This is a genomic window from Pseudomonas auratipiscis (genome assembly GCF_036324085.1).
In the GTDB taxonomy this organism is placed as follows: Bacteria; Pseudomonadota; Gammaproteobacteria; order Pseudomonadales; family Pseudomonadaceae; genus Aquipseudomonas; species Aquipseudomonas auratipiscis.
On the sequence record NZ_JAZDCU010000019.1, the window covers coordinates 57,038 to 114,097 of the forward strand.

General features: G+C 59.5%; 58 protein-coding genes (2 of these 58 only partly in view). 10 read left to right on the forward strand and 48 right to left on the reverse strand.

Annotated features, from left to right (window positions below):
• From flhF to V0R60_RS22270, 43 genes are all read right to left on the reverse strand, one after another.
• Positions 1-823: the 5' portion of a flagellar biosynthesis protein FlhF gene (gene flhF, locus V0R60_RS22060; RefSeq protein WP_136477505.1), read on the reverse strand. The gene continues 488 nt to the left of window position 1, outside the view; only the first 823 of its 1,311 coding nucleotides appear in the window; the start codon lies at positions 821-823; its stop codon lies off the left edge, out of view.
• An 11-nt stretch (positions 824-834) separates the two neighbouring features.
• Positions 835-2,964, reverse strand: a complete 2,130-nt coding sequence (flhA, locus tag V0R60_RS22065; protein WP_136477506.1) for a flagellar biosynthesis protein FlhA — start codon at positions 2,962-2,964, stop codon at positions 835-837.
• 206 nt (positions 2,965-3,170) lie between these two features.
• Positions 3,171-4,304 carry a flagellar biosynthesis protein FlhB gene (gene flhB, locus V0R60_RS22070; protein ID WP_136477507.1) on the reverse strand — a complete coding sequence of 378 codons (1,134 nt, stop codon included), beginning with the start codon at positions 4,302-4,304 and terminating at the stop codon, positions 3,171-3,173.
• 2 nt (positions 4,305-4,306) lie between these two features.
• Entirely contained in the window at positions 4,307-5,083 is a 777-nt protein-coding gene (fliR, locus tag V0R60_RS22075) for a flagellar biosynthetic protein FliR (protein WP_136477508.1), read from the reverse strand.
• Between the two features lie 7 nt (positions 5,084-5,090).
• Positions 5,091-5,360, reverse strand: coding sequence for a flagellar biosynthesis protein FliQ (gene fliQ / locus V0R60_RS22080; RefSeq protein WP_136477509.1), 270 nt, complete (start codon positions 5,358-5,360; stop codon positions 5,091-5,093).
• Between the two features lie 18 nt (positions 5,361-5,378).
• A complete protein-coding gene (gene fliP, locus V0R60_RS22085) occupies positions 5,379-6,131 on the reverse strand; it encodes a flagellar type III secretion system pore protein FliP (RefSeq protein ID WP_136477510.1) in 753 nt (250 codons plus the stop codon).
• Complete coding sequence (fliO, locus tag V0R60_RS22090) at positions 6,131-6,544, reverse strand: flagellar biosynthetic protein FliO (RefSeq protein WP_330079386.1); 414 nt, start codon at positions 6,542-6,544, stop codon at positions 6,131-6,133. The genes fliP and fliO overlap by 1 nt, the downstream gene beginning before the upstream one ends.
• Positions 6,545-6,592: 48 nt before the next feature.
• On the reverse strand, positions 6,593-7,060 hold the full coding sequence (gene fliN, locus V0R60_RS22095; protein WP_136477511.1) for a flagellar motor switch protein FliN: 468 nt from the start codon (positions 7,058-7,060) through the stop codon (positions 6,593-6,595).
• 48 nt (positions 7,061-7,108) lie between these two features.
• On the reverse strand, positions 7,109-8,077 hold the full coding sequence (fliM, locus tag V0R60_RS22100) for a flagellar motor switch protein FliM (RefSeq protein WP_136477512.1): 969 nt from the start codon (positions 8,075-8,077) through the stop codon (positions 7,109-7,111).
• Between the two features lie 9 nt (positions 8,078-8,086).
• Complete coding sequence (gene fliL / locus V0R60_RS22105) at positions 8,087-8,584, reverse strand: flagellar basal body-associated protein FliL (protein ID WP_330079295.1); 498 nt, start codon at positions 8,582-8,584, stop codon at positions 8,087-8,089.
• 165 nt (positions 8,585-8,749) lie between these two features.
• A complete protein-coding gene (locus V0R60_RS22110) occupies positions 8,750-10,042 on the reverse strand; it encodes a flagellar hook-length control protein FliK (RefSeq protein ID WP_330079294.1) in 1,293 nt (430 codons plus the stop codon).
• 81 nt (positions 10,043-10,123) lie between these two features.
• On the reverse strand, positions 10,124-10,468 hold the full coding sequence (locus V0R60_RS22115) for an Hpt domain-containing protein (RefSeq protein ID WP_136477515.1): 345 nt from the start codon (positions 10,466-10,468) through the stop codon (positions 10,124-10,126).
• Between the two features lie 25 nt (positions 10,469-10,493).
• Positions 10,494-12,197: a fused response regulator/phosphatase gene (locus V0R60_RS22120; RefSeq protein WP_136477516.1), complete on the reverse strand. Its 1,704-nt coding sequence runs from the start codon at positions 12,195-12,197 to the stop codon at positions 10,494-10,496.
• A gap of 8 nt (positions 12,198-12,205) precedes the next feature.
• Positions 12,206-12,508, reverse strand: a complete 303-nt coding sequence (locus V0R60_RS22125) for an STAS domain-containing protein (RefSeq protein WP_136477517.1) — start codon at positions 12,506-12,508, stop codon at positions 12,206-12,208.
• Positions 12,509-12,591: 83 nt separating this feature from the next.
• Positions 12,592-13,044 carry a flagellar export protein FliJ gene (gene fliJ, locus V0R60_RS22130; RefSeq protein ID WP_136477518.1) on the reverse strand — a complete coding sequence of 151 codons (453 nt, stop codon included), beginning with the start codon at positions 13,042-13,044 and terminating at the stop codon, positions 12,592-12,594.
• Between the two features lie 6 nt (positions 13,045-13,050).
• Positions 13,051-14,418, reverse strand: a complete 1,368-nt coding sequence (gene fliI / locus V0R60_RS22135; protein WP_136477519.1) for a flagellar protein export ATPase FliI — start codon at positions 14,416-14,418, stop codon at positions 13,051-13,053.
• On the reverse strand, positions 14,408-15,175 hold the full coding sequence (gene fliH / locus V0R60_RS22140; protein WP_330079293.1) for a flagellar assembly protein FliH: 768 nt from the start codon (positions 15,173-15,175) through the stop codon (positions 14,408-14,410). Before fliH ends, fliI begins: the two co-directional genes overlap by 11 nt.
• 35 nt (positions 15,176-15,210) lie before the next feature.
• Positions 15,211-16,230, reverse strand: a complete 1,020-nt coding sequence (gene fliG, locus V0R60_RS22145; RefSeq protein ID WP_038613367.1) for a flagellar motor switch protein FliG — start codon at positions 16,228-16,230, stop codon at positions 15,211-15,213.
• The gene (fliF, locus tag V0R60_RS22150; protein ID WP_136477521.1) at positions 16,223-18,004 is read right to left on the reverse strand and encodes a flagellar basal-body MS-ring/collar protein FliF; all 1,782 of its coding nucleotides are present in this window, start codon (positions 18,002-18,004) and stop codon (positions 16,223-16,225) included. The genes fliG and fliF overlap by 8 nt, the downstream gene beginning before the upstream one ends.
• A gap of 15 nt (positions 18,005-18,019) precedes the next feature.
• The gene (gene fliE / locus V0R60_RS22155; protein WP_010224994.1) at positions 18,020-18,346 is read right to left on the reverse strand and encodes a flagellar hook-basal body complex protein FliE; all 327 of its coding nucleotides are present in this window, start codon (positions 18,344-18,346) and stop codon (positions 18,020-18,022) included.
• Between the two features lie 119 nt (positions 18,347-18,465).
• Positions 18,466-19,848, reverse strand: a complete 1,383-nt coding sequence (locus tag V0R60_RS22160) for a sigma-54-dependent transcriptional regulator (protein ID WP_330079292.1) — start codon at positions 19,846-19,848, stop codon at positions 18,466-18,468.
• Positions 19,845-21,038 (reverse strand): sensor histidine kinase, encoded by a 1,194-nt coding sequence (locus tag V0R60_RS22165; RefSeq protein WP_330079291.1) that lies wholly within the window; start codon positions 21,036-21,038, stop codon positions 19,845-19,847. Before V0R60_RS22165 ends, V0R60_RS22160 begins: the two co-directional genes overlap by 4 nt.
• A 204-nt stretch (positions 21,039-21,242) precedes the next feature.
• Positions 21,243-22,718: a sigma-54 dependent transcriptional regulator gene (locus tag V0R60_RS22170; protein WP_136477524.1), complete on the reverse strand. Its 1,476-nt coding sequence runs from the start codon at positions 22,716-22,718 to the stop codon at positions 21,243-21,245.
• A 170-nt stretch (positions 22,719-22,888) separates the two neighbouring features.
• Entirely contained in the window at positions 22,889-23,185 is a 297-nt protein-coding gene (gene fliT / locus V0R60_RS22175) for a flagellar protein FliT (protein WP_136477525.1), read from the reverse strand.
• 25 nt (positions 23,186-23,210) lie between these two features.
• Positions 23,211-23,600, reverse strand: coding sequence for a flagellar export chaperone FliS (gene fliS / locus V0R60_RS22180; protein ID WP_203543952.1), 390 nt, complete (start codon positions 23,598-23,600; stop codon positions 23,211-23,213).
• Between the two features lie 119 nt (positions 23,601-23,719).
• Positions 23,720-25,084, reverse strand: a complete 1,365-nt coding sequence (gene fliD, locus V0R60_RS22185) for a flagellar filament capping protein FliD (protein ID WP_330079290.1) — start codon at positions 25,082-25,084, stop codon at positions 23,720-23,722.
• A 77-nt stretch (positions 25,085-25,161) separates the two neighbouring features.
• Positions 25,162-25,506 carry a flagellar protein FlaG gene (locus V0R60_RS22190; protein ID WP_203543954.1) on the reverse strand — a complete coding sequence of 115 codons (345 nt, stop codon included), beginning with the start codon at positions 25,504-25,506 and terminating at the stop codon, positions 25,162-25,164.
• 74 nt (positions 25,507-25,580) lie between these two features.
• Positions 25,581-27,305 carry a flagellin N-terminal helical domain-containing protein gene (locus V0R60_RS22195; RefSeq protein ID WP_136477529.1) on the reverse strand — a complete coding sequence of 575 codons (1,725 nt, stop codon included), beginning with the start codon at positions 27,303-27,305 and terminating at the stop codon, positions 25,581-25,583.
• A gap of 265 nt (positions 27,306-27,570) precedes the next feature.
• Complete coding sequence (locus V0R60_RS22200; protein WP_136477530.1) at positions 27,571-28,512, reverse strand: ketoacyl-ACP synthase III; 942 nt, start codon at positions 28,510-28,512, stop codon at positions 27,571-27,573.
• Positions 28,513-28,802: 290 nt separating this feature from the next.
• The gene (locus V0R60_RS22205; RefSeq protein ID WP_136477531.1) at positions 28,803-30,368 is read right to left on the reverse strand and encodes a flagellar hook-associated protein 3; all 1,566 of its coding nucleotides are present in this window, start codon (positions 30,366-30,368) and stop codon (positions 28,803-28,805) included.
• A 13-nt stretch (positions 30,369-30,381) separates the two neighbouring features.
• On the reverse strand, positions 30,382-32,424 hold the full coding sequence (gene flgK / locus V0R60_RS22210; protein ID WP_136477532.1) for a flagellar hook-associated protein FlgK: 2,043 nt from the start codon (positions 32,422-32,424) through the stop codon (positions 30,382-30,384).
• Positions 32,425-32,434: 10 nt separating this feature from the next.
• Positions 32,435-33,631 (reverse strand): flagellar assembly peptidoglycan hydrolase FlgJ, encoded by a 1,197-nt coding sequence (gene flgJ / locus V0R60_RS22215; protein ID WP_330079289.1) that lies wholly within the window; start codon positions 33,629-33,631, stop codon positions 32,435-32,437.
• A gap of 10 nt (positions 33,632-33,641) precedes the next feature.
• Positions 33,642-34,751 carry a flagellar basal body P-ring protein FlgI gene (locus V0R60_RS22220; protein WP_136477534.1) on the reverse strand — a complete coding sequence of 370 codons (1,110 nt, stop codon included), beginning with the start codon at positions 34,749-34,751 and terminating at the stop codon, positions 33,642-33,644.
• Positions 34,752-34,763: 12 nt separating this feature from the next.
• Positions 34,764-35,459: a flagellar basal body L-ring protein FlgH gene (gene flgH / locus V0R60_RS22225; RefSeq protein WP_136477535.1), complete on the reverse strand. Its 696-nt coding sequence runs from the start codon at positions 35,457-35,459 to the stop codon at positions 34,764-34,766.
• Between the two features lie 54 nt (positions 35,460-35,513).
• The gene (gene flgG / locus V0R60_RS22230; protein WP_136477536.1) at positions 35,514-36,299 is read right to left on the reverse strand and encodes a flagellar basal-body rod protein FlgG; all 786 of its coding nucleotides are present in this window, start codon (positions 36,297-36,299) and stop codon (positions 35,514-35,516) included.
• A 45-nt stretch (positions 36,300-36,344) separates the two neighbouring features.
• A complete protein-coding gene (locus V0R60_RS22235; RefSeq protein WP_136477537.1) occupies positions 36,345-37,085 on the reverse strand; it encodes a flagellar basal body rod protein FlgF in 741 nt (246 codons plus the stop codon).
• A gap of 166 nt (positions 37,086-37,251) precedes the next feature.
• Positions 37,252-37,446: a hypothetical protein gene (locus tag V0R60_RS22240; RefSeq protein WP_136477538.1), complete on the reverse strand. Its 195-nt coding sequence runs from the start codon at positions 37,444-37,446 to the stop codon at positions 37,252-37,254.
• Positions 37,447-37,518: 72 nt separating this feature from the next.
• Positions 37,519-38,838, reverse strand: a complete 1,320-nt coding sequence (gene flgE, locus V0R60_RS22245; RefSeq protein ID WP_136477539.1) for a flagellar hook protein FlgE — start codon at positions 38,836-38,838, stop codon at positions 37,519-37,521.
• 27 nt (positions 38,839-38,865) lie between these two features.
• Entirely contained in the window at positions 38,866-39,567 is a 702-nt protein-coding gene (locus V0R60_RS22250; protein WP_136477540.1) for a flagellar hook assembly protein FlgD, read from the reverse strand.
• Positions 39,568-39,580: 13 nt separating this feature from the next.
• On the reverse strand, positions 39,581-40,024 hold the full coding sequence (flgC, locus tag V0R60_RS22255) for a flagellar basal body rod protein FlgC (protein ID WP_136477541.1): 444 nt from the start codon (positions 40,022-40,024) through the stop codon (positions 39,581-39,583).
• Between the two features lie 3 nt (positions 40,025-40,027).
• Positions 40,028-40,435, reverse strand: a complete 408-nt coding sequence (gene flgB / locus V0R60_RS22260) for a flagellar basal body rod protein FlgB (RefSeq protein WP_136477542.1) — start codon at positions 40,433-40,435, stop codon at positions 40,028-40,030.
• A gap of 182 nt (positions 40,436-40,617) precedes the next feature.
• Positions 40,618-41,445: a protein-glutamate O-methyltransferase CheR gene (gene cheR / locus V0R60_RS22265; RefSeq protein ID WP_136477543.1), complete on the reverse strand. Its 828-nt coding sequence runs from the start codon at positions 41,443-41,445 to the stop codon at positions 40,618-40,620.
• Positions 41,446-41,496: 51 nt separating this feature from the next.
• The gene (locus V0R60_RS22270; RefSeq protein ID WP_136477544.1) at positions 41,497-42,426 is read right to left on the reverse strand and encodes a chemotaxis protein CheV; all 930 of its coding nucleotides are present in this window, start codon (positions 42,424-42,426) and stop codon (positions 41,497-41,499) included.
• Between the two features lie 70 nt (positions 42,427-42,496).
• On the opposite strand from V0R60_RS22270, the gene flgA reads away from it, so the two are divergent.
• The 4 genes from flgA to V0R60_RS22290 all read left to right on the forward strand — a co-directional run bounded on the left by flgA (position 42,497) and on the right by V0R60_RS22290 (position 45,065).
• Complete coding sequence (flgA, locus tag V0R60_RS22275) at positions 42,497-43,249, forward strand: flagellar basal body P-ring formation chaperone FlgA (RefSeq protein ID WP_330079288.1); 753 nt, start codon at positions 42,497-42,499, stop codon at positions 43,247-43,249.
• Positions 43,250-43,417: 168 nt separating this feature from the next.
• Positions 43,418-43,729 carry a flagellar biosynthesis anti-sigma factor FlgM gene (gene flgM / locus V0R60_RS22280; protein ID WP_136477546.1) on the forward strand — a complete coding sequence of 104 codons (312 nt, stop codon included), beginning with the start codon at positions 43,418-43,420 and terminating at the stop codon, positions 43,727-43,729.
• A gap of 45 nt (positions 43,730-43,774) precedes the next feature.
• Positions 43,775-44,242, forward strand: coding sequence for a flagella synthesis protein FlgN (locus V0R60_RS22285; RefSeq protein ID WP_136477547.1), 468 nt, complete (start codon positions 43,775-43,777; stop codon positions 44,240-44,242).
• Positions 44,243-44,321: 79 nt separating this feature from the next.
• Positions 44,322-45,065, forward strand: a complete 744-nt coding sequence (locus tag V0R60_RS22290) for a flagellar brake protein (RefSeq protein ID WP_136477548.1) — start codon at positions 44,322-44,324, stop codon at positions 45,063-45,065.
• Positions 45,066-45,129: 64 nt separating this feature from the next.
• Here the strand turns inward: V0R60_RS22290 and V0R60_RS22295 are convergent, their stop codons facing one another.
• The 3 genes from V0R60_RS22295 to bkdR form a co-directional block, all read right to left on the reverse strand.
• Positions 45,130-46,476 carry an MFS transporter gene (locus V0R60_RS22295; RefSeq protein WP_136479001.1) on the reverse strand — a complete coding sequence of 449 codons (1,347 nt, stop codon included), beginning with the start codon at positions 46,474-46,476 and terminating at the stop codon, positions 45,130-45,132.
• A 93-nt stretch (positions 46,477-46,569) separates the two neighbouring features.
• Positions 46,570-47,811 (reverse strand): glutamine synthetase family protein, encoded by a 1,242-nt coding sequence (locus V0R60_RS22300; RefSeq protein ID WP_330079385.1) that lies wholly within the window; start codon positions 47,809-47,811, stop codon positions 46,570-46,572.
• Between the two features lie 262 nt (positions 47,812-48,073).
• Positions 48,074-48,559 (reverse strand): Bkd operon transcriptional regulator BkdR, encoded by a 486-nt coding sequence (bkdR, locus tag V0R60_RS22305; RefSeq protein ID WP_045189126.1) that lies wholly within the window; start codon positions 48,557-48,559, stop codon positions 48,074-48,076.
• A gap of 202 nt (positions 48,560-48,761) precedes the next feature.
• Between bkdR and V0R60_RS22310 the strand changes: the two genes are divergently transcribed.
• The 4 genes from V0R60_RS22310 to lpdA are packed head-to-tail and all read left to right on the forward strand — an operon-like array spanning position 48,762 to position 53,723.
• A complete protein-coding gene (locus V0R60_RS22310) occupies positions 48,762-49,994 on the forward strand; it encodes a 3-methyl-2-oxobutanoate dehydrogenase (2-methylpropanoyl-transferring) subunit alpha (protein WP_136477550.1) in 1,233 nt (410 codons plus the stop codon).
• Position 49,995: 1 nt separating this feature from the next.
• A complete protein-coding gene (locus V0R60_RS22315; protein ID WP_136477551.1) occupies positions 49,996-51,054 on the forward strand; it encodes an alpha-ketoacid dehydrogenase subunit beta in 1,059 nt (352 codons plus the stop codon).
• Positions 51,055-52,335, forward strand: a complete 1,281-nt coding sequence (locus V0R60_RS22320; RefSeq protein WP_136477552.1) for a dihydrolipoamide acetyltransferase family protein — start codon at positions 51,055-51,057, stop codon at positions 52,333-52,335.
• Positions 52,336-52,337: 2 nt separating this feature from the next.
• The gene (gene lpdA, locus V0R60_RS22325) at positions 52,338-53,723 is read left to right on the forward strand and encodes a dihydrolipoyl dehydrogenase (RefSeq protein ID WP_330079287.1); all 1,386 of its coding nucleotides are present in this window, start codon (positions 52,338-52,340) and stop codon (positions 53,721-53,723) included.
• Between the two features lie 82 nt (positions 53,724-53,805).
• On the opposite strand, the gene V0R60_RS22330 is transcribed toward lpdA, so the two are convergent.
• The gene (locus V0R60_RS22330; RefSeq protein ID WP_330079286.1) at positions 53,806-54,702 is read right to left on the reverse strand and encodes a LysR substrate-binding domain-containing protein; all 897 of its coding nucleotides are present in this window, start codon (positions 54,700-54,702) and stop codon (positions 53,806-53,808) included.
• 128 nt (positions 54,703-54,830) lie between these two features.
• On the opposite strand from V0R60_RS22330, the gene V0R60_RS22335 reads away from it, so the two are divergent.
• Positions 54,831-55,466, forward strand: coding sequence for a glutathione S-transferase family protein (locus V0R60_RS22335; RefSeq protein WP_330079285.1), 636 nt, complete (start codon positions 54,831-54,833; stop codon positions 55,464-55,466).
• A gap of 22 nt (positions 55,467-55,488) precedes the next feature.
• Positions 55,489-56,532 (forward strand): LLM class oxidoreductase, encoded by a 1,044-nt coding sequence (locus V0R60_RS22340; protein ID WP_330079284.1) that lies wholly within the window; start codon positions 55,489-55,491, stop codon positions 56,530-56,532.
• A 35-nt stretch (positions 56,533-56,567) separates the two neighbouring features.
• Here V0R60_RS22340 and V0R60_RS22345 read toward each other — a convergent pair whose 3' ends face one another.
• Positions 56,568-57,060 carry the 3' end of a sensor domain-containing diguanylate cyclase gene (locus V0R60_RS22345; protein WP_330079283.1) on the reverse strand. Its footprint extends 521 nt past the window's final position, so the window shows 493 of its 1,014 coding nt (coding positions 522-1,014); the start codon falls outside the window, past its right edge; the stop codon is at positions 56,568-56,570.

The window sequence follows — 57,060 nt, forward strand, 5'->3', positions numbered from 1 at the left end:
ACACGTTGAGGATGCGACCCAATGTCTTGAGCTGCTCCTGGGCGCCAATTCGAAAACTGTCCATGCTCACCAGGGCCAGGTTCTGCGCGCCGTACTTGAGCACATAGCGCGCTGCCAATTTGGCCAGTGTAGTGGTCTTGCCCATTCCGGCCGGCCCGACCATGGCAATCACACCACCTTCTTCGATCGGTTCGATTTCGGGCACATCGATACGGCGTGCCAGGTGCGCCAGCAACATGCGCCAGGCGCGGCGCGGCTCATCGATGCTGCTGATCTGATCCAGCAGCTCACGCGCCAGCGGCCCGGACAGACCGATACGCTGCAGGCGACGCCAGAGATTGGCCTGTTGTGGTTGGTTGCCCTGCAACTGGCTCCAGGCCAGCGAGCCGAGCTGAACTTCAAGCAGCTCACGCAGGCCAGTGAGCTCCGAACGCATGGCGTCGAACAGGCGTGGGTCAACCGGCGCAGCAGCGGCTGCAACCGGCGCGACTGGCTCATCGACCTGCGGTTCGACCAACGGCTCGGACGCGGTCAGCGGCAAGCCGGCAAACAACTGGCGGTTACCCTCTTCGCTTTCGCTACGGCTACTAAGCTCGGCCTGGGCAGTGACGATGCGCGACTGGGTCTTGCGCAGTTCATCTTCGAGCTCCACATTCGGAACCCGCGGCGCCAGGGCGGACAGCTTGTAGTCCAGCGCAGCCGTCAGCTCGACACCGCCAGCAATCCGTCGGTTGCCGATGATGGCGGCTTCAGCCCCCAGCTCATCTCGAACCAGCTTCATGGCCTGACGCATATCGGCGGCGAAAAAACGCTTAACTTGCATAACCCACTACCTCAGCCGTTGGGGCCTACTGTGGCAACGATGGTAACTTGCTTGTTGTCAGGTATTTCCTGATACGCCAAAACATGCAAATTCGGTACAGCCAGACGGCCAAATCGCGACAGCATCGCTCGTACCGGTCCTGCGACCAGCAGGATCGCCGGTTGCCCCTGCATCTCTTGACGCTGGGCAGCCTCGATCAACGAACGCTGAAGCTTTTCAGCCATGCTCGGTTCAAGAAGAACACCGTCTTCCTGACCTTGCCCGGCCCTTTGCAGACTATTCAGCAAAATCTGTTCCAACCTTGGTTCCAAGGTAATCACAGGCAGCTCGGACTCAACGCCGACAATGCTTTGGACGATGGCGCGACACAATCCGACGCGGACCACAGCCACCAGCGCGGCGGTATCTTGACTCTTGGCCGGGTTGTTGGCGATAGCCTCGGCAATACTACGAATATCACGCACCGGCACTTGCTCGGCAAGCAGTGCCTGCAGGACTTTGAGCAACCCCGACAAAGTAATGACACCCGGTACCAGCTCTTCAGCAAGCTTGGGCGATGCCTTGGCCAGCACTTGCAGCAACTGCTGGACTTCTTCGTGGCCGATCAGTTCGTGGCAATGCTTGTGCAGAATCTGATTCAAATGCGTGGCAACTACGGTGCTGGCGTCCACCACCGTGTAGCCCAGCGACTGCGCCTGGCTGCGCTGACTGACGTCGATCCACACCGCTTCCAGGCCAAACGCCGGATCGCGGGCGGCAATCCCGTTGAGGGTACCGAATACTTGCCCGGGGTTGATGGCCAGCTCGCGATCCGGATAGATCTCGGCTTCGGCCAGGATCACCCCCATCAGGGTCAGGCGGTAGGCGCTGGGCGCCAGATCGAGGTTGTCGCGAATATGCACCGTGGGCATGAGAAAGCCCAGGTCCTGGGAGAGCTTCTTGCGCACACCCTTGATCCGCGCCAGCAACTGCCCACCCTGGTTACGGTCCACCAGGGGAATCAGCCGGTAACCCACTTCGAGGCCAATCATATCGATAGGCGTCACATCGTCCCAACCCAGCTCCTTGGTGTCGATGGCGCGTTGCGGCGATGGCAGCAGGTCCTGCTGGCGCTGAACTTCTTCCAGGGCCTTTACCTTGGCCTGGTTCTGCTTGCGCCACAGCCAATAGGCACCACCGGCGGCCACAAGCCCCAAACTGAGAAAGGCGAAATGCGGCATGCCGGGCACCAGGCCCATGACGATCATGATGCCTGCCGATACGCCCAGCGCCTTGGGCGACGTGAACATCTGCCGGTTTATCTGCTGCCCCATTTCCTCGGAACCGGAAGCTCGCGTCACCATGATCGCCGCAGCCGTGGACAACAACAGTGATGGCAATTGCGCCACCAAACCGTCACCGATGGTCAGCAAGGCGTAGACCTTACCGGCATCGCCGAAGGTCATGCCGTGCTGGAACATACCGACCAGCATGCCGCCGATCAGGTTGATGAAGAGGATCAGCAACCCGGCGATGGCGTCACCGCGAACGAACTTGCTGGCGCCATCCATGGAACCGTAGAACTCGGCCTCCTGGGCCACCTCGGAGCGTCGCGCCTTGGCCTGCGCCTGATCGATCAGGCCGGCATTGAGGTCGGCATCGATGGCCATCTGCTTGCCCGGCATGGCATCGAGAGTGAAACGTGCGCTCACCTCGGAAATCCGCCCGGCACCTTTGGTTACCACCACAAAGTTGATGATCATCAGAATCGCGAACACCACGATACCGACCACGTAGTTACCGCCGATCACCACCTCACCGAAGGCCTGGATCACCTTACCGGCGGCGGCATGACCATCTTGACCATGAAGCATGACCACCCGCGTGGACGCCACGTTCAGGGCCAGGCGCAGCAACGTCGCTACCAGCAGAATGGTCGGAAAGGCTGCAAAATCGAGCGGGCGCAGGGCGTAGACACAGACCAGCAGGACCACGATCGACAAGGCGATGTTGAAGGTGAAGAACACGTCGAGCAAGAACGGCGGAATCGGCAACATCATCATTGCCAGCATCACCAGCAGCAACAGCGGCACACCCAGATTCCCCCGGCCTAACCCGGCCAGGTTGTTACGGGCATTGCTGATTAACTGAGAGCGGTCCACCTGTATTCCTCGTCTAGCTCAAGCAAAACTTTGACGCGAATGTCGCGCGCAGCGCTGCCTTTGCAAGAAGCCTTCCAACTTTGAGGTGTCAGGGGGCTTTGTGAGCGCCGAGCATGCTCGGCAAAGCGTGGCGGTCAGATGCGTCGCACCCCCGGGGCATGCCCGAACCGACCGAAAGCGACCGGATTTTCGGCCTGTGCAGACACTTAGTCGTGCTGCAGGTCCGGTGGAATAGGCAGGTCCTTGAGCGGCTCCGGCGGTTTGCCTTTGCCGGCGCGGTACTGACGAATCTGAAACACATAGGCCAGTACCTGAGCCACAGCAAGGTACAAGCCCGCCGGGATTTCCTGCTCAAGCTCGGTGGAGTAGTAGATCGAACGCGCCAGGGCCGGAGACTCGAGCACCTGGATTTTGTGTTCGTTGGCGATTTCGCGAATTTTCAAGGCAATGAAGTCAGCACCCTTGGCCAGCAACACTGGCGCGGCGCCCTGCTCGGGGTCGTACTTGAGTGCCACGGCATAGTGCGTCGGGTTGGTGATGATGACATCGGCATCGGGAACTGCAGCCATCATTCGCCGCTGCGATGCATCGCGCTGGAGCTGGCGGATACGCTGCTTGACCTCGGGTTTGCCTTCGCTGTCCTTGTATTCGTCGCGAATCTCTTGCTTGGTCATGAGCATTTTCTTGTGCGTCTGCCAAAGCTGGATCGGAACGTCCGCCGCAGCAATCAGCAGCAACCCCGCAGCCATCCATAACGCACTCCACCCCACAACCTGCACGCCATGAATGATCGCCTGTTCCAACGGCTCGTTGGCAATCGCCAGCAGGTCGTCACGGTCTGCCGATAGCACTACCAACGCGACAATCAGAATCATGAAGAATTTGGCCAGTGCCTTGAGCAGCTCGGACAAGGCGTTGACCGAGAACATCCGCTTGATACCGGCGAGCGGATTCATCCGGCTGAATTTGGGCTGCAGCAGACTGCCGGAAAACAGGAACCCACCTAACGCTACCGGACCAATGATCGATGCCACCAGCAACACCAGCAGCACGGGCTGGATGGTGAGCAAGGCGGTCTTGCCAGCAGCCATGAGGAAAATCCCCATGAATCGTTCATCGGTAATTACCTCGCGAGGCAGGATGAAGTTGCTACGCATCAGCTCCATCAAGGCCTGCGCCATGCCTCCACCGAAAGCCAGCAACGCCCCGGCACCAGCAAGGGTTACCGCTACCGTATTGAGCTCCTTGGAACGCGCGATCTCACCCTTTTCTCGTGCGTCTTTTTTGCGCTTGTCGGTGGGGTCTTCTGTTTTATCTTGCCCGCTTTCACTTTCTGCCATGCTCAGCGCGCCCTTGCCAGTTCACGCATCCACTGCAAGGCCTCGGAAGCCAGTGCCTGATAATGCGGAAGAATGTCAGCCAGGGTGACCCAGAAGATGCCCAATCCAAGCACCAGCGTCAGGGGGAAACCGATCGAGAAGATGTTCAGTTGTGGGGCTGCTCGAGTCATCACGCCAAAAGCAATGTTGACCACCAGCAACGCGGTGATCGCCGGCAGCACCAGCAGCAACGCAGCCCCCAGCACCCAACTCAGGCGCAGGGCCAGGTCCCAGAAGTGGTTGACCAGCAATCCGCCGCCCACCGGCAAGGTGGTGAAGCTTTCGGTCAGCACCTCGAACACCACCAGGTGGCCATTGATACCCAGGAACAGCAAGGTCACCAACATGGTCAGGAACTGGCTGATGACCGCGACGTTGACCCCGTTGGCGGGGTCGACCATGGAAGCGAACGCCATGCCCATCTGAATTGCGACGATCTGTCCGGCAATAACGAATATCTGGAAAAACAGCTGCAGCGACATACCAAACAGCGCGCCAATGATGATCTGCTCAGCGATCAGCAGCAGCGCACTCAGATCCAGCGCGTGCACTTCAGGCATAGGCGGCAAGCCCGGTACGATCACCACGGTGATGGCCACAGCCATGTACAGACGAATACGCGTTGATACCAGGGTGGTACCGATCACCGGCATCGTCATCAGCACCGCCGCCACACGAAACAGCGGCAGGATGAAACTGGCGACCCAGGTGCCTATCTGCGTATCGGTCAGCTCGAGCATCGACACGTCAGCCGATGAGCTGCGGGATACTGCCGTACAGCGACAGCATGTATTCCATGAATTTCTGCACCAGCCAAGGCCCGACCACGATCAGCGTTACCAACATCACCAATAGGCGCGGCAGGAAGCTCAACGTTTGTTCGTTGATCTGCGTAGCAGCCTGGAACATCGCCACCATCAACCCCACCAGCAGGCTTGGCACCACCAGCACCGCAACCATCAGCGTGGTCAGCCACAGCGCATCACGAAACAGATCGACGGCAACTTCAGGGGTCATGATCTTCTCCTCGCGGCTTCAAACGCCGCCGAAACTGCCAGCCAGGGTGCCCATGATCAGCGCCCAGCCATCGACCAACACGAACAGCATGATCTTGAACGGCAGCGAGATGATCAGCGGCGAGAGCATCATCATACCCATGGCCATCAACACACTGGCCACTACCAGGTCGATGATCAGGAACGGGATGAATATCATGAAGCCGATCTGGAACGCGGTTTTCAGCTCGGAGGTCACAAACGCCGGCACCAGAATGGTCAACGGCGCCTGATCGGGGCTGGCGATATCAGTCCGCTTGGATAGACGCATGAACAGGTCCAGGTCACTCTGGCGGGTCTGCGCCAGCATGAAGTCCTTGAGCGGCACCTGGGCCTTGGCAATTGCTTCCTGCGCCACCATCTGCTCGTTCAGGTACGGCTGCAGGGCATCTTTGTTCACCCGATCAAACACCGGCGCCATGATGAACATGGTCAGAAACAGCGCCATGCCGGTGAGGATCTGGTTCGACGGCGTCTGCTGCAGGCCAAGGGCCTGACGCAGAATGGAGAAGACAATGATGATGCGGGTGAAACTGGTCATCAGAATGACGAACGCCGGGATGAAACTCAGCGCCGTCATGATCAGCAGGATCTGCAGACTGACCGAATACTCCTGCTGCCCGTCCGCCCCACTGGACAAGGTGATGGCCGGGATCGACAACGGATCGGCGGCCAGGGCCAGTGGCGCTGCCAACAGCAACAGCAGCGTCAACATCATGCGCAATGCGCCCATTACGACTTACCCTTCTGATCCTTGCCCATCAACTCCAACAGGCGCTGGGCGAATTCTGGTGTTGCCTGACGTGCACTGGCAGGCACTTCGACTGGTTCGGCCATGACATGTAACGCCTCGATGCTGCCGGGTGAGTGCCCAATCAGGATCTGCTCCTTGCCCACCTGAATGAGCAGCAGCCTGTCCCGGGGGCCCAATGTGCGACTGCCGAGAATCTCAATGACCTGGCCACCCGTTGGCGCTGCGTTCTGCACCCGGCGTAACAGCCAGGCCAGCAGGAAAATCAAGCCCAGTACCAGCAACAAACCCAACACTAATTGAGTCAATTGCCCGACTGCGCTGCCACCACCGCTTACCGCTGGCGCTGCAACGCCAACCGGCTGCACCGTAGCCGCGGCCAGCGCCACGTCCATGTACAGCGCACCAGCCAACGCCAGGGCGCAATGCCAGAGCCGACTCACTCAGCGCAGCTTCTTGATGCGTTCGCTTGGACTGATCACGTCAGTCAGGCGAATGCCGAACTTTTCGTTGACCACCACCACTTCACCGTGGGCAATCAGGGTGCCGTTGACCAGCACATCGAGCGGCTCACCGGCCAGGCGATCAAGCTCGATCACCGAGCCCTGGTTGAGTTGCAGCAGGTTGCGAATGTTGATCTCGGTGCTGCCCACTTCCATGGAAATACTCACCGGAATATCCAGGATCACGTCCAGGTTCGGACCTTCCAGACTTACCGGTTCGTTGCTGCGCGGCGAACTGCCGAATTCTTCCATTGGCAGGCGATTGGAAGAGGATCCGCCGCCAACGTCAGCGGCCAGCAGTGCATCGATATCGGCCTGGCCGGCATCGCCGGTTTCTTCCAGGGCAGCAGCCCACTCATCAGCCAGAGCCTGCTCCTCTGGAGAGGTGATGTCGTTTTCGTTAGCCATTTTGTCCTCGACGGGCAATCAATTCGGAGTTGGAACAACCGGCGCCGCTCAACGGCGCTCGATCGGATCAATAATCTGCAGGGCCAAAGTCCCCTTGTGCGAACCCAGCTTGGCCTTGAACGACGGCACGCCATTGGCTCGCAAAACCAGTTCATCAGGCAATTCAACCGGAATCACATCACCCGGCTGCATGTGCAGGATGTCGCGCAATTTCAGCTGGCGCCGGGCCACGGTGGCACTTAGCGGCACACTGACATCCAGGACGTCTTCACGCAGGGCCTTGATCCAGCGCTCATCCTGATCGTCCAGGTCTGACTGGAAACCGGCATCGAGCATTTCGCGCACAGGCTCGATCATCGAGTACGGCATGGTCACGTGCAGATCGCCGCCGCCACCATCGAGCTCGATGTGGAAGGTGGATACCACCACCGCCTCACTCGGCCCGACAATGTTGGCCATGGCCGGGTTGACCTCCGAGTTGATGTACTCGAAGTTGACCGGCATGATCGCCTGCCAGGCTTCCTTGAGATCGACGAAGGCCTGGTCCAGCACCATGCGCACCACACGCAGCTCGGTGGGGGTGAACTCCCGGCCTTCGATCTTGGCGTGCCGTCCGTCGCCACCAAAGAAGTTGTCCACCAGCTTGAACACCAGCTTGGCGTCGAGAATGAACAGCGAAGTACCGCGCAGCGGCTTGATTTTCACCAGGTTCAAGCTGGTTGGCACATACAGCGAATGCACGTACTCACCGAACTTCATCACCTGCACACCCCCCACCGCAACGTCGGCGGAGCGACGCAACAGGTTGAACATGCTGATTCGGGTGTAACGCGCAAAGCGCTCGTTGATCATTTCCAGGGTCGGCATGCGTCCACGAACGATGCGATCCTGACTGGTCAGGTCATAGCTCTTGACGCTGCCAGGTTCGGCATTGGTCTCGGTTTGCACCAGCCCATCGTCGACGCCATGCAACAAGGCATCGATTTCATCCTGGGACAGCAGGTCCTGCACGGCCATCGGTGGCTCCTACTGCAATACGAAATTGGTGAACAGCAATTGGTCTACGACCGGTTTGCCGACTTCCTTCTGGGCAACTTCCTGCACGCTGGCGGTTGCCTTCTGGCGCAACATTTCCTGACCGACAGGACTTGCCAGGGTGTCGAAGCCTTGCCCGGAGAACATCATCACCAGATTGTTGCGGATAACCGGCATATGCACCTTCAACGCATCAAGCGCAGCCTGGTCTCGCCCCTGCAGGGTGATACTTACCTGCATATAGCGCTGGCGACCATTCTGGTTGAAGTTGACCACGAAAGCTGGGGTCAACGGCTCGTAAATGGCCGCCGGCTTGAGGCTGCCAACCTGCGCCGGATCGGCCGCGGGCTTGTCTTCAGACTTATGCAAGACGAACCAGGTAGCGCCAACCGACAGGCCGATGGCCAGCAGCAACGCCAGCACCAGCAGCAGGATCATCTTGAGTTTGCCTTTAGCGGCGGGGTCTTTCACTGCGTCGCTCTTCGCCATGCCAATATTCCGTCATTCATCGGAGAATTCAGTCACATGGCGTGGGTTGAGCAAGTGTTATGCCAACCTGGTGCAACGATTGGCAGTAGGAACCGGCTTGCCCCGCGATAGCAAATTCTCTTCACGATCGCATCGCGGCTCAAGCCCGCCCCCACCCGGGGAAAGTCAGGCGTAATAGTCGACCGCGCTGGAGCCGACCACGGCCTGCTGCTCGACAGGGGCAGTACTGGCAGCAACCTCAGCGCTTTCGCCCGCCGCATTGCGCCGCGCCGCCACACCACTGAGGCGTGGCGAATCAGGCTGGCCTTGTTGTTGCTGACCGCGCGACTGGTCGGCGACATTCACATCCGGCTGGCCAAGACCCTGCTGGGCAAACATCTCCTTGAGCCGGTGCACTTGGTTTTCCAGTGCTTCACGGACACCGACATGGCCACTGGTGAATGTGATCTGCGCCTGCTGCTCAGGCGCGAGGTTAACGCGAATGTCCAGGCGCCCCAACTCTGCTGGCTCCAACTGAATGTCCGCAGACTTGAGGTTCTGGCTCGACAAGTACATCACGCGGTTGACCAAGCCTTCAGCCCAACCACCCTGGTTCATCGCCAATGGCTGATGTAGAGGCGCGGGCGCCGCCGGCACAACATTAGCGGTTTTCGCTGTTGCCGCTTGCGTCAGTGCACTCAGGCGCTCGGCAAAATTGTCTACGCGCGTGTCACTGGAAGCACTCTTGAGGTCTTTGAGGCCGTCATCGAGAAGCCCGGAAAATGCCTTGTCACCCGCCTCGCCCTGCTCACCTCCTGCCCCAGCCTTGTCGAGCATTCCCGCCATGGTATTGACGGCCGCCTGCCCTGTGGTCGCTTCTGGCTGTGCAGTCGCCGTTTTACTGGCGCTGTGCGCCGAGGTGGTCCCCTGTGACTGGGCGCTTTGCTCCAACGCCATGCGCAAGGCAGGCATATCATCCAGTGGATCGGCTTGCGGGTCGAATTCTGGCTCTTCTGTCACAACTGGCGCCGCAACCTGGGCCTGCAACTGAGCAGCCTGAACAACCGGCGCCACTGTCTCGGCCTGGGCCTGAATCAACTGGGCACCGGGTTGCGCGTCGGTGACCTGGCCGGCAACCAGATTGGGATCGATCAGCGTAGGATCCGGCGTCTCACTGCCTGCTGCGGGCGCGCCGTCTTGGTCTTCAGGCAAGGTTTTGCCGCTGTCGGCAACTTTCTTCTGCTCGGTGGCGGTGCCCTTGCCGCTTGCAACATCCTTGCTAGCGGGCTCGGTCTTGCCGCGGCTTTGCACATCAGCTGGGTTCGACGGTTTGTCCCGTGACTGCTGGGCATACACGTTGGAAAAGCCCGAGGCCTTGTCGTTCGTCGCCTGCAGCGCCTTGTCCGGCTGGTTGCCGGCAGCGCGCGAAGCCTTTGTTGCGGTACCGACCTGCAGCAATGGGTTGGAAGCGACCGGCATGTGGGAGTCTCCGCGACAGAGGGGATCAATGTTAATTAGCAGAGACTCTGCAAGACTCGCGCCAAGCCCATCGATATCAGGTCAACCGGAAACTCGCTCGCACTCTTCGATATACAGGACCCGGACCACGTCATACTCGCGATGAATCTGATTGATCAGGTTTTCAATATCGGTGAGCGGAGGCTGTTTGACGCGCTCCTCCAATTGCTGACACAACGCCGCCAGGGCTGTGGCGCCCATGTTGCTGCTGCTGCCCTTGAAGCTGTGCGCAGCATGGCCAAGCTGTTGTGCAGTTGTGGCCTGGTGCAACAGGTTAAGACGGACTTCGGAGTCCAGGAGAAAGGTTCTGATCAACTGCGCATAATCATGCTCCATGACTTCCTGGAGACCGCTCAACACCTCGTGATCTATATGAATATCGGACACTTGCTCACTCCTTGATCAAGTTGGATTATGCCAGAGCCTCCCAAGCGAACTCCACGCATACTCGGCGCCCCTGGTCACCCCATTCGGCACGTCGACTGAGTCGGCGTACAAGATTCAACCCGCGCCCGTGCAACCCTTGCTCAACCAGCGGACGCGCCAGTACGTTGCTCACATCGAAACCTTTGCCACTGTCTTCAACCTCAATGATCAGACGGCCATCCTGGCCTTGAGGTTCAATACGCAACCCTACCCGGATATAGCCACTGCACAACGCTTGCAAGCGCTCGTTGCGCTGGCGGTAGTATTCGGCAAAACCCTGGGCATCGCGCTTGAGACCGGAATCCAGTCCCAGCACCCCATGTTCCAGGGCGTTGGAGTACAGCTCGTTCAACACGCAATGCAATGCGCCACTCTGGGCCCGCAAGCCATGGATTTCCTGCAACAGCTGCAACAGAAACGGCAATGGATTGAAGCGCTTGAGCGTTTCGGCGCGAAATTCGAACTGCGACGACCAGTCCAGCGGCGCGGATTGCCCACTGTCAGAATAGATCAGCGGACGCGGCAACAAGGCATCCGCTTCGACCACCGTAATTTCCAGCAGGCTCACATCATCACGGGAGCGCCCACGAAAGGCATCCAGCGCCTGCTGCACCTCTGCAAACAGTAGCTCGGGTTGGTGGTTATTGCCCAGTACCTGCAGCAGCCGCTCGACACCGAACAATTGATCGTTGTCGTCACTGGTATCGACCACCCCATCCGACAACAGCAACAGGCGCTCGCCCAGCGCTAGCGGCAGCACCTGAGTCGAGTCATCGAAGCGTTCCGCCGCCAGCACCCCCAACGGCAAATGGCGTGACACCATGGGCAACGGATCAGCGTCGCCAGTAGCGGACAGCAGATAGGCGTCCGGCATGCCACCGTTCCAGAATTCGACCATGCGGCGCTGCAAACTCAGGTTAAGCATCAGCGCGCAACAGAACATATCCACAGGCAGGATGCGTTTGAGCTTGGCGTTCATCTCGCGCAACGTCTGCGCCAGGCCATAGCCTTTGGCAGTCATGCCATAGAATATTTCTGCCAACGGCATCGCCCCCACCGCCGCCGGCAGGCCATGCCCGGTGAAGTCGCCGAGCAACACATGCATGTCACCGCAGGGGGTGTACGCAGCCAACAACAGGTCACCATTGAACAGCGCGTAGGGTGATTGCAGGTAGCGGATGTTCGGGGCACTCAGGCAGCCCGCGTGCGCCACTTTGTCGAACACAGCCTTGGCCACCCGCTGCTCATTGAGCAAATGGTGATGATGGCGGGCGATCTGGTCGCGCTGCTCGAGCACCGTAGCCTGCAACCTGCGCAGACGGTCCATGGCCTTGATCTTGGCCGCCAGGATTACCGGCCGGTACGGCTTTGCCAGAAAGTCGTCACCGCCGGCCTCCAGACACTGCACCAGGGCTTCTTCCTCACTCAGCGACGTCAGGAAAATAATCGGCACCAACGCCTCGCCTGCCAGCGCCTTTATTTGCCGCGCCGCTTCAAAGCCATCCATTACCGGCATCAGCGCATCGAGCAGGACCAACTGCGGGCGCTGCTGAGCAAATAACGCCACCGCCTGCTCACCGTTTTCAGCAGTCAGCACATCGTGGCCTTGCTTACTGACGATGCGCGCAAGCAACAGGCGATCCGCCGCGCCATCTTCGGCGATGAGCACGGTCAGGCGCGACTCGGGCATGGGCTGGATCAACTGATATCGAACAGTTTGTCGAAGTTGGCGATGGCGAGAATCTTGCGCACATCCGGGTTGGTATTGATCACCCGCACATCCGCCTCGTCGCCACCGACGTGATCACGCAACATCAACAGCATCCCCAACGCGGAGCTGTCCAGGTAGGTCGCTTCGCGCAGATCAACCACCACCGATGAGGCACAGCGCTGGTGTTCATAGGCGTTGCGAAATTCCAGATGCTTGCCAAAGTCAAAGCGCCCTTTAACCTTGATCGTCAATTTTTCCCCATCCTGGGAAACCTCAGTATCAACTGCCATGTTGGCGATTCCTTCGATAACGACGATTGCAGACACCGTGAAGGTTTAGCAGCCTTGGCGCCCAACAACAACTAAAACCGCTCTCAATAGCGCTCGTGACGCGGTAGGCGCTGGGACAATTCATCGAGCAGTTTCTGCTCGCGCTTGTCTTCGATCATGCGCGCCTCCTCGACGTACCGCTGCACCAACTTGCGCAACCCTTCGACCCGCGCATAAGCCTGTTGCCAGGTGCCCCGGGCATTGTTGAGGTTGTTCTGGTGCCAGGTCAGGCTCTGGCGCTGCTGGGTCATGGCGCTTTCCAACTGTCCGAGAAAGCGCTGGTAATTGACCAGCCAACTGCCAGACACGCCCTGCCCACCACGGTTGATCCACTGCAGTTGATAGTCTTCGCGAAAGCGGTCGAGCTCGGCAAGCTTGGCCTGGGCCAGGTTCACCTGCTGCTGGAATTGCCCCAAACGCTGGGCGGCCTGGCGCTCGGCGTTCTCGGCCATTTCCACGACCGGTGCCAGGCGCGACGCACGACTGGTTCGAGACATGGCCTACTAGCCGCCCGCGCCGGGGTTGGGCTGGGCAAATACGCTTTCCAGGTGTTCGCGACTCTGTTGCATGCTGACGTTGTCGTTGAGGCCCTGGCGCAGGTAGTGCACCAGTTTTGGCTGCAAGGCAATGGCCAGGTCGGTTTCGGCATCACCGCCGGCCACATAAGCGCCGACACTGATCAGATCGCGGCTCTGCGACAGACGCGACCACAGCTGCTTGAACTGCTGGGCTTCGCGCAGATGGTCGGGGCTGACCACTTGCGGCATCACCCGACTGATCGACGCTTCGATGTCGATGGCCGGGTAGTGCCCTTCTTCAGCCAGCCGTCGCGACAGCACGATATGCCCGTCGAGCACACCCCGCGCCGAGTCGGCAATCGGGTCCTGCTGGTCGTCGCCCTCGGACAACACGGTGTAGAACGCGGTGATCGAACCACCGCCCGCCTCACCGTTACCGGCACGTTCCACCAGCTTGGGCAACTTGGCGAACACTGACGGCGGATAACCCTTGGTCGCTGGCGGCTCACCGATTGCCAGGGCAATTTCCCGCTGGGCCTGGGCGAAACGTGTCAGCGAGTCCATCAGCAACAGGACGTTCTTGCCCTTGTCGCGAAAATATTCGGCGATACGCGTGCAGTACATGGCCGCGCGCAAGCGCATCAGCGGCGCATCGTCGGCCGGGGATGCCACGACCACCGAACGCTTGATGCCTTCGACACCCAGAATATGCTCGATGAATTCCTTGACCTCCCGCCCCCGCTCACCGATCAGGCCGACCACAATGATGTCAGCCTCGGTAAAGCGGGTCATCATGCCCAGCAGCACACTCTTACCGACCCCGGTACCGGCAAACAGACCCAGACGCTGGCCACGGCCGACGGTCAACAAGCCGTTGATGCTGCGAATACCGACGTCCAGCGGCACACTGATCGGGTCACGATTGAGCGGGTTGATGGTCGGGCCGTCCATCGGCACCCAGTCTTCGGCCTTCATGCCGCCCTTGCCATCGAGCGCACGGCCGGCACCGTCGAGCACCCGCCCAAGCATGCTCATGCCCATGGGCAGGCGGCCATTGTCGGCCAACGGAACCACCCGCGCGCCCGGGGCGATTCCGACCACGCTGCCAACTGGCATGAGGAACACCTTGCTCCCGGAAAAGCCCATGACCTCGGCCTCGACCTGCACCGGATGGTGGCTGTCGTCGTTGATCACCACACAGCGACTTCCAATCGATGCACGCAAGCCTTCGGCTTCGAGGGTCAAACCGACCATGCGCAGCAGGCGTCCCTCGACGATAGGTTGGGCGGGCAGCTTGACCGTGTCGGCATAACCTTGCAGGCGCTTGCCGAAGCTGGTGCGATCAAGGCGCATCGGCAACGTCCAGATCGATGCTCAAGTCTGGCGCCGCAGGATGCAGGCCCTGGTCGTGCAACTGATCGAACAACTGCGCCAGGGCTTTTTCGATGCGCGTTTCCATGCTCGCGTCGATTCGGCTGTAATCGGTCTCGATGCGGCAACCACCGGGCAGCAGGGTCTCGTCTTCCAGTAGCTTCCAGCGTTCTTCGTGGCGCTCACGCAAGGCCTTGGCTTGCTCGAAGTCCTGGGGATTGATGTGAATACGGATATTTTCCGCACCCATGGGCAGCAACTTCAGGGCTTCGCGCAATACCTGAGCGATCTGGCTGGAGTCGCTGCGCAACTCACGACCAATAACTTCTCGGACCGTGTGCGCAACCAGGCTCACCAGCGCTTTCTCGATCTGGCTGTCCTGTTCGGCGATAGGCTCGAGCAAATTGCTCATCAGCCGTTCGAGGCTGGCAAGCTTGGCCTTGAGAGCGGTTTCAGCTTCTTGGCGTACCTTGAGCTGGGTGCTATGGAACCCTTCGCGCTCACCGGTGGCGAAGCCTTCGTTGTAGGCTTCCTGACGAATGCTTTCGAGCTCTTCGAGGGTCAGCGGCTGGACTTCTTCCAGCGGCACTTCCTCGACTTCGTCCTGAACCACTTCAGGCTCAGGTTCCGGCTCGGGCTCAGGTTCCGGTTCCGGGTCGAAACTGGGCAACGCCCAGCGATCGAAGCCCTCGACCTCATTGGCGCGAATCAGCTCACTCAGGTGCTCGTTGGTTGACATGATTGCACGCACTCAAAAAAATCGCGGGACAGGCTTTAGATCATCTCTTCGCCGCCCTTGCCACCGAGCACGATTTCTCCGGCTTCGGCCATACGGCGGGCGATGGTGAGGATTTCCTTTTGTGCCGTCTCGACGTCGCTGACCCGCACCGGCCCTTTGGCCTCCAGGTCGTCGCGCAGCAATTCCGAGGCACGCTTGGACATGTTCTTGAAAATCTTGTCCTTGACCTTCTCGTCGGCGCCCTTGAGCGACACCACCAGCACATCGGAGGACACTTCACGCAACAGCGCCTGGATGCCACGGTCATCAACATCGGCAAGGTTGTTGAAGACGAACATCAGGTCTTCGATCTGCTCGGAGAGGTCGCCGTCGATGTCGCGAATCGCATCCATCAACTGGCCTTCCACCGAGCTGTCGAGGAAGTTCATGATATCGGCAGCACGCTTGATACCACCCAGGGTGGTACGCGCCGCGTTGGAGTTCCCGGAGAACTGTTTCTCGAGGATCTGGTTGAGTTCCTTGAGCGCCGCCGGCTGCACGGTGTTGAGCGAAGAGACACGCAGGATGATGTCCAGGCGCACCTTGTGGTCGAAGTTGCCCAGCACTTCACCAGCCTGGTCGGGGTCCAGGTAAGCCACGACAATGGCCTGGATCTGCGGGTGCTCGTAGCGAATGACGTCGGCTACGGCTCGTGGCTCCATCCACTTGAGGCTGTCCAGGCCGCTGGTGTTACCACCGAGCAGGATGCGGTCGATAAGGCCGTTGGCCTTGTCTTCACCCAAGGCCTGGGTAAGCATCTTGCGAATGTAGCCGTCGGAGCCGACACCCAGGCTGGTCTGGTCGCCGACAATCTCGACGAACTCGCTCATGACCTGCTCGACCTGCTCGCGATGGACGTTGCCCATCTGCGCCATGGCAACGCCGACCCGCTGTACTTCCTTGGGCCCCATGTGCCGCAACACTTGGGCAGCATCGGTTTCACCCAAGGACAAGAGCAGGATTGCCGCCTTGTCGACCCGGGTCAGTTTCGCGGTTAGGGCTCGGTTATCACTCATCGGCGTTGATCCACTCTTTCACGACCTGGGCCACACGACCCGGGTCTTCGGCCACCAGGCTCTTGATTGCATTGAGCTGTGCGTCGTAGCCCTCGCTCGGGCTCGGCAGCAGAATGCTTTGCGGACCACCCAGGCTTACGCGGTCGTTGGCCAATTCGCCATCCAGACCGAGCATACCGCCCAGTTCCATGTCGCCATCGGCACCGGCGCTTTGCTTCCCATTGCCAGTGATGTTGTTGAGTACCGGACGCAGCACGCCGAACACCAGCACGAGGATGAACAGCACACCCATGACCTGCTTGATGATGTCCCAGAACCACGGCTGCGAGTAGAACGGAATTTCGCTGATCACTTCACCGCGGTCAGCAGCGAATGGCACGTTGATTACGCTGACGCTGTCGCCGCGGCTGGCGTCGAAGCCCACCGCATCCTGGACCAGGCGAGTAAAGCGCGCCAGGTCTTCAGCAGCCCATGGCGCACGGGTGGTGTCGCCGGTTGCCGGGTCGACCTTGACCTGGTCATCGACCACCACCGCGACCGACAGCCGATTCAAACGGCCCTGCTGCTGGCGGGTATGGCTGATGGAACGATCAAGTTCGAAGTTCTTGGTCGATTGCTGGCGTTTGTCCGCAGGGTACGGCGCGAGCATTGGTTGGCCAGTGGCCGGGTCCATGATCTGCTGGCCGTTGGCATCGAGCAGCGGCTGGCCTGGCTGGATGGCAGCAGTCGCTCCGGGCGCGCCACCGGTTGTCTGCGGCGCCGAGGCCGGGCCGGGCGGCTGGTTGCTCAATGCACCCGGCACACCTTGAGGCCCCATGCTACTGGAGCGCTGTTCATTGACCGACTGCTCGCTGCGCAGCGCCGGCTGGTCCGGGTTGAACTGCTCGGAAGTCGATTCAACGGCACTGAAGTCGACGTCGGCCGACACTTCGGCCTTGTAGCGATCGTTGCCCAGCACCGGCTGCAGTATGTTATGCACACGCTGGGTGAGCATGCCTTCCATGCGGCGACTGTAGTCGAACTGCTTGCCTGCCATGGTCAGCTCGGAGTTGCCGAGCTGCTCGGACAGCAGATTGCCCTTCTGGTCGACGACAGTGACCTGGGACTTGTCCAGTTCCGGCACGCTGGTTGCCACCAGGTTGACGATGGCCATCACCTGACCGGCTTCCAACCCTCGACCGGGGTAGAGCTCAACCAGTACCGAAGCACTCGGACGGCGTTCGTCGCGTACAAATACCGAGCTTTTCGGAATCGCCAGGTGCACGCGTGCGGCCTTGACGTTGTTCAGGCTTGAAACCGTACGCGCCAGCTCGCCCTCGAGGCCACGACGATAACGGGTGGCCTCCATGAACTGGCTGGTGCCCAGGCCTTGTTCCTTGTCGAGAATCTCGAATCCGACATTGCCATCCCCCGGCGCTACGCCGGCCGCGGCCAACTTCAGGCGCGCACGGGAAAGGTCATCGGCCTTGACCAGCAAGGCACCGGAGTTGGGTTCGACGTTGTAAGGGATATCCGCAGCGGCCAGGGTGTCCATGACCTGCTTGGTATCCATGCCGGCAAGGCTGCCGTACAGCGGCCGGTAGTCCGGTTGCTGCGACCAGAGCACCACGGCAAAACCGATGGCCACGCTGGCAGCCAGACCGACCAGCAGGCCAACCTGACGCAGCATTGGCATCTGCGAGATATTTTCCAGAAACGACATGCCGAACAACGGCGGCTTGGGCGCTGTTGCGCCGCTTTTCGCGGGCACGTTATCGACGACTGATTCGGCCATGACTCAATTTCGCCCTTATACCGGCATCTGCATGATGTCTTGATAGGCCTGGACCAGCTTGTTACGCACTTGGGTCAAGGCTTGAAACGATACGGAGGCCTTCTGCGAGGCAATCATCACGTCGGTCAGATCAACACCGCTCTTACCAATTTCAAATGCATTGGCGAGCTGCGTGGAAGCCTGCTGGGTGTCGCTGACCTTATTGATGGCCTGCCCCAGCATATCGGCAAAATTACTCGAACCGAGCTCGGGCGCTGCTGCCGCCTTGGGCATCGACATGGCGTCCATCTGCATGGCCCGCATGTCCAACATCAATCGATTAAATTCAACACCTTGACTCATGGACTTCTCTCTCCGACGGCCCGCATTTTTTTGACACTCACGCAGCGGATAGGCAGGACTTAGCAACAAGAGTGCCAGCTCTACCTGCAGACCTTACAAAACCGCGAATAATCACCCCTTCAGGTGGCGTACAGACTGGCTTCGACATCCATCCCGGCGTCACGCATCTGCGCCAGCTTGTAGCGCAGGGTGCGCGGGCTGATGCCCAGACGCTCTGCGGCCTCTTTGCGCCGTCCACGCTCGGAGCGCAGGGTGTCGATGATCATCTGAAATTCATGACGCCGCATATCGTCGCCCAAGGCGTTTAGCGCCTCGCCCGCAACGGGTGCCGGCAAGGCCACAACCGGTGGTGCGGGCGCAAACATTGGCATGGCACCCGCCAGACAGAAATCCGCCGCCTCGATCACACCGCCCTGTTGCAGGATCAGTGCCCGTTGCAAGGCGTTGTCCAGCTCACGCACGTTTCCTGGCCAAGCGTATTGTTGCAGACAGGTCTTGGCCTCAGGCGACAGGCGAACCGGGGCATGCTTCATTTTATTGACGTGTCGCGCCAGCAAACGCTCAGCCAGCGGCAGAATATCGGCGCTACGCTCACGCAGCGGTCGCCAAGCCAGCGGAAACACTGACAGGCGATAGAACAAGTCCTCGCGGAAACGCCCTGCAGCCACTTCCCCCGCCAGATCACGGTTGGTGGTGGCCACGACACGGATATCCAGGGCAATTGGCTTGCGCCCACCCACCCGCTCCACTTCCCGCTCTTGCAGCACCCGCAACAGCTTGGCTTGCAGCCCCAGCGGCATTTCCGAGATTTCGTCGAGCAATAAGGTGCCACCATCGGCCTGCTCGAACTTGCCAGGCTGGGCGGCAATGGCGCCGGTAAAAGAACCTTTCTCGTGACCGAACAGCGTGGCCTCGAGCATGTTGTCGGGAATCGCTGCACAGTTGATCGCCACGAACGGCTGGCCGTTACGCGTGGACTGCTGATGGATAAAACGCGCAAGGACTTCCTTGCCGGTACCCGACTCACCAGAAATCAATACCGTCGATTCGCTGCGCGCCACTCGCGCCGCCAATTCCAGCAATTGCAAGCTGGCCGGCTCGCAGGCGACTGGCCCGTCATCAGCCCCACCGGCGACCACGCCAAGTGCATGACGCGCAACCAGATCGAGCAAGGCACGGGGCTCGAAGGGCTTGACCAGGTAGTCCACCGCCCCTTGGCGCATGGCGTCGACCGCACGCTCCACGGCAGCATGGGCCGTCATCAACAATACGGGTAATTGCGGCTGCCGCGAGCGCAACAAGGTGAGCAATTGATGCCCATCCATGCCTGGCATGTTGACGTCGCTGACCACCAGGCTAAAGGCCTCTGCCGCCACCGCCTCCAGCGCATCTTCGGCCGAGCCGACGGCACGATAATCAAAGCCGCCCAATTCCAGGGTATCGCCCAAGGCCTGACGCAGTGCCCGATCATCTTCGACCAGCAGCACCTTGATTGCCTTCATTGCTTGTTCTCCCTCTCCAGCGCATCGATCAATGGCAACGTCACCAGCGCGCAGGTGCCGCGCCCCGGCCGGGAACGCAACTGCAAACTGCCCTGATGCGCGCGCGCCACAGCCTTGACCACCGCCAACCCAAGCCCCGTACCAGTGGCTTTGGTGGTTAGGAAAGGCTCCCCAAGACGCTCGAGCAACGCACTGTCGATGCCGGCACCGGCATCACTGACGCACAGGCGCAGCAGTTGCCCGCGGCGGTACAGGTGAATTTTCAGACGGGCAGGCTCACTACCCGCCTGCAGAGCGTTTTCAATCAGGTTGAGCAACGCGCCGACCAGGGTGTCGCGGTTGCACAGCAACTCCCCCAGGTGGCTGTCGCACTGCCAGCGTACTGCGTGCCCCTGGACATGAGGCTGAGCTGCCTGCTGCAAGGCCTGAAACAATGCCTTGGGGGTCAACCGGTCAGTCAGTGGCAGCTCGCCACGGGCGAACACCAGCATGTCGCGCACCTGGTGCTCCAGCTCGTGCAGGCGCTCCTTGAGGTTGCCGGCAAAGCGTTGACGGGTCTGCAGCGGCAGGTCTTGTTCGGCCAGATGGCTGGCGTAGAGCAACGCCGCCGATAACGGCGTACGAATCTGGTGCGCCAGCGAGGCGACCATCCGCCCCAGGGACGACAAGCGCTCATGACGCGCCAGCTCGCCCTGCAGATGACGGGTTTCGGTCAGGTCATTGAGCAGCACCAACTGCCCAGGCTCGGCATCCAGCGAACGAGTGGCAATCGACAGGCGCCGACCATCTCGCAATGAGACCTCGTGCCCGTCGTCTTCTCGCGGCGCAAAGCTGCGAGCAATGACCACGCGCCACAACTCCCCCACCAGCGGCTCGCCAAGCAAATCGCAGGCGGCCGGGTTGGCTTCGCGCACACGCCCCTGGGCGTCGATGACAATGACCCCACCCGGCAGCAGGTCGAGCAAGTTCTGCAGGCGATTGGCCAAACGTTCTTTTTCAGCCAGCTCGGCCATGCGCTGATCACTGACGACCGCCAGCTCACCCTTGAGCTCGGTTACCCGCGCCTCGAGCAGGTTGAAGGACGCGCTCAACTGACTGGAAACCTGGTCGAACAGGCCTAGGCGACTTTCCTGCTCAGCGTTGTGGCCCTTCGAAGTGGGGGCACAGGAGATGGGGGCAGCCTGGGGCATCGTGCTCTCTCGCGTGACTGACCGTCATAAAACGGTATGTTGCCAGCGATGTAGCAATAGACGTGCCGGATACCAGACGGGCAGGTGCAACCGTAGCCGTTGCAACCCGATAGAGGTCGACAGGACGGGGGCTACAGCCATGCGAAAGGTAGGGATATAAAACACAACGGGGCGCCAAGGCGCCCCGTTGTGATCTAGCAAGCGTCAATCCTCCGCCTGCTCTTCTCCGTCTCGACGGCTCATGCCGTACTTGCGCATCTTTTCCACCAGGGTGGTGCGACGAATGCGCAGGCGTTCGGCAGCGCGAGCAACGATACCATTGGCGTCGTCCAGCGCCTGCTGGATCAGACCCTGCTCCAGGCCTCCCAGATAGTCCTTCAGGTCCAGCCCTTCCGGCGGCAACATGGCATGGCTGGTGTAACCCGGCACGCTGCCATTGATGGCCACACGCTCTTCCAGGTCCGAACGCATGCTATCGACCAGTTGCTCGTCTTCATCGTCGACGTAGCGGAATTTCTTCGGCAGTTCCGAAACCCCAATCACGCCATAAGGATGCATGATCGCCATGCGCTCGACCAGGTTGGCGAGTTCGCGAACATTACCCGGCCAGCCGTGGCGACACAGGGACATGATCGCTGCCGAATTGAAGCGAATCGAGCCACGCTTTTCGTGCTCCATGCGCGAAATCAGCTCGTTCATCAGCAGCGGGATATCCTCGACGCGCTCACGCAACGGGGCCATCTCGATGGGGAATACGTTAAGGCGGTAATACAGGTCTTCGCGGAAGGTGCCCGCTTCGATCATGCTTTCGAGGTTCTTGTGGGTCGCGGCGATAATGCGCACGTCGATACCCTGGGTCTTGTTGCTGCCCACACGCTCGAATGTCCGCTCTTGCAGCACGCGCAACAACTTGACCTGCATGGGCAGCGGCATGTCGCCGATTTCATCAAGAAACAGAGTGCCACCGTTGGCCAGTTCGAAGCGACCGGCGCGACTGGTAATGGCACCGGTAAACGCGCCCTTCTCATGTCCGAACAACTCGCTCTCGAGCAATTCGGCAGGTATTGCGCCACAGTTGACCGGTACGAATGGGGCTTCCCGGCGTTTGGAATGGTAATGCAGGTTACGCGCAACCACTTCCTTGCCTGTGCCCGACTCGCCAAGGATCAGCACGCTAGCGTCAGTGTCGGCCACTTGCTGCATCATCTGGCGCACATGCTGAATGGCGCGACTGGTACCGACCAGGCTGCGGAACAGATTCGGCTCACGCTGGCGACCACGCTCGCGGGCCTGGTCGTACATCTCGCGATAGACCTGGGCACGGTGCAACGAATCGAGCAGCTTGCTATAGCTCGGCGGTACTTCAAGGTTGGAAAGAACACGGCGACGCAGCTCTTCCGGCAGATCAGCCGAAGAAATTTCACCTAAAAGCATCACCGGAAGGAACTCATCCCACCCAGCCACGGTCTTAAGCAAACTCATCAGACTTGCCGGAGCACTTACAGCGCCAATCAGCACACAAAGCACTTCGCGACTCGATGACAGCGACTCAACCGCCTGCTGCCAGTCTTGGCTCGAGCAGGTGAGATTTTCTTCGCCCAGAAAATTCAGAACCACCGCCAAATCGCGGCGGCGAACGCTATCGTCATCGATCAGCAGAATTTTGGTTTCACGCCACATGCAATAGCAACTTCCCTAGTCATCTCGGCGCCCTATTGAGGGCAAGCTCGACATCATTCCGACTGAACGGTCAGTGTTCGGACGTCTGAAATTTGAAAACAGCTACTAGTTAAGTCAAAAAACCGCACAGAGTCAAATTTATGGCGCCCTGTTTATGGTTTTGCCCAGCTTCAGCTGAACAAATGGTATACCTTTGCCGCGTTCTTGGCATGCCGGATCTGCGTCATCTCATCGACTATTGATTGACGCTCGTCACTTGCAACCTCAATTAGTTGTCGGTAGACACCGAGCAACTCCTCCAGACTGCTGCGCAACACATCTTCGTTGACCGAGGCTTCGGCCAGCACTTCATCGACACACGACCGGCAACTGACATCGAGTTCGCTGATCGCCTCCCAGTCACGACTGTTCAAGGCGCCCAACAAAGCTTCGCGGGTTTCCTCGATCCGTTGCAGTGCTTGGCTCATGATAAGTACCTCAAGGCCGATGGCCTTATTGTGGAGCGATGGCATCCCAGCCGGATTTCACAGTGATCAGCAGACGCGCAACTTCGTCGATCATGTCGGCATCATTGGCACTGTTGGCTTCGACCAGACGGTTGGCCATGTAGGCATACAGGGCGTCCAGCTGATGCACCGCTGCCGGGTCTTCAGCCTTTTCCGCATCCAAGCCATCACGCAGGCCGGTGATGATGTCGATTGCCTTGCCCAGCATCAGGCCTTTTTGCGCGATATCGCCACGGGCCAATGCGCCCTTGGCCTGAGCCATGCGATCCAGCCCCCCTTCCATCAGCATCTGCACCAGACGGTGCGGGCTGGCTTCAGAGATCTGCGCGTGGGAATTGACCTTCTGATATTGGCGAAGGGCTCTCATAGGGTTCATGTTGCTACCTCGTTACAGGCCACAGTCAAATAGGTTGCTCTAACCAGCTTTTCGACTGTTTCGATCAAAACTTTAATCCAGCGCCCGCGCCCCTCAAGGAAGCACGGGCGCGCCGTCCATCAATTCGACTTCGGATTGTTCAGCGAATTGAGGGTGGTCATCATGCTTGAGCTGCTGGCGTTGAGCTGCGCAATCATGGTGTCCATCGCCGTGTACTTCTTGGTCAGCGAGTCCTGCAGGGCTTCCATACGCCGATCCAGATCTGCCTGTTCCGTGGTCAGGTCGGTCAGCTTGTTGTTGAGGTCAGTCGCCCGGGTCGCCAGCGAACCGGTGGTACCGACATAACTGGAAGTGGCCTTGTTCATGCGCGTGATCAGGCCGGTGTCACCGGTGAACAGCTTGGCGATATCGCCAGCTCCCTTGACCACTGCTTTGTCCCACGCCTTGTCATCCAGGCTCAGCAGGCCGGTTTTCTGGTCGGTGGTGATGCCCATCTGCGCCAGGCTGCTGATGCTGCCTGCGCCCTTGCCGTTGACCAGCTCACCGCGCAGGCTCGACACCAACTGGCGCATCGACGCATCACCGGTCAAAGCGCCTGCGGTGGTGGTCGAAGCATCGCCGGTGGCAGTAACCTTGGTTTGCGTATTGATCGAGGTCATCAACGCGTTGTAGGCGGTGATGAACGACTGCACCGAGGTTTTCAGCGTGTCAGTGTTGCTGGCCACGGTGATGGTGATCGGCTTTTTATCGTCAGCGGCGATCAGATCAAGGGTTACACCACTGATAGCGGAGTCAATCTTGTTGGTGGTCGACTCCATGGCGATACCGTCGATGGAGTACTTGGCATTTTTCGCCGCCTCGCCAGCGGTGTACCCACTGGCCAAGTCGGAATCACCACTGAGGGTAATGTCAGTGCCTTCACCGGTGGTGGTCGAACCAATAACCAGACGCGCACCGTTGGCGTCCGTCAGGACGTTGGCACTGATGCCCTGGGCTGAAAGTTGGGTATTGATCTGCTCACGGGTTTCCTTCAGGGTCGCGCCACCCGGAATGATCACGTCATAGCTTTTGCCCGACTGGGTAATCGTCAGCGTCTGCGGTTCATCACTGCTGTTGGCCTTGCCGGAAGCGCCATCAGCAAAGACCTTGCTGGTGACCTTCGACGAGGTCGCCAATTCGTCAACCTGAACCGTGTACTTGCCGCTGGAGGCACCCTCACCCAGGGTAACCTTGACGTTTTTTTCTTCGGAAGTAGTAGCAGCCAAACCGTTGAACGCGGCGGCATTGTTCAACTTGGTGATCGCCGCCTGGAACGCTTCGAGCGCCGTCTTCACCGAGCCCACGGCCGACAACTTGATCGTCGCGTCTTTTTGCTGGGCAGTGATTTGCGCCTGCTTGGGTGCCTTTTCAGCCCCTACCAGCGCCTTGACGATACCTTGCGTGTCATAGCCCGAACCTGGGCCGGAAATCGTTGAACTAGCCATTTGCTACTCTCCTTGCGGCTGCCGCTTTATTGGCGCAAAACGCCTAGGCGGCAATCTGAAACAGGTTTCGTGCCAACTCAAGCCTTGGTGTTGAACAACAGGCTGCTGGCATCGCTCAGATTCTGCGCCAACTTCAGCGCGGTCTCTGATGGAAGCTGGCGAATCACTTCACCGCTGTCGGTGGCGATCACCTTGACCACCACAATGCCGGTGGCTTCATCGATGGAAAAGTCCAGGTTACGGTGGGTAGCCTGCACAAAGTCGCGAATATCGGTTACCGCTTTTTCCAGCGCTGCGCGCTGCGGCTCTTCGGTCGAGGCCGGTTCAGTCTTCTGCGCCAGATTGGCCTGGGCACCAGACGCGCCGGCGGCCTGGGTTGCAGCAGCCGGGTAAGACGCGCTCAGCTTGACACTCATGTCCATGTCATCACCTCAAAACTGAAAAAAACGAAAGGGCACGTATACGCGCCCTTCCGTTAACTAACCGCTAAAGGCTATTACTGAAGCAGCTTCAGAACAGACGATGGCAGTTGGTTGGCCTGGGACAGGATCGCAGTGGAAGCCTGTTGCAGGGTTTGTTGCTTGGTCAGCTCGGCCGCTTCAGAAGCGAAGTCAGCGTCTTCTACACGGCCTTTGGCGGCCGAGGAGTTCTGCGAAATGCTCTGCAGGTTGGCCACGGTGCTGGCGAAACGGTTTTGCACCGCACCCAGCTGCGAACGCTGGCTGTCGATCTGCTGCATGGCGTCGTCCAGCGCCTGAATGGCCTGCTGCGAAGCGGCAGCCGACAGGATGTTCAGGTCGGAAACGCTGGTTTCCATAGTGGTGGCAGCTTTGGTGCCAGCAGCGGCGACAGCAGTCAGACCCAGAGCAGCCAAGCCGGTGCCAGCGCTGCCGTCTTTGACAGTGATGTCTTTGTCGGCGAACAGGTTCAGGGTGCCGTCAGTGTTCTTGCTGGCCATGACGCCGGTGCTGGCGCTGTTGATCGAACCAACAACAGCATCAATGGTGTCGCCTTTCTTGAACTTGACTTCAACGCCATTCAGGTCGATGGAAGTGTCAGCAGTCATTTTGGCCTGGGTGGTACCAGCCGACAGGCCCAGTTGCGACAGCGAGCCATTGGAAGCGTTGGCCAGCTTGATGTCAGCACCGTTGCCCGAGGTCAGCTTGACACGACCATCGACGAACTCAGCCTTGGCACCGTTAGCTGCGCCGCCAACGGCGTTTTCCATGGCGGTCAGCACGGTAGCCATGGTGCTGGTTGCAGTCCAGGAAACAGCGGTGCCATTGACAGAAATGGAACCAGTAGTGTCCATGGTGCTGGCAGTGGTTCGAGCTACGGCTGCGGTAGTACCAGCGGCACCCAGACCGAGCGATGCCAAACCGTTGGTTGCAGGACCAGGGTTGGTGCCAAGGGTGATATCGTTGCTCGACGTCAAAGTCACGATACCGGCGCCATCGGCGCTCGCCGTAACGCCAGTTTCAGCAGTCTTTTTGTTGATTTCAGTTACAGCAGAGTTAGCAGCGGCAGTACCAGCGGCAGCAGCGGCCAGCTTGACCGTCACACCGTTGATAACCAGTTCATCGGTAGCAAGAGTAGCGCCGGCAGCTGCACCGCCGACCTTCTTAGCGACGTCACCCAACACTGCACCGGTGGTGGTAGCAGCCAGACCTTTAGGTGCAGTGCCGTCAACCGAAGCTTCGCTGTAAGTACCCTTCAGCGCAGTCGAGCTGATGTCGGTCATGCCGAACGAGATGGTTTCGTTGGCGTTGGCGCCGATCTGGAAAGCAACGTTGCTGAACGAGCCGTCCAGCAGGTTACGACCACCGAAGGTGGTGGTGCTGGCGATACGGTTCAGCTCGCCGACTTTAGCGGTGAATTCTTGCTGCAGGGAAACACGGTCAGCGTCGGATTTATCACCGTTCGCCGCTTGCAGGGCGAGTTCACGCAGACGCTGCAGGGTGTTGGTGGATTCCTGCATGGCGCCTTCAGCGGTCTGGGCGATCGAAACACCGTTGTTGGCGTTAGCGATGGCAACGTTCAGGCCTTTGACCTGGTTGTTCAGACGGTTGGCGATCTGCATGCCGGCAGCGTCGTCTTTGGCGCTGTTGATTTTCAGGCCGGAGGACAGACGGTTCATCGACTGGCTCAGAGCGTCGGAAGCTTTGTTCAGGTTCTTCTGGACACCCAGGGAAGTGATGTTGGTGTTTACTGATAATGCCATTACGAAATCCTCGTTGGATGGATACTGCGGCTTCCGGCCCTGGCAACCGCCGGGTGTGGCCTAGAGAACCTTCGTAATAGTTATCGTCGTGAAAGCAGGTTGCTTGAGCGGTTTTTTGATTTTTTTTACTAGCACCGTGCCACCCCTTGCAATTCAAGGCTTTAGCCGCCGCCCACAACAGCCCGGCGCGCAAAAAATGGCGCCAATAAAAAACGCCCATGACCTTCACGGCCATGGGCGTTTTACGTGCAGCTGCAGCCTGGGCTTATGGGCGATGGATAATCGCCGACCCCCAGGACAGACCCACGCCAAAACCACTGATAGCGACACGCTTCCACTTGCCGTCGAGCATGTGCTTTTCCAGCAGCAGCGGAATGCTGGACGAAACGGTATTGCCGGTTTCGAGCATGTCCTTGACGAACTTGTCCTTCACCGTCGAATCGGGATCTTCATCAAAACGCCGGGCGACGGCATCAACAATTGCCGCGCTACCCTGGTGAATGCAGAACGCGTCGATATCCGCCGCCGTCAGCCCGGAAGCATCGAGCAACTCGTTCAGGTGCGCAGGCACCTTGATCAAGGCGAAGTTGAACACCTGGCGGCCATTCATGAAGAAGTTGCCATCGGTGACCTTCAGGTGCGCGGCACCGGAACCGTCGGTGCCGAAACGCGCCTGACCCAGTTGCCAGGTGGCGTCCTCACCCATCCAGGTGGCGGTAGCGGCATCACCGAACAACATGGTGGTGTTGCGATCTTCCGGATCGACAATCTTCGAGTAAGGGTCGGCGGTGATCAGCAGGCCATTCTTCAGCCCCGCAGCTTCCATGAAGCCTTTGATTGCATACAAGCCATAAACATAGCCCGAGCAACCCAGCGACACATCGAACGCCGCCACACGGGTCGACAGGCCGAGCTTGTCCTGGACGATGGCTGCGGTGTGCGGCAAGCCCTCTTCGTCACCGTTCTGGGTGACCACGATCAGGGCGTCGATTGCTTGTGGATCAAGATCTGGATTGTTGGCAAACAGTGCCTTGGCCGCTTCGACGCAGAGGTCGGAGGTTTCTTGCTCGTCTGCCTTGCGCGGCAGAAAGGTCGAACCGATCTTGCCGAAGATGAATGTTTCATCCTTGCCGAATTTCGCACCCTGGGCATAGTTGTCCAGGCCAGCGGTGGGCACGTAACTCGCGATACTTTTTATGCCAATCATTCTGGCTTCCCAATCAAAACAGCCAAAGACCGCCGCTCGCAAAAATGAGGGCGCCAAAAACCGGGCCTGCACCACCCTCGGGCGGCACACGGCAGCGATGTTGCCTGAACCTGCAAAATAATAACCGGCAACAAATTCGTGCAAACGCCACCGATAGGATACAGGGAAGATGCCCGATTTGACTCATTGGTCACACTCAATTACCGCAAGTCGAGGATCGCCAGCATCCATACAGGCATAAAAAAACCCCGGCAGGCACAACGCCAACCGGGGTTCTTGTGTCGATTGACTCAGAGCTTGTTGAACAGGCTCAACTGCGACAAACGCGCAAAGGCCAACTGCGAGGCCTCTAGCATGGCTTGTTGCAGGGTCAGAGCGATGGCAGCAGTGGACATGTCGGTGTTGCCGATGGCGTTCTGCGTGCTCTTGTTCGCCAGGTCCAGGCTGATGTTTTCCTGCTTCTGGATTTCCAGAGAATTTCCCCGCGCACCAATCGAACCGCGCGTGATGTCAATTCGCTCACGAGCACTGGCGATGTTCGAGATCGCCGAGTCCACGGCCTGCTTGAGGGCGATCGACGATTCGCCATCGGTGACCGGCTTGTCCAGCGCAGCGCGCAGCTGGCTCAAGGTATCGAGCACGTTCTGGGTCTTGTGGGTGTTGGCCGTGGCACCAAACTGATCACCAGCTTTTGGCGGACCGTCGAACTTGTAGGTAACACCGGCCACGGTAAGCTCATTGCCCGCACCGATAACACCGCTTGCAACCGGCCTGCTGTCGGCGGTGTACGGCTGAGCGTAAAGCTCGTAGTCGGTGTCGCTGGTGAACTTGAGTACTGCCCCACCACTTGGGAAGGTGCTGCGATAGGCATCGTTGTCCGTGACGCTGCTGCTGGTTACCTGAGCCATCGACGGGTTGCCGGCACTGCGGCTAACGTTCACGGTATCCGGGCGCGCACCCACGGTGAACGCATGCCCGGCCACCGCCGCGTCAGGGTCATCGCCGTCTTTCAGGGCGATATTGATCTCGAACTCGACCCCACGCAGGGAAATCATATTGCCACCTTCAGCATTACGATCGAACGCACCATTGGTAGGCGTCTCGCTGGTAATGTCGTTGCCGTTGGCATCGGTGACGCTGTACTGCGTGGCACTGGTGAAGGTGATGGTATACGGCTGGCCTTTGCCAAAGTCGCTGTTGTAGGTGTTGACCGAAGTCAGCAAACCCTGGGACAGGTTTACCCGACCATCATTGGGCAGCGGCGCCTGCAGACTGGTCTGCGTGCGACTGTTGTTGATGGCCTGGTCAAAAACGCTGTAGCCGCTGTCGTTGGTCGCCAGGTGCAAGGTATCGGACACCTGCAGGCTGAGCTGAGTCTGGTCACCTTGATAGCTGTAGGTGCCATCGCTGTTGCGGATGTACGGTGGCTCCGAGGTCTTGGAGCCACCAAACAGGTAGTTGCCATTGGCATCGCGGGAGTTGAGCAGACCGAAGACGTTGGCTTCGATCTCCTTGATCTCACTGCTGATCGAGGCGCGGTCGGAGTTGCTCAAACCACCATCACCGGCCTTGAGGGTCAGCTCGACAGCGCGCTGCAGCGCATCGTTGATGGTCGAGAGCACACTCTCTTCCTGCAACAGGGCATTATTCACGGTGGTCAGGTTGGCATCGTACTGACCGAGCAAGGCGCTCTGCTGTTGCAACAGCAACAGGCGCGCGGCACCGACTGGATCGTCCGCTGCTGTCTGGATACGAATTCCGGACGACACTTGCTGCGAGGTCTTGGCCGTGTCGGAGAAATTCTTCGAGTAGCTGCTGGCGCTGGTCTCATAGAACTGAGCGGTGGAAATACGCACGTTCGGCTCCTCCTTACAGGGCGTTGATCAAGGTGCTGAAGGTTTCTTGCGCGGTCTTGATGATCTGAGACGACGCCGTGTAGTAATGCTGGAACTTGACCAGGCCGGCGGCCTCGTCATCCAGGTTGACCCCGGACACCGCGGCGCGACCGGCTTTGGCCGAGTCGAGCACGGCGCCGCTGGCGGTGGTGTCGATCTTGGCCTGGGCAGCCTTGGCACCGACGCGCTCGACCAGCGAGGCGTATGCCGAGGTAAAGCTGGTGCCGGCGCCAGCGCCGGTGCCGACGGTAGACTGGGTCTGCAAATCAAGCAGCGACTTGGCGTTGCGGTTATCGGACTTGCCTTCGGCGTTGAACGACAGGCTGAAACTGTCATTGGCCGCCGGGGTGCCACCGATGGAGGTTTCAACGCTGAAGGTACGCGGATTACCACTGCCATCGAGAATCGGTGCACCTGACGCATCGCGCATCGGCACATTGATCTGCAGCTTGTTGTCCTGGCCCGGAATGATGCTGCCGGAGCCGATGTCTTTGCCGTTGGCGTCAAACAGCTTGTAGCCTTGAGTACCGCCAGACGCTTCATCAAATACCACACGCACCGGCATGGAGTGCTTGATCGAGTCCTGCATCAGGGCCAGATCGGCGCCACCGTAGATATCCAGGCGCTCACTCAGGCTTGGCTGGGTGATGGTGCCCGTGCCGCCATTGCCGCTACCGGCGGTGGCGCTGATCGGACCGGCGAAAGCCAGTTTGTTGGCATCGGTCAGTACGGTGTTGATACTGCCCGCCGCAGCACGCGTCGGAATCACCTTGAAGCTGTCGCCTGCCGCCAGGCCACCGCCTTTGAGCGAGAGGGTGAAACCGTCGATGACCGGTGCCGGGTCCTGGTCCAGGGCAAAGGTGCCCATCTCGGTACCATCGGAGCGGCGTACGGTGTAGTTCTTGTCGCTGGTGAACTTCACTTCATAGTCATAGGTGGTCAACGCGCCACTGTCGGTGATGGTCACGTCGAGATTACCCGAACCAGCACTGTTGCCCGACGCTGCCAGGCTGCGCTGACTGATTGCGGTAGCGCTGTTAATGCTGGAGAACAACGCACTGCCGAACTGCGCATTGGCATCCAGACCCTGCCCCAGCTGGCTGTTGATGCTGTCGGAAACCACCAGCGCAACACGACCCAACTCATTGATCGACGGGTTAAGCACCTCATCGCGATAACGCAGCAGCCCGCCAATCTGGCCACCGGTAACGACCGAAGTAACGTCGGAGCTGAAAGTCTGGTAGTTGATGCTCAGGCTGTACTGACTCTTGTCGTTGGCGCTTGGCCCCACCGACAGGGTATTGGCGTGGTTACCGGTAACCAGCGACTGCCCAGTACCCAGGTACACATCAAGACTGCCATCGCGCTCCTGCACGGTGACACCCACCAATTCATTGAGCGAGCGCACGGCATCGTTGCGTGCATCAATGAGGTTGTTCGGGGTGTTGCCCGAGGCCGATAGCTGGGTGATCTGCTTGTTGTACTCAGCGATACTGGCGGACAGTTTGTTGACCTGGCCACTCAAGGTATCAAGCTGGGAATTGATGTTATCGTTCTGCTGGCTCATCTGCGACGAGATGGCGTTGAAGCGGTTGCTCAAGGTTTGCGCCTGGGTCAGCAGCAACTGCCGCGAAGCCACATCCGAAGGCGACGCCGAGGCTGTCTGCAGGGCGGAGAAAAATGCGGTAAGCACCGAACTGATACCGGTGTCACGGTCAGCCAGGAGCTTGTCGACGCTGGTGATCTGATCCTGAAACGCCACCGCATCGGAATTGAGCGAAGTGGCTGTCTGCAGTTGATTGTCCAGGTAGCTGTTATAGATGCGGCGAACATCCGACAGCGTGGTACCGGTGCCGATAAAGCCAACCCCGATATTCTGCATGCTACCCGCGCTCTGCACGGTCTGCTGACGCGAATACCCAGAGGTTGCGGCGTTGGCGATGTTATTGGAGGTAACCGCTAACGCTGCCTGGCTGGCATTCAGGCCACTCAGCCCGATCGAGATCAGATTCGACATACTTCAGTCCTTATAGATTCGTGGTACCGCCAGCCAAGGCGTATTGCGGGGTTGGCTGCAACTGCCGGGCAATGCTGATGATCTTGCGCGCGTAGTCAGGGTCGGTGGCATAGCCGGCCTTTTGCAGCTCTTTGGCAAACTGTTCCGGGTTATCGGCAGCACCGACCGCATCTTTATAGCGAGAGTTGTTCTGCAGCAGACTTACCAGGTCATGGAAGCTGTCCTGGTAGGAGTCGTAGGAACGGAACGCCGCCGTTTCCTTGACGAACTGACCATCACGAAACTCGCTGGTGATCGCCCGCGCCTCGCCACCCTGCCAATTGCCGGTGGCCTTGATGCCGAACAGGTTGTGACTGCTGCTGCCATCGCTCTGGCGCATGACCGACTTGCCCCAACCGGTTTCCAGTGCCGCCTGGGCTACCAGGTAGCGCGGATCGATGCCGATACGCTTGGCGGCCTGCTCGGCCATCGGCAACATAGTGGCGACAAAATCGTCGGAAGAACTGAAGGCGCGCTTGGCTGGCGCCAATGGCGGCTGGGCCACGGCACGGCCGTAAATACGCAGCTCGCTCGGCGCCGCAAAGGCTCGGGCCGGCTGCCAGTCGCCCTTGACCAGCGCATCGCCGACCACAGCGCTGCGGCCAGGAATAGGTGCAGTATTGGTCGTCGCTGGCGCAGTGCCTGCCGACGGTACCAACCCGGCCAGCAAGCGATCCGTGAGCTTGCCCGGCAATGCCAGGCGGCGGGAGTTCAGCGCGGCGACATCATTGCGCGTGCCGGCTTCAGCGCTGCGCTCGGCCACCCCCACTGCAGTAGCACCGAGGGCGCGCGGCTGAACATCAAAGCGCGGGAACGGACTGTTGTTTACCGATGCCACCTTCTGCTTGGCCAGCTGCCGCATCAGCACATCCTGCAAACCAATACCGCCACCTTCGCGAGACATACTCACCGCCAACTGCTGGTCGTACATCTGCTGGTATTGCTTGGTGGTTTCGGTGTTGAGCGGGTTGTCCTTGGCGATCACATCGCTGGCCGAGCGCATCGACTTGAGCATTTCGTTGAGAAACAGCGACTCGAACTCCTGCGCCACCTTGCGCAGGTTCGCTTCACTGTCGCGGTCACCGACCTTCAGCGAATTGAGGCGGTTGAGGTCGGTATAGGCACCGCTGTCAGACATCGACGCCAGTGCGCTTTTCGGCATATCCATGCGCCAGTCCTCAGATCACGATCAGGTCGGCTTGTAGCGCGCCGGCCTGCTTCAAGGCTTCGAGAATCGCCATCAAATCACTGGGCGCTGCGCCCACCTGATTCACGGCGCGGACAATTTCATCCAGGGTGGTGCCCGGGCCGAACTTGAACATCGGCTTGGCTTCCTGCTCGGCGTTCACCCGCGAGCGAGGCACCACTGCAGTCTGGCCATTGGAGAACGGGCCAGGCTGGCTGACAATCGGGTCTTCGGTGATGGTCACGGTCAGGCTGCCGTGGGTGACCGCCGCTGGCGATACCTTGACGTTCTGGCCAATGACAATGGTACCGGTGCGCGAGTTGATAATGACCTTGGCCACTGCCTGCCCCGGATCGATCTCTAGGTTTTCCAGAATCGACAGGTAGTCGACTCGCTGGCTTGGATCGAGCGGTGCGGTGACCCGTACCGAACCCCCATCCAGGGCCTGGGCCACACCCGGACCGAGCAGTTCGTTGACCTTGTCGACGATGCGCTTGGCGGTCGTGAAGTCCGGGCGATTGAGGTTCAAGGTCAGGCTGTTGCCCTGATTGAAACCACTTGGCACTGCCCGCTCAACCGATGCGCCCCCTGGAATACGTCCAGCCGACGGCACGTTGACAGTGATCTTCGAACCATCACGACCCTCGGCGTCAAAGCCGCCCACCACCAGGTTGCCCTGGGCAATGGCGTAGACATTGCCATCGATACCCTTGAGCGGCGTCATCAACAAACTGCCGCCGCGCAGACTCTTGGAGTTACCAATCGATGACACCGTGATATCCACCACCTGCCCCGGCTTGGCGAATGCCGGCAGATCAGCATGCACGGAAACGGCGGCAACGTTCTTGAGCTGCACGTTGCCCGAGCCTGCCGGCACCTTGATACCGAACTGCGAAAGCATGTTGTTGAAGGTCTGCAGGGTGAACGGTGTCTGGGTGGTCTGGTCACCCGTACCGTTAAGACCGACGACCAGGCCGTAACCGATCAACTGGTTGGAACGCACGCCGGAAATGCTGGCGATGTCTTTCAGGCGCTCCGCCTGTGCGGCGAACGCAACGAACAGCAAAAGCGCGGAGCAGATCAGCTGCTTGAAGTTGAACATGGTCATCCGAACCTAGAAAGGCCAAAGCGGGCTGATAAAGAAGCGGTCGAGCCACCCCGGTTGGCTGGCATCGGCAAACGAACCGGTACCGGAGTAGGTAATGCGCGCATCGGCTACACGAGTCGAGGGTACGGTGTTGTCGGTGGCGATATCATCGGCACGCACCATGCCGGCGATCCGCACCAGTTCGTCACCGGTATTGAGGGTCAGCCACTTTTCACCGCGCACTGAAATAATGCCGTTGGGCAGCACATCGGCAACGGTGACCGTGATCGAACCGGTCAGGCTGTTGCCCTGCCCGGCTTTACTGTCGCCCTTGGTTGCACGGTCGCCACTGTAGCCGGCGCTCAGGCTCAGGTCGCCATCACTGAACGGGTTGTTGGTGGTCATCGAGGAGCCGAACAACGACGTCAGGCCGATATCGGCCTTGCTGTTCTTGGCGATCTGCGAGTTGGCGTTCTTGCTGGCCTGGGTCCGCTCGTTGAGCGTGATGGTGATGATGTCACCGACCCTGAAGGCCTTGCGATCGCTGTACAGGTTCTGGTCGAAACCGGCCTGGTAGATAGAGCCGTTGTTGGCCGCTGCCGGCAAAGGCGTACGCGGCAGTACCGGCGCGTAGTACGGATCATTGGGCTTGGGCGTCGGCGCAACGCAGCCGGCCAGCACGCTGATCCCACTTAGGGCAAGTACGTAGAACAAACGACTCATGACTCTGACCTCACGGTGTAACAGGCGCTGTTGAAGCGACCTCGAAGACTTTACTTACAGGTTCTGGGTAACGAACGAGAGCATCTGGTCGGCGGTGGAAATGACTTTGGAGTTCATTTCGTAGGCGCGCTGGGTGGTGATCATGTTGACCAGTTCTTCCACCGTGCTGACGTTGGAGTTTTCCAGGGTCTGCTGCTGGACCACGCCAAAACCGTTCAGACCTGGGGTACCCACCTGTGGCGCGCCGCTGGCCGCGGTTTCCAGGAACAGGTTGCCGCCCACCGCTTGCAAGCCGGCCGGGTTGATGAAGTCGGCAGTCTGGATGTTGCCGATGACCTGGGCTGCCGGGTTGCCGGCAGTGGTGATCGAAACCGTACCATCACGACCCACGGTGAACGTCTGCGCCTCAGGCGGTACAACTACCGCAGGCTCCAGGGCAAAGCCGCTGGCGGTAACGATCTGGCCGTCGGAGTTCAGGTGGAAGGTACCGTCACGGGTATAGGAAACGGTGCCATCTGGCTGCAGGATCTGGAAGAAACCACGGCCATCGACCGCCATGTCCAACGGGTTTTCGGTGGTCTGCAGGCTACCGGCGGTGAAGCTTTTCTGCGTGCCGACAATGCGCACACCCGTACCCAATTGCAGGCCCGAAGGCAGCTCGCTGTCCTGGGTCGATTGCGCGCCTGGCTGGCGACGGGTCTGGTACAACAGGTCCTGGAATTCGGCACGATCACGCTTGAAGCCGGTGGTCGAGACGTTGGCCAGGTTGTTGGAAATGGTGGTCAAGTTCATGTCCTGGGCGGACAGACCGGTTTTACTGACCCAAAGAGCCGGAAGCATGCTGTTCTCCTCGCGCGCCTGTTTTACGGCGCTACGTCTGTGTAATTAGCCGATCTGCAAAACCCGAGCCATGGCTTCATCGCCTTCTTTGGCTGTGGTCATCATCTTGATGTGCAGTTCAAATTGACGGGACAGCGCCAGCACCGAAGTCATTTCCTCGACCGCGTTGACGTTGCTGTTTTCAAGGAAACCCGAGACCAGCTTGACGTTGGCATCTGCCACGGCAGGTTGCCCGGTGGTGGTGTGAATCAAACCGTCCGGGCCCTTGGTCATGGTCTTGAGGTCAGGGTTGACCATCTTGATCCGGTCGACTTCGGCCATCACTCGCGGCCCTTCACCCATGGCACGGATGGAGATGGTGCCGTCTTCGCCCACCTCGATCTTCTGCTCCGGCGGCACGGCGATGGGTCCACCGTTGCCCATTACCGGCATGCCGTTACCGGCACGCAACACACCCAGGGCATCGATGTTCATCGATGCGGTGCGCACATATGCTTCGCTACCATCAGGCGCTTGCACGGCAATGAAACCATCGCCACCAATGGCCACATCGAGATCACGGCCAGTCTCCAGCAACGAGCCTGGAGTGAAGTCGGTCGCAGGGCGTTCGGTCATCGCATAGGCGCGCGCCGGAAAGCTGTCACCGAATACCGGCATCGAGCGCGCCTGCTCCAGGTCACGCTGAAAACCGTTGGTAGAAATGTTCGCCAGGTTGTTGGCATGGGCCTTCTGCGCCAGCGCGTTCTGGCTGGCGCCGGTCATGGCCACGTAAAGCATCTTGTCCACAGGATCTCCTCTGCGCGAACCGTCGTCGCGCTGCCACCTTGGCTAGCTTTAAGCAATTATCGAACCAGACTAACGAAAGCCCCGTATTACGGGGCTTCAAGAGTAAGTGCAGGCAAAGCGCCGTCAGTTTGTCGGCGAACTCTTGCCGCCTGCGGCAAGGGTAATTTCAGTAGGTGCGGCAACCGGCATTGTTATAAGGCCCCGAATGCCGCACCCAACCCTCACCCGGGTTGACCTGCGAGCACATGTAGCGCCCGGTAGCCAGGCTCTGCCATTGATACCAGGGCGCCGGCGCCGCCATGACCGAATACTGCATGGCCCCCATCAGCAACACCCCGACCATCAACACCCGCTTCCTCACCCCAACCCCCTCTTCGCTGAACGTGCGACGAAAAAAACCCCTGCGAGCAGGGGCTGAGCACAACGCTAACTATCAAGTCATTTGAATGATGGTTTGCATGATGGTGCTTTCGGTGGAGATGGTCTTGGCGTTCGCCTGATAGTTGCTCTGCGCCTTGATCAGGTTGACCAACTCGCCGGTCAGGTCGACGTTGGAGTCTTCCAGCGAGCCGCCAACGATCTTGCCCAGGGTGCCGCTGTCAGGCTCACCGACGATAGGCACGCCCGAAGCATAGGACTCTTTCCAGCTGGTCCCGCCGACCGGAGTCAAGCCCTGGACGTTGGCAAAGTTGGCAATTGCCACCTGACCGATCACTTTGTCCTGGCCATTGGTGAAGTTGGCGAACAGGTTACCGCTCTGGTCGACCGTCAAGCCGCTGAGCTCGCCGGTGGCGTAGCCATCCTGGTTCTTGGCAGTCGTGGCCGAGGCCGCGTTGTACTGGGTGGTGGCCAACATATCCAGGGAGATACCACCAACCTTGGCAGTGGCGCCGTTCTCTACCCAGTTGCCTGCCGCGTTTTTCTCGGCAGGCTTCCAACCCGAGAGCTGGAAGGTCTTGGTGTCGGTAATGGTCAAGCCACCAGCTACTGCGCCTGGCGTCATGGCTGCAGTATCCAGGCTGCCATCGGACTTGAACGGCAGCTTGTTCACCAGCGGCGTGGTCAGCGTCGGGTCGGCCGGATTGCGACCATCGACAGTGGTGTACATGGTCCAGGAGTTGGTACCCGCATCCTTGACGAAATACTGGTTCATCTGGTGGGCATTACCCTGACTGTCGTAGACGTCAGTGTTGAAGGTGTAGTTGTAGCTACCCACTTCGGTAGGATCGAACGGAGCGATCTTCGGTGCCGTGGCACTGGAGTTCAGGTTGAGGGTTTCAGTGATGCGTCCGGTAGGGTTCGGCGCAAGGTTGGACGTATCGATCTTCAGGTCGGTGAGGACACCCTTGATCACTTTACCGTCGCCGTCGACGGCATAACCCTGCAGGTTGGAACCTTGGGCGTTGACGATGTAGCCAGCCTTGTCGCTGTAGAACGCACCGGCGCGGGTGTAGATCTTCGAGCCGTTGTCGCTCATGGCGAAAAAGCCGTTGCCGTCGATCGCCAGGTCCAGGCTTTGACCGGTGCCACTGAAGTTACCTTGGGTGAACATTTGCGATACCGCGGCTGTGGTCACACCACTGCCCACGGCGGTACGGCTACTGGTGCCACGAATCGACGAGGAATACTGGTCGGCGAATTCGGCACGCGACGATTTGAAGCCAGTGGTGGCAACGTTGGCAATGTTGTTGCCGGTTACGCCGAGGGCCTTGTTTGCTGCATAAAGACCGCTAAGGCCGATATTGAAAGACATGTGCTCACTCCTGCCGCGTTATCGGCCCTAGATTCCAATAGATTGAATTTTCGACAGCGCGATGCTGCCCAGCCCCGCCAGATTCAGCATCATCTCCGAACCATTGCCACCCATGGTCACGCTGCTGACCGAGGCCGGCAGATTGGTCGTCATGGCTTTGGCGGTTCCATCGATGGTGCCCGAGGCTTTGAAGGTGTAGGTACCAGCAGGAGCAATCTCACCGTCGCTATCCTTGCCGTCCCAGGTGAAGTCCACTTTGCCACCCTTCTGGCTGCCCAGATCCAGGGTGCGCACCAGCTCGCCCTCGCTGTCGTAGATACCGACAGTGGTCAGCGTGCTGGATGAGGTCAGGTTGATCGAACCCTTCATCTCTTTGCTGGTATCGACGACCGACTTGTCGGTTTCGACCACAACATTGCGACCCACCAGCGAAGACGCCTGCAGGGCAATGGAAGAGAGGAAGGCGCCGCCGATGGTGGCGACCGAATCGTTGAGCGTCTGCATGCCTTCCAGGCTGCTGAACTGCGCCAACTGCGCGACGAACTCGCCGTTTTCCTGAGGATCGAGCGGGTTCTGGTGCTTCATCTGGGTGACCAGCAACTGCAGGAACGCATCTTTGCCCAGCGCGCTGCCAGCATTACCGGTCTTGGCATTGCTGTTGGCTTCAGGCTTTTGCAGCGACTGCAGTACCGCGTTGCTGACACCGGCGGTGGAATTGGTGGTGGTCATACGGCTACTCCTGTCACTGACCCAGGGTCAGAACCTTCTGCATCATGGACTTGGCCGTATTCATCAGCTCGGCGTTGGTCTGGAACGAGCGGCTGGCAGAAATCATGTCGGCCATTTCCTCGACCACGTTGACGTTCGGGTAGTAAACGTAACCGTCCTTGTTCGCTGCTGGATGGTTGGGCTCGTAGCGCGCCTCAAGGTTGCTTTGATCCTCCACCACGCCGAGCACCTGAACACCTTGACCGGCTTCGCCCTGATCCTGAAACAGCGACTGACCCACACCGCCCTGCGCTTGCTGGAAGGTGGTGGCAAAAACCGGATGACGGGCACGGTAGGTCTGATCGATGCTCGAAGAGACCGTCTCGGCGTTGGCAATGTTCGAAGCGACGGTATTCAGACGCGTGGTCTGGGCACTCATGCCGCTACCGGCAATGTTGAATACACTGGCGAGGGACATGACTTACTCTCCGCGCAGGGCTGATACCAGCCCTTTGAATTTACTGTTGAGCAGCGTGAAGCTGGCCTGGAAACCCACGGCATTTTCCGCATAGCTCGACTGCTCGAGCTGGGCATCGACGGTATTCTGATCGATCGAGGGCTGCATCGGCGTGCGGTACTGCAGCGTCTCGTCACCCATACTCAGGCCTTCAGCCTCGATATGACGGGTGTTGGTACGATCCAGTGCGAAGTGGCCTTTGCTGGTCTTCTCGGCCTGGGCGGCGAGGACCGATGCGAAGTCCAGGTCGCGCGCCTTGTAGTTTGGCGTGTCGGCGTTGGCGATATTGTTGGCCAGCACTTCGGCACGCTGGGCGCGAAAGCCCAATGCCTTTTCGTGAATGCCGAGCGCTTTATCGAAACTGATGCTCATGTCGGGGAAACCTTCGAAGGTTTTTCGTTGACTGAGCTAGAGCAAGAGCCATGCCAAAAAACAAAACCCCGTAAATACGGGGCTTTTAGCGCTTTGTCGCTGGCGGCAATGCCAGAAAAGCGGCAAAGGATTACCGCCGGGCGCCAGCAAAGCGGCAATGCCTACCTCCGCAGGGGAGGTGTTTATTTGGCTTGGTAAATGATGCCAGGACTGCACTGGACCATCTGATAGTGATCCGGCAAGCCGTTGAGTGCTTCCGAGGCGCCAAGGAACAAGTAGCCGCCCGGCTTGAGCGTGCTGTGGATACGCAGCAGGATGTCTTTTTTGACCTGTGCCGAGAAATAGATCAACACGTTGCGGCAGAACACGATGTCGAACTTGCCCAGGCTCGCGTAGCTGTCGAGCAAGTTGAACGAACGGAACTCCACGCGACTACGAATCGGCGCCTTCACCGCCCAGCGACCGGGTGCCTTGACGTCGAAGTAGCGCTGCAGGCGCTCCTGGGACAAACCGCGGGCAATGGCCAGGCTGTCGTACTCACCTGACTTGCAGTTGGTGAGCATGGTTCCGGACAGGTCGGTGGCAACGATTTGCGCGCCCATCTTCAACTGACCAATGTTGCTGCGCTCGAACTCATCGATCGCCATCGAAATGGAATACGGCTCCTGGCCCGAGGAACAGGCAGCCGACCAGATGCGCAGACGCTGCCCGGGGTTGGCCTTGATCTGCTCAGGCAGCACCTTGTTCTTCAGCACTTCGAAGGGATAGGTGTCGCGAAACCACAGGGTCTCGTTGGTGGTCATGGCATCTACCACCTGCTCGCGCAAACCACTGCGCGGCTGGCTCTGAATACGCTGTACCAGCTCGGTCAGGGACTTGATGCCCTGCTGCTCCATCAGCTTGTTGAGACGGCTGGAGACCAGGTACTGCTTATTTTCGCCCAGCAGGATGCCACAGGCTTTTTCCAGGAAGACCCGGAACTGTTCGAAATCCAAATTACCCGTAGACAATGGTACAGCCTCTTAAATCGTGTGAACCGCCAGGGGCTGAACCCCCGACCGTTAGTGCGTGGCCTTGATGCGATCGACGACGCGCTGGGCGAGGTCGTCCGGCTTGAACTTGGCCAGGAAATCATCGGCCCCGACCTTCTTGACCATCGCCTGGTTGAACACGCCGGAAAGCGAAGTATGCAGGATGATGTGCAGTTTTTGCATGCGCGGGTCGCTGCGAATCTCGGCTGTCAGGGTGTAACCGTCCATCTCCGGCATCTCGATATCGGAAATCATCATCAAGAATTCTTCTTCCGGACGCTTGCCCTCCTCCACCAGATTGCGCAGGTACTGCAGCGCCTGGCGACCATCGTTGAGCGCTACCACTTCCACGCCGACCGTCTGCAGGCAGCGACTGACCTGCTTGCGCGCAACCGACGAATCGTCGACCGTCAACACGCGCAGCAATACGGCCTTGTCCTGCACCTCGGCATCGACCACGCCAGCCGAGATGGACTCGGAGGTCGGCGCCACTTCGGCGAGGATTTTCTCCACGTCGATGATCTCGACCATTTTGTTGTCGACCCGTGTCACCGCGGTCAGGTAATGGTCGCGACCGGTGCCCTTGGGTGGCGGATGAATCTCTTCCCAGTTCATATTGACGATGCGCTCCACCGAGTGCACCAGGAAACCCTGGGTCTTGGTGTTGTACTCCGTGATGATAACGAAGCTCTTGCTGACATCTTCACTCAGACCGGGCATACCGGTCGCCATCGCCAGATCGAGGATCGGGATGGTTGCCCCGCGAATATTCGCTACACCGCGCACCACCGGATTGGACTTGGGCATCACCGTCAGGGGTGGGCATTGCAACACCTCCCGCACCTTGAACACGTTGATCCCGTAGAGCTGCTCGCCATTGAGGCGAAACAACAGCAGCTCCAGGCGATTCTGCCCCACCAGTTGCGTGCGCTGGTTCACCGAATCCATTACACCAGCCATGCCAGACTCCTTCACCAAACGCTTCGAACTTCGTACCCAGTCTCGGCACGCGCTTTGCTATTTCAATCGTATGAATATGAAAACGCCATTTTCCCGACGCCTGACTCGCCTGCTGCCAAGCTATTTGGCTGCGCTGTGCCTGCTGGCACCTGGCGGTCGACTCCTGGCTGACACTTTCACCCTGCCTGAACAACTTATCGGCGTCACCCAAGGGTTTCTTGAATTCACCGTGGAAGACTACCTGGCCAGCAGCCAGACCGAAGGACGCTACGAGATCCAGGTCAACAACCTCGACCCGCGCCTGCGCATGCCGCTGTGCGACCGCCAGCTGGATGCAAGCCTGGAAAGCCCGGCGCAGCCCATAGGTCGCGTGACGATCAGGGTTCGTTGCGAAGGTAGCTCACCTTGGACGGTGTTCGTGCCCGCCCAGGTACGTCTTTTTCGTCATGTAGTGACGGTAGTGCGACCGCTGAAGCGCGAAAGCATCGTCAGTGAGCAGGACGTCAGCCTGCGCGAACGCGACGTAGGGCTGCTCAACCAGGGTTTCTTGAGCAGTCTGGATCAGGCCATCGGTCTCAAGGTAATCCGACCAACGGTCATGGATCAGGTGCTGACGCCTCAACATCTGGAACAGGCAGAAGTGGTTCGCAAAGGTGACCAAGTGGTTATTACCGCGCGCAGTGGTACCTTGAGTGTACGTATGCCGGGCGAAGCCCTGAGCAAGGGCGGCCAGAGCGAACAGATCCGAGTACGCAATCTGAATTCCAAACGGGTGGTCAAGGCCAGGGTTACCGGGCCGGGCCAGGTCGAAGTAGCGATGTAAGCGAGCAAACAACGACTAACGCTGGCGATCAGGAACTGCTTTTCCTAAACTGTGTCCCATTGGGTGCCCAAAATGCATTGCGCATGATGTGGAACAATTGCGCCTAAAGTTTTTTCCGGGTCGGCCGAAAACAAGGCAAGCGTCCATATACCCAGAGGTTTTCTGATCATGGTCATCGACTTCAGTCGTTTGAATAATTCCCCGTCGGTTACCGGCGCGCGTCCTGGCAACAGCCAGGAAAGCACCGGCGCCGCAGCAGCCAAGGCCGACCCTGTCGCCACCAGCAGCACCAGCGGGGAAACCGTACACCTGAGCCATGAGGCCCAGCAGTTGCAGAAGGTCAGCGACAAGCTGCGCGACCAGCCGGTTGTCAACAGCGCCCGCGTGGCGGAGTTGAAGCAGGCTATCGCCGACGGCAGCTACCAGGTCGACAGCAACCGCGTCGCCAGCAAACTGCTTAATTTCGAAGCCCAGCGCTAGCCTCTGGCGCGCTGACTTCAGGACGCTTGAACCAAAGAGCCAGCCATGCACGACACTACCTTGCTGCAATTGATCGAAGACGACCTTGCTCCAGCGCAACAACTGCTGGAGTTGCTGGAGACAGAAGCAATTGCCCTGCTCGGCCGCGATATGCCGCTGCTGGAAAACCTTCTGGCACGCAAGCAATCGTTGGTGATCCTTCTCGATCAGCAAGGTCGACGCCGCAGTGAGCTGCTTGCCAGCCTTGGCTTGAGTCAGGACCGTGAAGGTGTTGCGCAACTGGCCAGCCAGTCCCACCTTGGCGAACGCCTGTTGCAGCAACTGGATACACTGGGCAAGCTGCTTGCCGACTGTCAGGCAGTCAACGAGCGCAACGGCCGCTCGATCCAGCTTCAGCAGAGCAGCACAGCCAATCAGATCAGAATCCTCATGGGCGGCGAATCACCTTCGCTGTACAACGCCCGTGGGTCGACCTCGCCCCTCGCCAAGCCGCGGGCGCTCAGCCAGGTTTAATTCCCTGTATCAAGGTACAGAACATACTGGCAAAATGCTGTTACTTGCGTGTGCCGTCTTGCCTGGAGATTGATTACCCGTGTTCAATGAAGCAGAAGCTCCGCAGCCTCCAAAGGTACTTCGCACGCCTTTGGAAATTGCCGCCAACTTGCGGTCGCTGCAAGAGAGCCATGACCCGCTGATCATCACCTTCCACGAACGTAGCCAGCGTTTCCAGAGCTATGTCGTCGAAGTCGACCGCGAAAACAACCGTCTGGGACTCGATGAGATGGTCCCCCGCGACGGTGAGCGCTACCTTGAAAACGGCGAACCGTTCCGGATCGAGGGTTTTCATGAAGGCGTGCGCATTGCCTGGGAATGCAACACCCCATTGAGCATCAGCGAAGCCAACGGTCATCGTTGCTACCACGGTGAACTGCCCACCGAAGTGGCCTATCACCAACGTCGCAATGCCTTCCGTGCCGCCTTGAAGCTGTCGCAACTGGTCGACATCAAGCTCGATGGTGACAAGCTCAAGGGCAATGGCGAGTTGCGTGGCAAACTGCTGGATATTTCCGCCACAGGTTGCAAGCTGCGCTTTGAAGGCAATGTCGAAGAACGCCTGCAACTGGGTCAGGTGTACGAAAAATTCGCTTCCGGCGCTCCGCTGGGCTTGTCCCAGGTGGAAGTCGAACTGCGCCACCTGCATTTTGAAGAGCGTTTCAACACCACGTTCGCCGGTGTGCGCTTTCACAACCTGAACGGGCAGATGCAGCGCAAGATCGAAACCTTCGTCTACCAGCTACAGCGCGAAGCGCGTCGGTTCGATAAAGACGATTACTGAGTGTATCGCGGGGCAAGTCCGCGCCTACCGGATCCGGTAGAGACGGCTTGCCCCACGCAAGACTTCATAGCGACGCCGGCTTCCCCACTCCCCCGCCTGCGACATCGTCTGCCTCGACGCTGGCGTCTTCCTGTTCAGTATCTTCAGCCGCCACCGGCGCCTGCATCTGATCCTGCACCACTTGCTCATCGACCCGCGGGTCGAGCGCCGCCGATAGCGGCGAGCCGGCTGCCGGCATGGCCACGTGATTGAGCGGTGCATCGTCGACCTGATGCAAACCTGTAACCGCCTTAGGCCGGATCCGCCATACCAGCACCAGGGCAAAAAAGACAAAGAAGGCATAGAGCATCTGGGTGCCGAACATCTTCATCATCACCCCCGCTGCCAGCGGCCCAATACTGGCGCCAACGCCATAGGTCACCAAGAGCATGGCGGTCAGCGAAACGCGCCGCTCGCTTTCCACATGGTCGTTGGAAAAAGCCACCGCCAGGGGATACAGGCAAAACTGCAGCAACGACACGATAAAGCCCGCAGCAAACAGCACCACGATTGGCACGGTCGGCATGATCGCCAGGGGCAATGCCGCAATCGCCAGGCCCACCGCCACGCTGCGGATCAATACGGCACGGTCATAGCGATCGGACAACCAACCCAAAGGCCACTGCACCAGCAGACCGGCGAAAATACAGCAGCCCATGAACAGACCGATGTATTCAGTGCTCAACCCCTGCTTGGCCGCGTACAACGGTGCAAGACCGTAGAACGAACCGACGATCAGGCCCGAGCCGAGCACCGTACTCAAGGATTGAGGCACCCGTTTGATAAAGAAGCGCGGCTCCATTGGCGCAGGGCGCAAAGGTGCCGGGTGAATGCGGCGAGTCATCGCCACCGGCACCAGGCACAAGGCAAAGCACATCGCTACCAGCATCAACAGCTCTGGTCCCAGTTGCGGGTGGGCAACCAGTATCAGTTGGCCGAGCACCAGCCCCAGGTACGAAGCAATCATGTAGCCACTGAACACTGCGCCCCGCTGCTTGGCATCGGCCTGCTCGTTAAGCCAGCTTTCGATGACCATGTACTGGCACATCATGCCCAGGCCGACGATAACCCGCAGGAACAGCCATGCCGGCAACCAACTGACCAGGCCATGGCCAAGCACTGCCGCGCCGACGATACCGGCACAGGTAGCGTACGCGCGTATATGCCCGACCCGGGCAATCAGGCGGTGACCGATCTTGCCACCCAGGGCCAGGCCAAAATAGTTGGCCGCCATCAACGCACCCACCCAGAGGCTGTCGACATGGTCGGCAGCCAGGCGCAGGGCCAGGTAAGTACTCAACAAGCCGGAACCAATCAACATCATCAGCGCAGCAAAATACAGCGCGCGAAAAGACTTCCAGATCTGTCGCATCAGCGTCCCGAACGGCCCCTTGAGCAGGTGGAAAAACTGCATGAAAGCATAAGTGAAAATAGCGGTACTGCAGGTCCCGGGAGTGAAAAAAACCTACGCCTGTGCCGCCAGCACTCGACGCTCCCAGGGGGTAATTTCATCAAAGAAACTGGTCAGCTCCATGCTCTTGGTAGCGATGTAGCCTTCGATGAATTCGTTGCCGAACAGTTCCCGAGCAAGCTCGCTGCGCTTCAGACGCTCAAGGGCCGCATGCAAGGTACAGGGAAGGCTCAAATGATCCGGCACCTGGAACTCACCCTGGATCGCTGCTGTAGGTTCAAGCTGCTGTTCGATGCCATGCAGGCCGGCAGCAAGGCTGGCAGCAATGGCCAGATAAGGGTTGGTGTCGGCACCAGGCAAGCGGTTTTCTACCCGCCGCGCCACCGGCGAACTGGCCGGGATACGCAAACCGGCAGCACGATTATCCTCTGACCAGCAGGCATTGTTGGGTGAGGCGTAGGGATGGCAGAGGCGCTGATAGGAATTGACGTTGGGCGCGAACAACGCGGTGAAGTCCGCCATACAGGCCTGCAAACCACCGATGAAATGTCGGAAGGTAGCAGTCGGCGCGCCGTCGGCATCGCTGAACACGTTATGGCCATCGCTGATCTGCACCAGGCTCTGATGAATATGCATGGAGCTTCCCGGCGTATGCGCCAGAGGTTTGGCCATGCACACCACGATCAGACCATGCTTGAGCGCAACCTCCTTGAGTAGGTGTTTGAACAGCAGCGTCTGGTCGGCCAACAGCAAGGGATCACCGTGCAACAGGTTGATCTCGAACTGACTGACGCCCATTTCATGCATGAAAGTGTCGCGCGGCAGTCCCAGCGCTTCCATGCAACGGTACACCTCATTGAAGAACGGACGCAGGCCATTATTGGAACTGACGCTGAAGGCCGACTGCCCTTCTTCGCGACGACCGTCCTTGCCCAGCGGCGGGAGAAACGCCTGGTCAGGATCACTGTTGGGGGCGAAAACAAAGAATTCGAGCTCAGTCGCTACCACCGGTGCCAGCCCAAGGGCAGCATAACGGGCGATCACCGCCTTGAGCAGACCCCGTGTAGACAACCCGGAACTGGCGCCGGTCAGCTCCACCGCATCACAGATCGCCAAGGCGCGGGGCTCGTCACTCCAGGGCAAGCGATGAATGTGGCGATCATCGGCAACCAGCGCCAGGTCACCATCGTCGCTGCCGTAGAAACGTGCCGGCGGGTAGCCACCCATGATGCACTGCAGCAGCACGCCACGGGCCATCTGCAATCGGCGTCCCTCGAGAAAACCTTCAGCCGTCATTACCTTGCCGCGGGGCACACCGTTGAGATCCGGCGTGATGCACTCGATTTCATCAATGCCCGTCAATCGTTCGGCGAGGGAGCACTGGCCACTGGTCGTCATGACACTATCCTTAATGTTGTCGCATGCCGGTAAAGGCGATGACTACAACATAGGCGCGCTGCGTTCGGAATTTCAAGCACTCAGAACGGGGCTGATCGAAATTTCCTACAGGCACAGCAGCACCAGCAGCAGCGCGCTTGCCCGGCGATAGCCTTTGCAATCACCCCGGCAAGGTCAGGCCATTGGCCGGCAATGGCAGCGCGGTTTTGTAGCGCACCTGCTTCAAGGCAAAGCTGGAGCGAATATTGGCTACCCCAGGCAAGCGCGTCAGGTAATCCAGAAAGCGCTCCAGGGCCTGAATACTCGGCAGCAGCACCCGCAACAGGTAATCCGGATCACCTGTCATCAGATAGCACTCCATGACCTCCGGACGCTCGGCAATTTCTTCTTCAAAGCGATGCAGTGATTGCTCCACCTGCTTTTCGAGGCTGACATGAATAAACACATTAACGTCCAGACCCAACACTTCCGGCGCCAGCAGGGTCACTTGCTGACGAATGACTCCCAGTTCTTCCATGGCCTTTACCCGGTTGAAGCACGGGGTGGGCGACAGGTTTACCGAGCGCGCGAGTTCGGCGTTAGTGATCCGGGCATTTTCCTGAAGACTGTTGAGAATACCGATATCAGTGCGATCCAGTTTACGCATGAGACAATTTCACCTGTTTTTTGTCTTTATAAGGAATGTTTATCCGCAAGCTGGAACAAAGGCAATGAACTTGAGAGAAATATTCTTCAGGCGCCCGAATATGATGTAGGACAAGACTGACTCCCTAGTCACAAGCCGGGGTTTCAGTAGCGACCGCTTCAAAGCTCAACAAAAACACAAGACAGAGCGAGCGTAAAAAAGCATGAACGAGTACGCCCCCCTGCGTCTGCATGTGCCCGAGCCTACCGGCCGGCCAGGCTGCCAGACTGATTTCTCCTACCTGCGTCTGAACGATGCCGGCAAGGTCCGTAAACCTCCCGTCGATGTAGACGCGGCCGAAACCGCGGATATCGCCTATAGCCTGATCCGGGTACTGGACGACAAAGGCAATGCCCTGGGCCCGTGGGCCGAGGACATCAGCCCGCAAATCCTGCGTCAGGGCATGCGCAACATGCTCAAGACCCGGCTGTTCGACAGCCGCATGGTGGTTGCCCAGCGCCAGAAGAAAATGTCCTTCTACATGCAGAGCCTGGGTGAGGAAGCCATCGGCAGCGGTCAGGCCATGGCCCTCAACCGTACGGACATGTGCTTCCCCACCTACCGTCAACAAAGCATTCTCATGGCCCGCGATGTGTCGCTGGTCGAGATGATCTGCCAATTGCTGTCCAACGAGCGTGATCCGCTCAAGGGCCGTCAATTGCCGATCATGTATTCGGTCCGCGAAGCTGGTTTCTTCAGCATCAGCGGCAACCTGGCCACCCAGTTCGTACAAGCTGTGGGTTGGGCCATGGCCTCGGCGATCAAAGGTGACACCAAGATTGCCTCGGCCTGGATCGGTGACGGCGCAACCGCCGAATCCGACTTCCACACTGCCTTGACGTTCGCCCACGTCTACCGCGCGCCGGTGATCCTCAACGTGGTCAACAACCAGTGGGCAATCTCCACCTTCCAGGCCATCGCCGGTGGCGAATCGACCACTTTCGCCGGTCGTGGCGTCGGTTGTGGCATTGCTTCGCTACGGGTCGACGGCAACGACTTCATCGCCGTCTACGCCGCTTCGCGCTGGGCTGCCGAACGCGCCCGCCGCGGCCTGGGCCCAAGCCTGATCGAGTGGGTCACCTACCGTGCCGGTCCACACTCGACCTCGGACGATCCGTCCAAGTATCGCCCGGCAGACGACTGGAACCACTTCCCGCTGGGCGACCCGATTGTCCGGCTCAAACAGCACCTGATCGCCATCGGCCACTGGTCCGAGGAAGAGCACCAGGCGGTTACCGCCGAGCTCGAGGCCGAGATCATCAAGGCGCAGAAAGAAGCCGAGCAATACGGCACCCTGGCCGGCGGCCAGATGCCAAGCCCTGCCTCCATGTTCGAAGACGTCTACAAGGAGATGCCGGAGCACCTGCGCCGGCAGCGCCAGGAACTGGGGATCTGACATGAACGATCACAACACCACCATCCAGTTGGAAACCGCCATGGCGACGACTACCATGACCATGATCCAGGCCCTGCGCTCGGCCATGGACATCATGCTTGAGCGCGATGACAACGTGGTCGTCTACGGCCAGGACGTAGGCTACTTTGGCGGCGTGTTCCGCTGCACCGAAGGCCTGCAGAGCAAATATGGCAAGTCGCGGGTGTTCGACGCACCGATCTCCGAGAGCGGCATCGTCGGCACCGCCGTGGGCATGGGTGCCTATGGCCTGCGCCCGGTGGTCGAGATTCAATTCGCCGACTACTTCTACCCCGCCTCCGACCAGATCGTCTCGGAAATGGCGCGCCTGCGTTATCGCTCGGCTGGCGAGTTCATCGCCCCGCTGACGTTGCGCATGCCTTGCGGCGGCGGTATTTATGGCGGCCAGACCCACAGCCAGAGTCCCGAGGCAATGTTCACCCAGGTCTGCGGCCTGCGCACAGTGATGCCTTCGAATCCCTACGACGCCAAAGGTCTGTTGATCGCCTCGATCGAGAATGACGATCCGGTGATTTTCCTGGAGCCCAAGCGCCTGTACAACGGCCCTTTCGACGGCCACCACGACCGCCCGGTAACGCCATGGTCAAAACACCCTGCCGCCGCCGTTCCTGATGGCTATTACACCGTTCCGCTGGACAAGGCGGCCATCACTCGCCCCGGCAACGATGTAACTGTCCTGACCTATGGCACCACCGTGTACGTCTCACAAGTGGCTGCCGAAGAAAGCGGCGTCGACGCTGAAGTCATCGATCTGCGCAGCCTGTGGCCGCTGGATCTGGAGACCATCGTTGCCTCGGTGAAAAAGACCGGTCGCTGCGTAGTCGTGCACGAAGCCACCCGCACCTGCGGTTTTGGCGCCGAGTTGATCTCGCTGGTCCAGGAACACTGCTTCCATCATCTAGAAGCCCCGATCGAACGCGTGACCGGTTGGGACACCCCCTACCCGCACGCGCAGGAATGGGCGTATTTCCCAGGCCCTTCACGGGTAGGCGCGGCATTGAAACGGGTAATGGAGGTCTGAATGGGCACACACGTCATCAAGATGCCGGATATCGGTGAAGGCATCGCACAGGTCGAGCTGGTGGAATGGTTCGTCAAGGTCGGTGATACCGTCACCGAAGATCAGGTCGTGGCCGATGTCATGACCGACAAAGCCACGGTGGAAATTCCCTCGCCGGTAAGCGGTAAGGTACTGGCCCTGGGCGGTCAGCCCGGCGAGGTCATGGCCGTCGGCAGCGAGCTGATCCGCATCGAGGTAGAAGGCGCCGGCAATCACCAGGAAGGCGCCAGCAAAGCTGCTGAACCCACACCTGCACCACCTGTTGCAGAACCTGTGGGCGCAAGCTTGCCCCGCGAAGAAGCCAGCAAGCCCACACCACCCGCCCCTTCGGCACATCAGCCCAGCCCGATCGTCCCGCGCGCGGCCGGCGAGCGCCCATTGGCCTCCCCCGCCATCCGCAAGCGTGCCCTGGATGCCGGTATCGAACTGCGCTTCGTCCACGGCAGCGGCCCGGCCGGACGTATCCTGCATGAAGACCTCGACGCGTTCCTGACCAAGCCGACCCAGAGTACCCAAGGTGCATCTGCCGGCTACAGCAAACGCACCGACAGCGAACAGATCCCGGTCATCGGCCTGCGCCGCAAAATCGCCCAGCGCATGCAGGATGCCAAGCGCCGCGTTGCGCATTTCAGTTATGTCGAAGAGATCGACGTCACCGCACTCGAAGAGCTGCGTGTACACCTGAACAAGAAGTGGGGCGACAGCCGCGGCAAACTGACCCTGCTGCCGTTCCTGGTGCGCGCGATGGTCGTGGCCTTGCGTGAATTCCCGCAGATCAACGCCACCTACGACGACGAAGCCCAGGTCATCACCCGCCACGGCGCGGTGCATGTCGGTATTGCCACTCAGGGCGACAACGGCCTGATGGTGCCGGTGCTACGCAATGCCGAGGCCGGCAGCCTGTGGAACAACGCAGGTGAAATCGTGCGCCTGGCCAACGCGGCTCGCGGCAACAAGGCCAGCCGAGAAGAGCTGTCGGGTTCGACCATTACCCTGACCAGCCTGGGTGCCTTGGGCGGTATTGTTTCCACCCCCGTGGTCAACACCCCCGAGGTCGCCATTGTCGGCGTCAACCGCATGGTCGAGCGGCCAATGGTGATTAACGGCCAGATCGTTATTCGCAAGATGATGAACCTCTCCAGTTCGTTCGATCACCGCGTGGTCGATGGCATGGACGCGGCACTCTTCATCCAGGCCATTCGCGGCCTGCTCGAACAACCTGCCAGCCTGTTTGTGGAGTAACCATGCAACAGACTCAAAACACCACCTTGCTGATCATCGGTGGCGGTCCCGGCGGCTACGTCGCAGCCATCCGCGCAGGCCAACTTGGCATTCCGACCATTCTGGTCGAGGGTCAGGCCCTTGGCGGTACTTGCCTGAACGTGGGCTGCATTCCCTCCAAGGCGCTGATCCACGTTGCCGAGCAGTTCCACCAGACTCGCCAGCACAGCCAGCATTCGAACCTGGGCATCAAGGTTGCGCCGCCTAGCCTGGACATCGCTCAGAGCGTGGCCTGGAAAGACGGCATTGTCGATCGTCTTACCAGCGGTGTTGCTGCCCTGCTGAAAAAGCACGGGGTCAAGGTGATCCACGGCTGGGCAAAAATCCTCGATGGCAAAAGTGTTGAGGTCGATGGCCAACGTATCCAGTGTGAGCACATGTTGCTGGCAACCGGCTCCAGCACGGTCGAATTGCCGATGCTGCCTTTGGGTGGCGTGGTTATCTCATCTACCGAAGCGCTGGCTCCCAACGCCTTGCCCCAACGCCTGACGGTGGTTGGCGGCGGCTACATTGGCCTGGAACTGGGAATCGCCTACAGCAAACTCGGCGTGGACGTCAGTGTGGTCGAAGCCCGCGAGCGGATTCTGCCAACCTACGACAGCGAGCTGACGGCGCCGGTCGCCGAGTCGATCAAGAAACTCGGTATCACCCTTTACCTCAAGCACAGTGTTGAAGGCTTCGACGCCGACAACAAGCTGCTGCAAGTGCGTGATCCAGCGGGCGCAATGCTGCAGATTGCAACCGATCAGGTGTTGGTCGCCGTGGGTCGCAAGCCTCGTACCCAAGGTTTCAACCTGGAAAACCTGGGGCTGAAAATGAACGGTGCAGCGGTCGCCGTCGATGAACGTTGCCAGACCAGCATGCGCAACGTCTGGGCCATCGGTGACCTGAGCGGCGAACCGATGCTTGCTCATCGCGCCATGGCCCAGGGCGAAATGGTTGCCGAAATCATCGCCGGAAAAGCCCGTCGCTTTGAACCCACTGCGATTGCCGCCGTGTGCTTCACCGACCCGGAACTGGTGGTGGTCGGCAAGACCCCGGACGCTGTCGAAGAGGAAGGCCTGGACTGCATCGTCGCGCAATTCCCCTTTGCCGCCAACGGCCGGGCCATGACCCTGGAATCGAAAAGCGGCTTCGTCCGTGTCGTCGCCCGTCGTGACAATCACTTGATCCTGGGCTGGCAAGCTGTCGGTGTCGGCGTCTCGGAGTTGTCGACGGCCTTTGCGCAATCACTGGAAATGGGCGCACGCCTGGAAGACGTGGCGGGCACTATCCATGCCCACCCAACCCTGGGCGAAGCCGTCCAGGAAGCGGCATTGCGGGCGCTTGGTCACGCCCTGCATCTGTAACCTGTAACACACTGAAGCGGCCAAGGCCGATTTGACCCGCTGTGCGAGCGCGCAGCGGGTATTTTTTTGCCTCTACCCTGGTTCAACGCACAGGCAGACTTTGCACTTGAGCCTTGATCCAGTTGACGAATGCCTGCACTTCAGGACGCTGCAAGATGTCGGGACGACCGACCAGGTAGTAAGCGAAGCGCGAAGGCCAGGGCTTGTCCAGCGCGACGATCAACCTGCCGGAGTCGATATCGTCCTGAGCATGCGTATCCTGGACCAGCGCGATGCCCTGGCCCGCCGCCGCCGCGCGCAGCAGCAGCAGGTCGTCTTCGAAGCTCATCCCGCGCTGCGCCTCGTCGCCTGCCTGCGCCCCATGGGCCTGCAACCACAGCGGCCAATCGGCACGATCACTGTCTTGCAGTAGCGGGTAATCCAGACAATCAACCGGCTCATTGATAGCCGGGCCCTGGGCCAGCAATTGTGGACTTGCCACCGGCAAGAGTACCGGCGCCATCAACCGAATCGACTCAAGCCCTGCGTAGCTGCCAAGGCCATGACGCAGGGCGATATCCACGCGGTCGCGATTAAAGTCCACAAGCTTGGCCGACGCTTCGACACGCACCTCAATGTGCGGATGCAGGGCACTGAAAGCGCCGATCCTCGGCACCAGCCAGGACGCTGCAAACGAAGGTACTGTGCTGATTGTCAGCGTTTTTTCTACCGAGAAGTTTTCCAGCGTCGAATAGGACTTCTCAATCAGATCAAAACCACGCAGCAGACTGGCGTGTACCCGCGCTCCTGCCTCGGTGAGATGGACGCCGTGATGACCACGCACAAACAGCACAACCCCGACGCGTTCCTCCAGCAAACGTATCTGCTGGCTGATCGCTCCTGGGGTCACGCCCAAGCGTTCGGCCGCCGCCTTCAGGCTGCCCAGCCGTCCGGTTTCGGTAAAGGCACGCAATGCCAACAACGGTAAAACGGCTCCCACAGGCCAACCTCAGGTTAGAAATTCTAAATCCACAGAAGAGAAATCATCGTTTTTCAAGCCTACCGCTGCTCACTAGGATAGAGGCCACGACATCAACTGAATAGCCCATGCAGCGCAGGAAGCGAACGATGAACGACCCCACACTGACGCTTTACACCGATAGCTCACCTAATGGCTTCAAAATCACCATCGCCCTTGAAGAACTCGGCTTGCCCTACGCACTCAAGCATGTCCACATCGATCAGGGCGAGCATCATGACCCTGCGTTTCTTCAACTCAATCCGCATGCGCGCATTCCCGTGCTGGTGGACCAGCACTCGGGCATCACCCTTTTCGAGTCCGCGGCGATCCTGCTGTACCTGGCAGAAAAAACCGGTCGACTGCTGCCAAGCGATCCGACCTCGCGCTGGGCGGCTATCAAATGGCTGATGTTCCACGCCTCGAGCATGGGGCCGATTCTCGGTCAACGCGTGCATTTCGAATTGTTCGAGCACCCTCCCCTCCAGTCCGCTATCGAACGCTATCGACGCCTCACGGAAGAGACCTTCGCCACCCTGAACGACCAGTTGGCGCACAACCGCTGGCTGGCCGGCCAGGAGTACAGCATCGCCGACATTGCCACCTTCGGATGGATGCACATCGCACACATCATCGACTTCGACTTCAGTCGTTTCAAACACCTGAACGCCTGGTATGAGCGCATGGAGCTACGGCCCGCCGTGCAGCGCGGCATCAGCTTGCCGCTACCGGCAACCGGTCCGTGACATTCATCTGGAGAGCATCGGCATGAACCACACTGTAATCGGCAATACCCCTGCTACCAGCGGCGCCAGCGCTCCGGCATTTGTTGCGCACCCTGGCTACCAGCGAATGTTCGCTGCAGGTGAACTGACCCTGGGCATGTTTCTGCCATTACGCTTTTATCAGGGCGACCTGAGCGTACTTGCGGGCCAGGCCGATCTTGTCGGCGAAATCGACCGCCTTGGGTTCGCTGCCGTCTGGGTACGGGACGTTCCGCTGTTCGATCCGTCCTTTGGCGATGCCGGGCAAGTTTTTGACCCCTTCACCTACCTGGCTTACCTGGCCGCGAAGACCAAACGAATCGCCCTGGCCACTGGCAGCGCGATCTTTTCCCTGCGCCACCCTATCGACCTGGCCAAGGCCGCGTCGACCATCGACCAACTCAGCGGTGGGCGCCTGGTCATGGGCATCGCCTCGGGCGACCGTCCCGTGGAATTTCCCGCGTATGGTTTGGAGCACAGCGAGCGCGGCGAACGTTTCGCCGACGCGGTGGATTACTTTCGGCAACTGCTGCAAGGCACCCAAACGAACATCGCCTCATCACTGGGCAACCTCAGCGCCGCGCAGCTACTACCCAGGCCTGCTACTGGCAACATTCCCTTGCTTGTCACCGGCTCATCCCGTCAATCAATGCCGTGGCTGGCCGAGCATGCCGACGGTTGGCTGACCTACCCCCAAGCCACCCACTCAGCTTCGGGTCCACGGCAACTTGCAGAAAAAATTCAGGCCTGGCGCAGCCAGATTCCGGACCAGGGCTTTCGCCCTCACGTTACCAATGAATGGATCGATCTGGATGAAGACGCGAACTTCCCACGTACACCACTACGCGGTGGATATGTGCTGCGCACCGGACGCAAGGGCTTGATTGAATTGCTCGGTGAATGGCGCGATGCCGGTGTGAACCATGCAGCGCTAGGCATTCACCTGGCCCAGCGTCCCGCGCAAGAAATAATCCAGGAGCTGGGCGAAGAAGTCCTGCCGTTGTTTCCCGCGCACACCGGACCTTTACCTCTGAACCAGAACTGGTAGGCACAGCCTGGAACCCTGTGCACATCGCGGTGAAACTACTCACACACCCTGTTTTTGCCGGCCGCTTTTGCCCGGTACAAGGCTTGGTCCGCGCGTGTCAGTATTTGCGCGTGGTCTTCCCCCTCCTGAAGCTGTACCACGCCATAGCTCATGGTCAATGGGTACTCGCCCACGGAGGGCGCCTGTTCCAATGCCTGACGAATGGTGGCGGCCAATCGCCGAGCCTGCTCGAGCGAGGAGTCGACCATCACCACAACAAACTCATCCCCTCCCCAACGGGCCAACAAGTCGGTGCTGTGCAGGCATTCTCGAACTCGCCCGACGATATCGATCAACGCACTGTCGCCACGGCCATGGCCGTAACGGTCGTTGATTGGCTTGAAATCATCCACATCCATCACAATCAGCGACAACGGCTGGCGAAAACGCCGCGCGCGTTGACATTCCTGCTGCAGGACTTTCTCCAGGCGATATCGGTTGGCGATCAAGGTCAGCGCATCACGCTCAGCCAGGTCACGATTCTCGTCC

Bases quoted from the DNA above. Each gene is read 5' to 3' on its own strand.
- flgK (WP_136477532.1), bottom strand. From the start codon at position 32,424: ATGTCGAATCTGATCTCGATCGGGCTGAGTGGCCTGAATGCCAGCCAG.
- flgA (WP_330079288.1), top strand. From the start codon at position 42,497: ATGAATATGAAAACGCCATTTTCCCGACGCCTGACTCGCCTGCTGCCA.
- flhB (WP_136477507.1), bottom strand. From the start codon at position 4,304: ATGGCAGAAAGTGAAAGCGGGCAAGATAAAACAGAAGACCCCACCGAC.
- fliO (WP_330079386.1), bottom strand. From the start codon at position 6,544: ATGGACGTGGCGCTGGCCGCGGCTACGGTGCAGCCGGTTGGCGTTGCA.
- V0R60_RS22270 (WP_136477544.1), bottom strand. From the start codon at position 42,426: ATGGCTGGTGTAATGGATTCGGTGAACCAGCGCACGCAACTGGTGGGG.
- V0R60_RS22200 (WP_136477530.1), bottom strand. From the start codon at position 28,512: ATGATTGGCATAAAAAGTATCGCGAGTTACGTGCCCACCGCTGGCCTG.
- flgB (WP_136477542.1), bottom strand. From the start codon at position 40,435: ATGAGCATCAGTTTCGATAAAGCGCTCGGCATTCACGAAAAGGCATTG.
- V0R60_RS22285 (WP_136477547.1), top strand. From the start codon at position 43,775: ATGCACGACACTACCTTGCTGCAATTGATCGAAGACGACCTTGCTCCA.
- flgM (WP_136477546.1), top strand. From the start codon at position 43,418: ATGGTCATCGACTTCAGTCGTTTGAATAATTCCCCGTCGGTTACCGGC.
- fliD (WP_330079290.1), bottom strand. From the start codon at position 25,084: ATGGCTAGTTCAACGATTTCCGGCCCAGGTTCGGGCTATGACACGCAA.
- lpdA (WP_330079287.1), top strand. From the start codon at position 52,338: ATGCAACAGACTCAAAACACCACCTTGCTGATCATCGGTGGCGGTCCC.
- fliI (WP_136477519.1), bottom strand. From the start codon at position 14,418: ATGCGCCTTGATCGCACCAGCTTCGGCAAGCGCCTGCAAGGTTATGCC.
- V0R60_RS22220 (WP_136477534.1), bottom strand. From the start codon at position 34,751: ATGTTCAACTTCAAGCAGCTGATCTGCTCCGCGCTTTTGCTGTTCGTT.
- bkdR (WP_045189126.1), bottom strand. From the start codon at position 48,559: ATGCGTAAACTGGATCGCACTGATATCGGTATTCTCAACAGTCTTCAG.
- fliL (WP_330079295.1), bottom strand. From the start codon at position 8,584: ATGGCGAAGAGCGACGCAGTGAAAGACCCCGCCGCTAAAGGCAAACTC.
- flgJ (WP_330079289.1), bottom strand. From the start codon at position 33,631: ATGGATATGCCGAAAAGCGCACTGGCGTCGATGTCTGACAGCGGTGCC.
- V0R60_RS22335 (WP_330079285.1), top strand. From the start codon at position 54,831: ATGAACGACCCCACACTGACGCTTTACACCGATAGCTCACCTAATGGC.
- fliM (WP_136477512.1), bottom strand. From the start codon at position 8,077: ATGGCCGTGCAGGACCTGCTGTCCCAGGATGAAATCGATGCCTTGTTG.
- V0R60_RS22340 (WP_330079284.1), top strand. From the start codon at position 55,489: ATGAACCACACTGTAATCGGCAATACCCCTGCTACCAGCGGCGCCAGC.
- fliN (WP_136477511.1), bottom strand. From the start codon at position 7,060: ATGGCTAACGAAAACGACATCACCTCTCCAGAGGAGCAGGCTCTGGCT.
- V0R60_RS22250 (WP_136477540.1), bottom strand. From the start codon at position 39,567: ATGACCACCACCAATTCCACCGCCGGTGTCAGCAACGCGGTACTGCAG.
- fliE (WP_010224994.1), bottom strand. From the start codon at position 18,346: ATGAGTCAAGGTGTTGAATTTAATCGATTGATGTTGGACATGCGGGCC.
- fliH (WP_330079293.1), bottom strand. From the start codon at position 15,175: ATGTCAACCAACGAGCACCTGAGTGAGCTGATTCGCGCCAATGAGGTC.
- V0R60_RS22320 (WP_136477552.1), top strand. From the start codon at position 51,055: ATGGGCACACACGTCATCAAGATGCCGGATATCGGTGAAGGCATCGCA.
- fliS (WP_203543952.1), bottom strand. From the start codon at position 23,600: ATGAACCCTATGAGAGCCCTTCGCCAATATCAGAAGGTCAATTCCCAC.
- V0R60_RS22195 (WP_136477529.1), bottom strand. From the start codon at position 27,305: ATGGCATTATCAGTAAACACCAACATCACTTCCCTGGGTGTCCAGAAG.
- fliF (WP_136477521.1), bottom strand. From the start codon at position 18,004: ATGGCCGAATCAGTCGTCGATAACGTGCCCGCGAAAAGCGGCGCAACA.
- V0R60_RS22125 (WP_136477517.1), bottom strand. From the start codon at position 12,508: ATGGCAGTTGATACTGAGGTTTCCCAGGATGGGGAAAAATTGACGATC.
- V0R60_RS22110 (WP_330079294.1), bottom strand. From the start codon at position 10,042: ATGCCGGTCGCTTCCAACCCATTGCTGCAGGTCGGTACCGCAACAAAG.
- fliR (WP_136477508.1), bottom strand. From the start codon at position 5,083: ATGCTCGAGCTGACCGATACGCAGATAGGCACCTGGGTCGCCAGTTTC.
- flgE (WP_136477539.1), bottom strand. From the start codon at position 38,838: ATGTCTTTCAATATCGGCCTTAGCGGTCTTTATGCAGCAAACAAGGCC.
- fliJ (WP_136477518.1), bottom strand. From the start codon at position 13,044: ATGTCTCGAACCAGTCGTGCGTCGCGCCTGGCACCGGTCGTGGAAATG.
- V0R60_RS22170 (WP_136477524.1), bottom strand. From the start codon at position 22,718: ATGTGGCGTGAAACCAAAATTCTGCTGATCGATGACGATAGCGTTCGC.
- fliP (WP_136477510.1), bottom strand. From the start codon at position 6,131: ATGGGCGCATTGCGCATGATGTTGACGCTGCTGTTGCTGTTGGCAGCG.
- fliT (WP_136477525.1), bottom strand. From the start codon at position 23,185: ATGAGCCAAGCACTGCAACGGATCGAGGAAACCCGCGAAGCTTTGTTG.
- V0R60_RS22165 (WP_330079291.1), bottom strand. From the start codon at position 21,038: ATGCCCCAGGCTGCCCCCATCTCCTGTGCCCCCACTTCGAAGGGCCAC.
- V0R60_RS22310 (WP_136477550.1), top strand. From the start codon at position 48,762: ATGAACGAGTACGCCCCCCTGCGTCTGCATGTGCCCGAGCCTACCGGC.
- flgH (WP_136477535.1), bottom strand. From the start codon at position 35,459: ATGAGTCGTTTGTTCTACGTACTTGCCCTAAGTGGGATCAGCGTGCTG.
- V0R60_RS22160 (WP_330079292.1), bottom strand. From the start codon at position 19,848: ATGAAGGCAATCAAGGTGCTGCTGGTCGAAGATGATCGGGCACTGCGT.
- V0R60_RS22315 (WP_136477551.1), top strand. From the start codon at position 49,996: ATGAACGATCACAACACCACCATCCAGTTGGAAACCGCCATGGCGACG.
- V0R60_RS22300 (WP_330079385.1), bottom strand. From the start codon at position 47,811: ATGACGGCTGAAGGTTTTCTCGAGGGACGCCGATTGCAGATGGCCCGT.
- fliG (WP_038613367.1), bottom strand. From the start codon at position 16,230: ATGAGTGATAACCGAGCCCTAACCGCGAAACTGACCCGGGTCGACAAG.
- flgG (WP_136477536.1), bottom strand. From the start codon at position 36,299: ATGCTTCCGGCTCTTTGGGTCAGTAAAACCGGTCTGTCCGCCCAGGAC.
- flgC (WP_136477541.1), bottom strand. From the start codon at position 40,024: ATGTCCCTCGCCAGTGTATTCAACATTGCCGGTAGCGGCATGAGTGCC.
- V0R60_RS22120 (WP_136477516.1), bottom strand. From the start codon at position 12,197: ATGCCCGAGTCGCGCCTGACCGTGCTCATCGCCGAAGATGGCGCGGCG.
- V0R60_RS22295 (WP_136479001.1), bottom strand. From the start codon at position 46,476: ATGCGACAGATCTGGAAGTCTTTTCGCGCGCTGTATTTTGCTGCGCTG.
- V0R60_RS22190 (WP_203543954.1), bottom strand. From the start codon at position 25,506: ATGGACATGAGTGTCAAGCTGAGCGCGTCTTACCCGGCTGCTGCAACC.
- fliQ (WP_136477509.1), bottom strand. From the start codon at position 5,360: ATGACCCCTGAAGTTGCCGTCGATCTGTTTCGTGATGCGCTGTGGCTG.